The sequence below is a fragment of the Sulfitobacter aestuariivivens genome (assembly GCF_014763045.1).
Lineage (GTDB): Bacteria > Pseudomonadota > Alphaproteobacteria > Rhodobacterales > Rhodobacteraceae > Sulfitobacter > Sulfitobacter aestuariivivens.
The window spans coordinates 1-57,671 of sequence record NZ_JACTAG010000005.1 but is presented as its reverse complement, the minus strand read 5'-3'; the positions used below and the strand labels follow the sequence as shown (position 1 = coordinate 57,671).

At 57.4% G+C, this 57,671-nt stretch carries 44 protein-coding genes and 5 pseudogenes (1 of these 49 running past the window's edge); 16 read left to right on the top strand and 33 right to left on the bottom strand.

Translation table 11 applies throughout. The annotated features are described in order from the left end of the window. On the top strand, positions 1-2,829 hold the 3' portion of the coding sequence (locus tag H9Q16_RS20065; RefSeq protein ID WP_216859530.1) for a chemotaxis protein CheB. 615 nt of this gene lie to the left of the window's left edge; the window shows 2,829 of its 3,444 coding nt (coding positions 616-3,444); the start codon falls outside the window, past its left edge; the stop codon is at positions 2,827-2,829. Positions 2,830-2,836: 7 nt separating this feature from the next. Beyond that, the gene (locus tag H9Q16_RS20060; RefSeq protein ID WP_191077264.1) at positions 2,837-3,205 is read left to right on the top strand and encodes a response regulator; all 369 of its coding nucleotides are present in this window, start codon (positions 2,837-2,839) and stop codon (positions 3,203-3,205) included. On the opposite strand, the gene H9Q16_RS20055 is transcribed toward H9Q16_RS20060, so the two are convergent. From H9Q16_RS20055 to H9Q16_RS20025, 7 genes are read right to left on the bottom strand one after another with little or no spacing between them, the layout of a single operon-like run. Beyond that, a complete protein-coding gene (locus H9Q16_RS20055; RefSeq protein WP_191077263.1) occupies positions 3,202-4,512 on the bottom strand; it encodes a TRAP transporter large permease in 1,311 nt (436 codons plus the stop codon). The genes H9Q16_RS20060 and H9Q16_RS20055 overlap by 4 nt on opposite strands. 4 nt (positions 4,513-4,516) lie before the next feature. Continuing rightward, positions 4,517-5,038 carry a TRAP transporter small permease gene (locus H9Q16_RS20050; RefSeq protein ID WP_191077262.1) on the bottom strand — a complete coding sequence of 174 codons (522 nt, stop codon included), beginning with the start codon at positions 5,036-5,038 and terminating at the stop codon, positions 4,517-4,519. Beyond that, the gene (locus H9Q16_RS20045; RefSeq protein ID WP_191077261.1) at positions 5,035-5,841 is read right to left on the bottom strand and encodes a class I SAM-dependent methyltransferase; all 807 of its coding nucleotides are present in this window, start codon (positions 5,839-5,841) and stop codon (positions 5,035-5,037) included. Before H9Q16_RS20045 ends, H9Q16_RS20050 begins: the two co-directional genes overlap by 4 nt. A 42-nt stretch (positions 5,842-5,883) precedes the next feature. Continuing rightward, complete coding sequence (locus H9Q16_RS20040) at positions 5,884-6,852, bottom strand: TRAP transporter substrate-binding protein (RefSeq protein WP_191077260.1); 969 nt, start codon at positions 6,850-6,852, stop codon at positions 5,884-5,886. Positions 6,853-6,902: 50 nt separating this feature from the next. Next, on the bottom strand, positions 6,903-8,141 hold the full coding sequence (locus H9Q16_RS20035; RefSeq protein ID WP_191077259.1) for an NAD(P)/FAD-dependent oxidoreductase: 1,239 nt from the start codon (positions 8,139-8,141) through the stop codon (positions 6,903-6,905). Further along, positions 8,138-9,256, bottom strand: coding sequence for an enolase C-terminal domain-like protein (locus tag H9Q16_RS20030; protein ID WP_191077258.1), 1,119 nt, complete (start codon positions 9,254-9,256; stop codon positions 8,138-8,140). Before H9Q16_RS20030 ends, H9Q16_RS20035 begins: the two co-directional genes overlap by 4 nt. After that, positions 9,256-10,947 carry a thiamine pyrophosphate-dependent enzyme gene (locus H9Q16_RS20025; protein WP_191077257.1) on the bottom strand — a complete coding sequence of 564 codons (1,692 nt, stop codon included), beginning with the start codon at positions 10,945-10,947 and terminating at the stop codon, positions 9,256-9,258. Before H9Q16_RS20025 ends, H9Q16_RS20030 begins: the two co-directional genes overlap by 1 nt. 167 nt (positions 10,948-11,114) lie before the next feature. Here H9Q16_RS20025 and H9Q16_RS20020 point away from each other — a divergent pair, with 167 nt between their 5' ends. Continuing rightward, positions 11,115-11,876 carry a sulfotransferase family 2 domain-containing protein gene (locus H9Q16_RS20020; protein ID WP_191077256.1) on the top strand — a complete coding sequence of 254 codons (762 nt, stop codon included), beginning with the start codon at positions 11,115-11,117 and terminating at the stop codon, positions 11,874-11,876. Positions 11,877-11,980: 104 nt separating this feature from the next. Here the strand turns inward: H9Q16_RS20020 and H9Q16_RS20015 are convergent. The 3 genes and pseudogenes from H9Q16_RS20015 to H9Q16_RS20005 all read right to left on the bottom strand — a co-directional run bounded on the left by H9Q16_RS20015 (position 11,981) and on the right by H9Q16_RS20005 (position 16,844). Beyond that, positions 11,981-12,982, bottom strand: a pseudogene (locus H9Q16_RS20015) (IS30 family transposase). A gap of 117 nt (positions 12,983-13,099) precedes the next feature. Then, positions 13,100-16,534: a glycosyltransferase gene (locus H9Q16_RS20010; RefSeq protein WP_191077255.1), complete on the bottom strand. Its 3,435-nt coding sequence runs from the start codon at positions 16,532-16,534 to the stop codon at positions 13,100-13,102. A 31-nt stretch (positions 16,535-16,565) separates the two neighbouring features. Beyond that, positions 16,566-16,844 carry a hypothetical protein gene (locus H9Q16_RS20005; RefSeq protein WP_191077254.1) on the bottom strand — a complete coding sequence of 93 codons (279 nt, stop codon included), beginning with the start codon at positions 16,842-16,844 and terminating at the stop codon, positions 16,566-16,568. A gap of 144 nt (positions 16,845-16,988) precedes the next feature. Between H9Q16_RS20005 and H9Q16_RS20940 the strand changes: the two are divergent. After that, positions 16,989-17,923: pseudogene (locus H9Q16_RS20940) on the top strand (NAD-dependent epimerase/dehydratase family protein). An 18-nt stretch (positions 17,924-17,941) separates the two neighbouring features. Here the strand turns inward: H9Q16_RS20940 and H9Q16_RS19995 are convergent. Next, entirely contained in the window at positions 17,942-19,690 is a 1,749-nt protein-coding gene (locus tag H9Q16_RS19995) for a methyltransferase domain-containing protein (RefSeq protein ID WP_191077253.1), read from the bottom strand. Between the two features lie 129 nt (positions 19,691-19,819). On the opposite strand from H9Q16_RS19995, the gene H9Q16_RS19990 reads away from it, so the two are divergent. The 5 genes from H9Q16_RS19990 to H9Q16_RS19970 all read left to right on the top strand — a co-directional run bounded on the left by H9Q16_RS19990 (position 19,820) and on the right by H9Q16_RS19970 (position 28,393). After that, on the top strand, positions 19,820-23,857 hold the full coding sequence (locus tag H9Q16_RS19990; RefSeq protein ID WP_191077252.1) for a glycosyltransferase: 4,038 nt from the start codon (positions 19,820-19,822) through the stop codon (positions 23,855-23,857). A 129-nt stretch (positions 23,858-23,986) separates the two neighbouring features. Next, positions 23,987-24,781: a sulfotransferase family protein gene (locus tag H9Q16_RS19985; protein ID WP_191077251.1), complete on the top strand. Its 795-nt coding sequence runs from the start codon at positions 23,987-23,989 to the stop codon at positions 24,779-24,781. An 8-nt stretch (positions 24,782-24,789) separates the two neighbouring features. Next, on the top strand, positions 24,790-26,295 hold the full coding sequence (locus H9Q16_RS19980) for a sulfotransferase family protein (RefSeq protein ID WP_191077250.1): 1,506 nt from the start codon (positions 24,790-24,792) through the stop codon (positions 26,293-26,295). Positions 26,296-26,363: 68 nt separating this feature from the next. Further along, positions 26,364-26,768 (top strand): hypothetical protein, encoded by a 405-nt coding sequence (locus H9Q16_RS19975; RefSeq protein WP_191077249.1) that lies wholly within the window; start codon positions 26,364-26,366, stop codon positions 26,766-26,768. Positions 26,769-26,854: 86 nt separating this feature from the next. Further along, positions 26,855-28,393: a glycosyltransferase family 2 protein gene (locus H9Q16_RS19970; protein ID WP_191077248.1), complete on the top strand. Its 1,539-nt coding sequence runs from the start codon at positions 26,855-26,857 to the stop codon at positions 28,391-28,393. A 118-nt stretch (positions 28,394-28,511) separates the two neighbouring features. On the opposite strand, the gene H9Q16_RS19965 is transcribed toward H9Q16_RS19970, so the two are convergent. The 18 genes from H9Q16_RS19965 to H9Q16_RS19875 form a co-directional block, all read right to left on the bottom strand. After that, complete coding sequence (locus H9Q16_RS19965; RefSeq protein WP_191077247.1) at positions 28,512-29,546, bottom strand: phosphatase PAP2 family protein; 1,035 nt, start codon at positions 29,544-29,546, stop codon at positions 28,512-28,514. 289 nt (positions 29,547-29,835) lie between these two features. Further along, positions 29,836-30,759 (bottom strand): type II secretion system F family protein, encoded by a 924-nt coding sequence (locus tag H9Q16_RS19960; protein ID WP_191077246.1) that lies wholly within the window; start codon positions 30,757-30,759, stop codon positions 29,836-29,838. A gap of 30 nt (positions 30,760-30,789) precedes the next feature. After that, a complete protein-coding gene (locus tag H9Q16_RS19955; protein ID WP_191077245.1) occupies positions 30,790-31,752 on the bottom strand; it encodes a type II secretion system F family protein in 963 nt (320 codons plus the stop codon). Between the two features lie 3 nt (positions 31,753-31,755). Continuing rightward, positions 31,756-33,171, bottom strand: a complete 1,416-nt coding sequence (locus H9Q16_RS19950; RefSeq protein WP_191077244.1) for a TadA family conjugal transfer-associated ATPase — start codon at positions 33,169-33,171, stop codon at positions 31,756-31,758. 14 nt (positions 33,172-33,185) lie between these two features. Next, entirely contained in the window at positions 33,186-33,752 is a 567-nt protein-coding gene (locus H9Q16_RS19945) for a L,D-transpeptidase (RefSeq protein ID WP_191077243.1), read from the bottom strand. A 5-nt stretch (positions 33,753-33,757) separates the two neighbouring features. Further along, complete coding sequence (locus H9Q16_RS19940; RefSeq protein WP_191077242.1) at positions 33,758-34,807, bottom strand: CpaE/TadZ family protein; 1,050 nt, start codon at positions 34,805-34,807, stop codon at positions 33,758-33,760. 128 nt (positions 34,808-34,935) lie between these two features. Continuing rightward, entirely contained in the window at positions 34,936-35,565 is a 630-nt protein-coding gene (locus H9Q16_RS19935) for a TadE/TadG family type IV pilus assembly protein (protein ID WP_191077241.1), read from the bottom strand. After that, positions 35,559-36,029 carry a TadE/TadG family type IV pilus assembly protein gene (locus H9Q16_RS19930; protein ID WP_191077240.1) on the bottom strand — a complete coding sequence of 157 codons (471 nt, stop codon included), beginning with the start codon at positions 36,027-36,029 and terminating at the stop codon, positions 35,559-35,561. The genes H9Q16_RS19935 and H9Q16_RS19930 overlap by 7 nt, the downstream gene beginning before the upstream one ends. Before the next feature lie 290 nt (positions 36,030-36,319). Next, on the bottom strand, positions 36,320-37,765 hold the full coding sequence (locus H9Q16_RS19920) for a type II and III secretion system protein family protein (protein ID WP_191077238.1): 1,446 nt from the start codon (positions 37,763-37,765) through the stop codon (positions 36,320-36,322). Positions 37,766-37,812: 47 nt separating this feature from the next. Continuing rightward, complete coding sequence (cpaB, locus tag H9Q16_RS19915) at positions 37,813-38,895, bottom strand: Flp pilus assembly protein CpaB (RefSeq protein WP_191077237.1); 1,083 nt, start codon at positions 38,893-38,895, stop codon at positions 37,813-37,815. A 212-nt stretch (positions 38,896-39,107) separates the two neighbouring features. After that, positions 39,108-39,326, bottom strand: a complete 219-nt coding sequence (locus H9Q16_RS19910) for a Flp family type IVb pilin (protein ID WP_216859529.1) — start codon at positions 39,324-39,326, stop codon at positions 39,108-39,110. Positions 39,327-39,762: 436 nt separating this feature from the next. Further along, entirely contained in the window at positions 39,763-41,439 is a 1,677-nt protein-coding gene (locus H9Q16_RS19905; protein ID WP_191077236.1) for a TadE/TadG family type IV pilus assembly protein, read from the bottom strand. 100 nt (positions 41,440-41,539) lie between these two features. Next, entirely contained in the window at positions 41,540-42,022 is a 483-nt protein-coding gene (locus H9Q16_RS19900; RefSeq protein ID WP_191077235.1) for a prepilin peptidase, read from the bottom strand. A 25-nt stretch (positions 42,023-42,047) separates the two neighbouring features. Continuing rightward, complete coding sequence (locus H9Q16_RS19895) at positions 42,048-42,572, bottom strand: tetratricopeptide repeat protein (protein ID WP_216859528.1); 525 nt, start codon at positions 42,570-42,572, stop codon at positions 42,048-42,050. A 162-nt stretch (positions 42,573-42,734) separates the two neighbouring features. Beyond that, on the bottom strand, positions 42,735-43,208 hold the full coding sequence (locus tag H9Q16_RS19890; protein ID WP_191077234.1) for a monooxygenase family protein: 474 nt from the start codon (positions 43,206-43,208) through the stop codon (positions 42,735-42,737). A 51-nt stretch (positions 43,209-43,259) separates the two neighbouring features. Further along, a complete protein-coding gene (locus H9Q16_RS19885) occupies positions 43,260-45,137 on the bottom strand; it encodes a hypothetical protein (RefSeq protein WP_191077233.1) in 1,878 nt (625 codons plus the stop codon). 28 nt (positions 45,138-45,165) lie between these two features. Then, on the bottom strand, positions 45,166-46,752 hold the full coding sequence (locus H9Q16_RS19880) for an NAD(P)/FAD-dependent oxidoreductase (RefSeq protein ID WP_191077232.1): 1,587 nt from the start codon (positions 46,750-46,752) through the stop codon (positions 45,166-45,168). A 6-nt stretch (positions 46,753-46,758) separates the two neighbouring features. Continuing rightward, positions 46,759-47,226 (bottom strand): GtrA family protein, encoded by a 468-nt coding sequence (locus tag H9Q16_RS19875; RefSeq protein ID WP_191077231.1) that lies wholly within the window; start codon positions 47,224-47,226, stop codon positions 46,759-46,761. A gap of 138 nt (positions 47,227-47,364) precedes the next feature. Here H9Q16_RS19875 and H9Q16_RS19870 point away from each other — a divergent pair, with 138 nt between their 5' ends. Continuing rightward, positions 47,365-48,075 carry an IS6 family transposase gene (locus tag H9Q16_RS19870; RefSeq protein ID WP_191077230.1) on the top strand — a complete coding sequence of 237 codons (711 nt, stop codon included), beginning with the start codon at positions 47,365-47,367 and terminating at the stop codon, positions 48,073-48,075. Positions 48,076-48,478: 403 nt separating this feature from the next. After that, positions 48,479-49,681 carry a Fic family protein gene (locus H9Q16_RS19865; protein ID WP_191077229.1) on the top strand — a complete coding sequence of 401 codons (1,203 nt, stop codon included), beginning with the start codon at positions 48,479-48,481 and terminating at the stop codon, positions 49,679-49,681. 212 nt (positions 49,682-49,893) lie between these two features. Here H9Q16_RS19865 and repC read toward each other — a convergent pair whose 3' ends face one another. From repC to H9Q16_RS20935, 4 genes and pseudogenes are all read right to left on the bottom strand, one after another. Then, a complete protein-coding gene (gene repC / locus H9Q16_RS19860) occupies positions 49,894-50,949 on the bottom strand; it encodes a plasmid replication protein RepC (protein WP_191077228.1) in 1,056 nt (351 codons plus the stop codon). Between the two features lie 239 nt (positions 50,950-51,188). After that, on the bottom strand, positions 51,189-52,157 hold the full coding sequence (repB, locus tag H9Q16_RS19855) for a plasmid partitioning protein RepB (RefSeq protein WP_246455895.1): 969 nt from the start codon (positions 52,155-52,157) through the stop codon (positions 51,189-51,191). Further along, entirely contained in the window at positions 52,157-53,356 is a 1,200-nt protein-coding gene (repA, locus tag H9Q16_RS19850) for a plasmid partitioning protein RepA (RefSeq protein WP_191077226.1), read from the bottom strand. Before repA ends, repB begins: the two co-directional genes overlap by 1 nt. A 341-nt stretch (positions 53,357-53,697) precedes the next feature. After that, positions 53,698-53,807, bottom strand: a pseudogene (locus H9Q16_RS20935) (recombinase family protein); the annotation flags it as partial. 205 nt (positions 53,808-54,012) lie between these two features. Between H9Q16_RS20935 and H9Q16_RS20810 the strand changes: the two are divergent. From H9Q16_RS20810 to H9Q16_RS19820, 5 genes and pseudogenes are all read left to right on the top strand, one after another. After that, positions 54,013-54,405 (top strand): annotated as a pseudogene (locus H9Q16_RS20810) (DUF1403 family protein); the annotation flags it as partial. Between the two features lie 115 nt (positions 54,406-54,520). After that, positions 54,521-55,072, top strand: coding sequence for a DUF1403 family protein (locus H9Q16_RS20805; protein WP_343067899.1), 552 nt, complete (start codon positions 54,521-54,523; stop codon positions 55,070-55,072). Then, positions 55,069-55,713, top strand: a complete 645-nt coding sequence (gene scpB, locus H9Q16_RS19830) for an SMC-Scp complex subunit ScpB (protein ID WP_191077225.1) — start codon at positions 55,069-55,071, stop codon at positions 55,711-55,713. Before H9Q16_RS20805 ends, scpB begins: the two co-directional genes overlap by 4 nt. Before the next feature lie 178 nt (positions 55,714-55,891). Next, on the top strand, positions 55,892-57,004 hold the full coding sequence (locus H9Q16_RS19825) for a Fic family protein (protein ID WP_191077224.1): 1,113 nt from the start codon (positions 55,892-55,894) through the stop codon (positions 57,002-57,004). 210 nt (positions 57,005-57,214) lie between these two features. Then, positions 57,215-57,544: pseudogene (locus H9Q16_RS19820) on the top strand (transposase); the annotation flags it as partial. Positions 57,545-57,671 lie beyond the last annotated feature (127 nt).

The following is a 57,671-nucleotide window of genomic DNA, read 5'->3' as shown; positions in this document are numbered from 1 at the left end:
GAGGAATTTCTCGGTCGCATCCTGCGGCACGTGCGGTTCCGCACGGGCCATGATTTCGCCGACTACAAGGATGCCACGATGTTGCGGCGCGTGGCGGTGCGAATGTCTGTTCTGAACATGATTGAGGCCAATGATTACCTCAAATTCATCGTAGAGAACAAAAAAGAAGCAGACATGCTGTTTCGCGATCTGCTGATCAACGTCACCAGCTTTTTCCGTGATCCTGAACATTTCGAGGTCATGAAAAAGGAAGTCATCCCCGATCTGGTAGAAGACACCCCCGAACACGGAGAGTTGCGGATCTGGGTGGCGGGATGTTCGACGGGTGAGGAAGCCTATTCCATTGGGATGCTGGTGGACGAGGAAATCAACCGCCTGAATAAGCAGTGCAAGGTCGTGATCTTTGGCACGGATATCGACGAACAGGCGCTGCGCACCGCCCGCGCAGGGCGGTATCCTGACACGATTGTCGACAGTGTGCCCGTGGATCTGCTTGAGCGGTATTTCAGGCCCATTGCGGATGGCTATGAAGTGGGTCCGCAATTGCGCGAAATGGTCCGGTTTTCGCGCCACAGCTTCATCAAGGACCCGCCGTTTTCCAAGGTTGATCTGGTGTCGTGCCGCAATGTGCTGATCTATCTCAAGGATTCCCTGCAAGACGTGACCAGCCGTGTGTTTCACTATGCGTTGCGCGAAAAGGGGTATCTGTTCCTGGGGCCCAGTGAAAATCCCAAGTCTATTTCCCAGTATTTCCACGAAACCGCTGCCCGTGCGCGCATTTTTCGCAGAATGGCCGGGCAGGCGCGTCCGCTGAACCTGGGCAGTCTGTCGGGTGCGGTCTTGAACCGGCCCGCCAGCACGCCGGACACGGCCCGGAACCCGTCACAGCTAAGCGACACAGAACGCGTTATACTGGATGAATATGCGCCTGCGCATCTGCTGGTTGATGCCGAAGGCAATGTGACCTTTTCGTCCGAGAGTGCTGCGCGCTACCTTGCGGTGCGCAGCGGCAAGATCAGCACCAATTTGTTCAACTTCGTGGCGCCCGCACTTGAAGCGACGTTCCGACGTGCGGCCCGCATCAAAGCGACGCCTGGCGATACCAGCGAATTCGATTTTCAGGGCGAAATCGCCGGGGTCAAGCAACGGCTGGTGGTCTCAGCGCGGCGGATGGACGATGGCGGCGTGTTGTATGTGATCCGGGACAATTTGCAATTGCTGGATGCGCGCCCGTCCGTTGACGGGGAATTGGCCAGCCATCAGGACACCTATATGCGCCAGTTGGAATCCGAACTGGATGACGCCAAGCAAGAAGTCCGCACCACCGTCGAAGAGCTTGAGACATCAAACGAGGAGCTGAAAAGCTCGAACGAAGAAATGATGTCGATGAACGAAGAGCTTCAGTCGGCCAACGAGGAACTGACCACCATCAATGATGAGTTGCAGGAAAAGCTGCGGGAGCTGAACCAGGCGAATATCGACCTGAGCAATTTTGTGCAAAGCGCGCGCGTGCCGACCGTGTTCCTTGATTCCGAGCTGAATTTGCTGCGCTTTACCCCCGAAGCCGAAGAATATTTTCGTTTCGGGCCAAATGACATCGGCCGTCCGCTGGTCGATTTGAATGCCGAAGTTGATCAGGACAAATTGCTGGAGCTGTGCCGGCAGACCGTCGAAGACCTTAGAGAGCGCGAAGAAGAATTCGAAAGCAAGGACGGGGACATTCATCTGTCTGTGCGTGTGATGCCCTATTCGCCGGACGGTGGGCAAAGCCGGGGCGCTGTGTTCACCCTGCAGGATGTGACCGAACTGCGCGACGCCATTCAGGCCGCGGACGAGGCCAAAGCCGTCGCCGAAGACCAGATGGAGGAGGTCGAACAGATCTATGCCACAAGCCCGATGGCGATGACGCTGATCGACAAGGACATGAGATATCTGCGGGCCAATCAGAAACTGGCAGAGATCAACGGCGTCCCTCTTGACCGTCACATCGGTCGAACAATCCGCGAAATTATTCCTGCCGTTGCAGACCATACCGAGGCGCTGGTCCGGCGGGTTCTGGAAACCGGAGAGCCGATTTTGGCCGAGCCGGTCTATGGCCATACGCAAAATGAACCCGATGTCGCGCGAGTCTGGAAAAGCGATTGGGTGCCGTATTACAGGGGTGGGGAAGTCGCTGGCGTTTCTGTCCACGTGCTCGAAATCACCGAGCAAGTAGAGGTAGCGGACAATCTGCGCCAGATCATGGGAGAGCTGGAACACCGGGTCAAGAATATGCTGTCGAACGTCAATGCGCTGGTCAATCGTGCGGGGCGTGAGGCGACGACCGACAAGCAGGTGTTCGACACACTGACCAAGCGGATCAACGGTTTGGCGAACACGCATGCCCTGCTGACTGCTGAAACCTGGTCATCGGCCAGCCTGGCAAACATCATCGCGCCGGAAACGATTGATGTGTACGGCGCAGAACGCGTCACCCTGTCGGGGCCCGAGATACATGTGACGTCCGAGGCGACGGTATCCATCGGCATGGCCATTCACGAACTGGCAACCAATGCCGCGAAATACGGGGCATTCACCAGCCCCGATGGCCATGTTTCGGTGTCATGGTCGCGGATCACGGATGCGACGAACGATCGGTTACGCTTGGAATGGGTCGAAACCGGCGGCCCTGCGGTAACGGCATCGGATCGCAAGGGTTTTGGCACGCAGCTGATCAACTCTACAATTGAAGGCAACTTAAGCGGAAAAGTGACACGAAATTGGGAACCAGACGGACTGAAGGTTGTTATCGAAATAGCTTTCGAAGAGGTGACGGGTGTCGTTGGATGAATGCCGCATGTTTGAGGGATTGAAAATCCTGTATCTGGAAGATGAACCACTTGTGGCGCTTGATACAAGTGAACACCTTGAAGAACTTGGATTTTCTTCGGTCGAAGCAGTATCGCGGTTGCAGCGCGCAGAAGATCTGGTTGCGGAAACCACCTTTGATCTGGCGCTGCTCGACATCAATGTGGATCGCGGTCAGACAAGTCTGGAGCTGGGTGAAATGCTCGTAGAAAAAGGGACCTGTGTTGTTTTTGCATCAGGGAACAGCAGCGCTGCGATCAGTCTGGCGCGGGACGAATATCACTTTCTGGACAAGCCTTTTTCGCTTGCGCAACTGACACAAAAGCTTGCGGATGCGCTGCAGCGACAGACGGTCTAGCCCGGCGCTTGTCGCACGTTATCGGGAAGCCAGGTGGCCAGTTCCGGGAACCAGATCAACACAAAGACCATCAGCACCATGATCAGGAACATCGGGATCGCGGCGCGCGCGATGAACGACATCTCGTGATCGGTCATGCCTTGCAGCACGAACAGGTTAAACCCGATGGGCGGTGTGATCTGCGCCATTTCAACGACGACGACGATGAAGATGCCGAACCAGATCATGTCGATCCCGGCTTCGCGCACCATCGGTTCTACCACGGCCATCGTCAGGACCACCGACGAGATACCGTCGAGGAAACAGCCCAGGATGATGTAAAAGACCAGTAGCACCATCAGCAACTGGAACCGGCTGAGATCAAGGGCGGCGATGCCATCGGCCAGCGCGCGGGGCAGGCCGGTGAACCCCATCGCAAGCGACAGAAAGGCCGCACCGGCAAGGATCAGCGCGATCATGGCAGAGGTGCGGGTGGCCCCCATCAGGCTTTCGGTGAAGGTTGACCAGTTAAGCGAGCCCTGCAGCGCAGCCAGCACCAGCGCGCCGATGACGCCGATGGCGGCCGCTTCGGTTGCGGTGGCAATGCCTGCGAACATCGATCCGATGACGGCTGCAATCAGGCACATAACAGGGATCAGGAAGCGCGAATTCTTCATCTTGTCGGCGAAAGACATGCCGGTTTCGACGTCGGGTTTCCAGTCGCGACCCACGAAGGAATAGATCGCCACATAGGCCATGAACATGCCCGCCAGCACGAGGCCCGGGACGACGCCCGCAAAGAACAGCTTGATGATGCTTTCGTTGATCGTGACACCGTAGACGATCAACGTCAGCGAGGGCGGGATCATCAGGCCCAGCGTGGCCGCACCTGCCAGTGTGCCGATGACCATTTTTTCGGGGTACTGGCGCGCGCGCAACTCGGGGATCGACATTTTGCCTACCGTCGTCAGCGTCGCGGCGGATGATCCCGACACGGCGGCAAAGACCGTACAGCCCACGATATTGGTATGCACCAGCCCGCCGGGCAGGCGCGCCATCCACGGGGCCAGCCCGCGGAACATGTCCTGGGATAATCGGGTTCGAAATAATATCTCGCCCATCCAGATGAACAGGGGCAGGGCGGTCAGGGTCCAGCTGCTGGACGCGCTCCAGATGGTTGTGGCCATCCGGTCGCCTGTGGGACCAGAGGCAAAAAGCTCCATTCCGACATAGGCCACGCCGATCAGCGCAAGGCCAACCCAGACGCCGGTACCCAAAAGCAGAAAGAGGATGAAAAGGAAAAGGGCGATGACATAGGCTTCTTGCATGGCTCTACTCCGCGTGGGCGTCGGTGACATCGCGCACGATGCGGTGTTTGCCGGTGACAAGAAGGGTGATCAGGTTGTCGGTCAGCGCGATGGCCAGAATGATCGCGCCGACCAGCACCGGGGTATAGACCATCCACATCGGCGTGGCGTCCTGACCTTGGCTTACGTCATTGAATTTTATGGCAAACCCAACCATGCGCCAGATGTACCAGCTGACGTACCACGCCGCCGCCGTGGCGATGGAGAAGCACCAGACTTCCAGAAAGAACCGCATCCGTTCGCCGACGACATTCAGCAGGATCGACACCCGGATGTGACTGCCCTTGTTGAGCGCCGAGGCAAAGGCGAGGAAGGATGCTGCGGCCATGGCATAGCCTGCATAGTCAGGCGCGCCGGGGAACACTTCACCTGTCCAGCGGGCCAGCATCTGGATCACGATGAGCGCCAGGATGATGATAAGGCACAGGGCGGCCAGCACGGCGGCCAGCGTATAGAGTGCATCGAGCAGACGGCGGACCACGGTCATTGTCGTGTCCCCGCAAAGAGCAGGCTGGGCATGGGCACTTCGTATCCTGTGTCAGTTTCATAAGGGGCCATTGCGGCGTTCATCCGGTCACGGATGATGTCCTGCACGTCCGGGGCTTGCGCCCCGACGATCAGCGGCACACGCACGCCAAAGGACATGAAAAAATCAAAGAAATCGACAGTCGGCGCGATCAGCACGGTTTCAAGCCGCCGGGTCGAGATGTCGGTAAATCCCGCCGTTGTCATCATCGCCGCGACGGTTTCTGGGTCTGACAGCGCATAGGCATCCGGGGCGGGATCTGCCAATGCCATGTCTGCTTCGGCCTTCATCACCTCGAAAAGCCCGGCATAGAGCGCGGAATCCGATGGCGCGGTCCATTGGCTGAACGCAAACCGGCCACCGGGGCGCAGCACGCGCGCGGCTTCGGACATGGCTTTGGCCGGGTCGATCACATGAAACAGACCCATATTGCAGGCCGCCGCGTCAAAGCTGGCGGTGTCGTGGGGCATATCAAGGATATCCCCGATCCGGAAAGCCAGATCGGGAAACCGCTTTTGCGCGGTCTCGATCATGGCGGGGGCAAAATCTATTCCTTCCGCGTTGATCAGCAACGCGGCGGCGGCCCCGGCCACATAGCCCGGCCCACAGGCCAGATCGATCAGCCGCATACCGGGCCGCAGGTGCAGCGCATCCAGCAGTGCAGGCACAATCTGCAACGTCGCAAGGGCGGTCGCGCCGTCATAGCGGCCCGCGCGGTCGTGCCATCCCTGGCGTTCGGCAGAGTGGAAGGCGTCAAATGTCATGGGAAATCGGGCAGGGCCGTCTGCGGCCCTGCCCCTTTTTCATCAGTTGGCTTTGTAGGCATCCACGATGGCCGTGCCATCGTCACCAGCCGCTTCCAGCCATTCTGCTGTCATTGTCTCGCCGATCTCTTGCAGTTCGCTGACCAGCTGATCACCCGCACGCCCGACGGTCATGCCGCCTTCCTTGAGGCCGTCCAGCGTGAACTGGGTATAGGCCTTGGAAGCCTCCAGCCCATCGGCGGCGGCTGTTTCTGCGCACGCCGTGATCGCGGCCTTGTTGGCGTCAGAGACCCCGGCCCAAACTTCGGAGTTTACCATCACGTGGTTGTAGGGCAGCCAGGCGTCAACCTCGTAGAAGTGGCTGAGCGATTCCCAGACTTTGCGGTCATAGCCCGTTGCACCGGACGAGATCATAGATTCTGCCACACCCGTCGCGAAAGCCTGCGAAATCTCGGCCGCTTCGATGGTCACCGGCAACATGCCTGTCAGTTCCGCCAGCCGCGATGTGGCGTTGTTGTAGGACCGGAACTTGATGCCTTCCATATCGGCGACAGAGTTCACTTCCTTGTTGAAGTAGAGGCCCTGAGGCGGCCATGGCACGGAATAGAGCAGTGTCAGGTTCTGATCGGCCAGTACCTCTTCGAGCTTGGGCTTGGCCGCGGCCATCAATTTGCCGCTGTCCTCGAAAGAGGTGGCAAGGAACGGCACGCTGTCAAAGCCAAAGACCGCGTTTTCGTTCTGGTGGCCGGACAGCAGGCGTTCACCAATCGGGACTTGCCCGGTCTGGATCGCGCGCTTGATGTCGGCACCTTTGAAAAGCGAGCCTGAGGGGTGCACGGTGATGTTGATCTCGCCATTGGTGCCCGCGCCCACGCATTCCGCGAACTTCGCGCCGTTCTCAGAGTGGAAGTTGGTGGCGGAATAGGCCATCGGCATATCCCAGTCTTCGGCCAGGGCAGGGGCGGCGACAATCGCCGTTGCCAGCGCGAGGGCTGTGAATGTTTTCGTCATTGGTGATCTCCTTGTTGAATGTGCGGCCCGTTCGGGGCTCTTGATTGACCTTAGGTCGCGAAACGATTGGGCGAATATGTCGACATGTCAATGTTTGGCGGCGCACCCATGATCATGTTGGCCAGCAATCGGCCGGTTTTCGGGCCGCCGGTCAGGCCGATGTGATGGTGTCCGAAGGCGGTGAAAACGCCCGTTTGCCCCACTTCGCCGATCAGCGGAAGGCTGTCGGACGGGGCAGGACGGTGGCCCAGCCATTTTTCCGTACCGGCGTATTTCAGGTCAGGGTAGGCGGCCTTGACCTGCCGGCGCAACAGCTTGAGCGGTCCTTTGCTTGGCCCCGCGTCCAACCCGCCGAATTCCACGACGCCAGCACAGCGCAGGCCCGCGTCCATTGGCGTTGCCACGAATTTTCCTGCCGCGACCATCGTCGGGGAAAGGGCGCCGTTGGTCGCGCCCTCGAAAAGAATGTGATAGCCGCGCTCTGTTTCCAGGGGCACTTTGATGCCCATCTTTTCCATCAGCGGTTTGGACCAGACACCCGTGGCGATCACCACCTGATCGCAGGGCACTGGTCCGTCTTTTGTCCGGACGGCTGTGACCTGTCCGCCGGTCCTTTCGAAATCTTTGACTTCGGTCTGGCGCAGAGTGCCGCCCATGCCCTGAAACACCTCGGCCAGATGCGCGACATAGCCCCCCGGATTGCGAATCGTGCCATGTGCTTTCATCGTGGCCAGAAGGTTCACGCCGGAAAGGTTGGGTTCGCGATCTTTGACGGCGTCGCCCTCTGTGATCTCAGGCGCAAAGCCCGCCTTGCGCCGCAACTTCCAGGTATAGCTGTCGGCCTCGAACGCGGCGCGGTCCTTGTAGGCGAAATGGTAATCGCAGTCGGTGACCCAGCGTGCGGCATCTGTGCCTGCGGTCAGCGCCTTGTGCTGTTCCACCGTGTCGCTGGTGATGGGGGTCAGCCCCTTTGCAATGCGGCGCGTGTCGCGGTCATTTGCGTTGGCCAGATACCTGACCAGCCACGGTGCAAGGCGCGGCAGATAGGACCAGCGCAGGAACAGCGGAAAGTCCGGATTCATCACCAGTTTGGGCGACTTGGCCACCAATCCGGGTATGGTGACAGGCACCATTGCGCAGGCAGCAAGCACGCCGGCATTGCCATAAGATGTTCCCTGACCCGGCGCGCCGCGGTCCAGAATGGTCACCTCGGCCCCTAGCCGCCGCAGCCAGATGCCGGTCGAGACGCCGACGATGCCTGCGCCGATGATGACGATGTTCTTGCTCATGTGCCGGACCTTTGAATGGCATAATGCGCGACCTTATCGGGATCGGGCGAAATGCCAAGGCCCGGGCCGTCTGGCACGATGACCTCCCCGTCCTTGACCGGGAAGGGATCTGCCAAAATGTCCTGCACGAGGAAATAGCTGGCTTGATAGAATTCGCAGCCCAGCGTGATTTCGGGGGTTGCGGCGATCATGTGGGTTCCGGCCAGATGCGCCAGACCCGCCTCGAACATGTCGCCGCCATAGGCCGTCAGCCCCGCCGCACCAGCCATGCGCGCGACGGTCTGAGCACGGGTCAGCCCGCCCGCCTTCATGACCTTGATCGATACGCCGTCTGCGATGCGCTCTTGAATTGCGCGACCCATGTCTTCGGGGCCAAAGACGCTTTCATCGGCCAGCAGGGGCACGTTGATATCGTCCCTGATCCGCGCCATAAGGTCGAATAGATGCGCCTTGACGGGTTGTTCGATGAAGGTTGGGGCAAAGCCTGCCACATCGCGGACCTGAGACAGCGCAGTGTCAGGATGCAGACCCTGGTTATAGTCAACGCGAATATCAAACTCAGGAAAATCTGCGCGCAGGCGTTCCAGCCGCAGAATGTCAAAGGCATGATCCTTGAACCCTGTCTTGAGCTTGATGATCCGCACGCCGTCGTCCCGAAGGCGCGCCATCAGCGCCAGATCCTTGTCAAAGTCCGGATCGGCGATGGAACAACTTAGCGGGATCGTCGATCGGCAGCGCCCGCCCAACAGCGCCCAGACGGGCAATCCGCTGATGCGCCCCTGCAAGTCCAGCAGGGCGGTTTCCAACGCGGCCTTGGCTTCGGTGCAATGGGCCACCGCGTACCGGGCGTCCGCCAGTATCGCGGCACGGTCCGCTAAGGGCCGGCCAACGACATGGGGCCGGATATAGCGGTCAATGGCGGCAAAACTCGCCTCGGCAGAGCCGGTAAACACCGACCAGCTCGATGCCTCGCCCCAGCCTTCGGTACCATCTTCGGCGCGCAGCCGCAGGATCACCAGATCAACGCTGTGTTCCACAGACCCGATGCCGTGATCGCGTCGCGCATTCACCGGCAACTGGATGTGCCAGACGTGCATATGGGTGATCTGCTGCATCAGCCCATCCAACGCCGCACCGGGGCTGCGGCCTGCTCAAGCGGTTGAGTGATCACATCAACCAGCGTGGGGCCGTCGTGGGCAATGGCCTCGCGCAGCACGCCCTCCAGCGCGGCGGGGTCCTCGACCTTCCACGATTTCACACCGTAGGCTGCCGCAACGGCGGCCTGATCGACGCGCCCAAAGTCGACGTTGTGATAGCGCGCGCCCTTGTCGTCTTTCTGGCTCGCCTTGATCCAGCCGAATGAGGCGTTGGAAAAGACCACATAGGTGATGTTTGCACGCGCGCGACAGATCGTTTCAAGCTCGCCTACGGTGAACCCGAATGATCCGTCGCCCATCATCGCCACGACCTTGCTGCCCGGCCGCCCGTACCACGCGCCAAGTGCCGCCGACATGGCATAGCCCAAAGCCCCGTGCGCGCGGTTTGTGATAAAGTACCGCCCCGGTTTCGGCAGTTCGTAAAAGGCCGAGAAATAGGGGCAACTGGTACCGGGATCGCTGAGGATGGTGGCATCCTCGGGTAACACGCGCTGGAGCGTCGCGATCACCCGTTCTGGCAGGATGGGCGCGGCATCACTTTCCGCCAGCTTGTGAAAGGCCTCGAACTTGCGGCGTTTGATATCTGCCGCCGCCGCTGCCCCGCCAAATGTGTCATGGCCCTGATCGCGCGCGTCAAGTACCGCGTTGACCGCCGCCAGCGCCAACCGCAGATCCGCCACCACGCCGACTTCTGCGGGGTAATTCGCGCCAATCACCATCGGATCGCTGTCAAAATGCACGATGCGGCTGCCGGGCTTTGGTGCCTCCCACCGCGCCGTGGTGGTAGAGCCCGCCCGACAGCCCATGAAGATCACCAGATCTGCGTTTTCCATCGCCTCCCACGTCTGACCCGTGCCGCCATTAGAGCCGACGACGCCGACCGCGTTGGGGTGATTTTCGGCCAGCGCGCCCTGGCCCGAAATGGACGTGGCGACAGGAATATCAAGCCGGGTTGCCAAGCGGTCCAGCTCGTCCCACGCGCCGGCAATGACCACACCGCCGCCGCAGACAATCAAAGGAGATTTGGCCGTCAGGATCGCATCGACCGCCGCTTCTGCCGCGCCGGGGGCAGGGGCCGCAGGATAAGCAGGATAGGTGGTATGCGCCGGATCGGCCCAGATATCATCGGGATCTACCGGGTCGTACTGAATGTCATAGGGCAGACCAAGATGCGCCGCACCGGAGCGCCCGGTGGTCATCGCCCGAAATGCCGCGCGGACCATGCGCGGAATGTGTGCCGACTGCTTGATCACGGTATTCCACTTGGTCACAGGTGCCATCAGCGCCTCTTGGTCGACCTCGGTCAGGGGGTATTTTCCATAGGTTCCTACAGAAATATCCGTCGTGATCCCCAGCACCGCATAAGAGGATTCCGATGCCTCGATCAGCCCCGGGAGAATATAGGTCGCGCCCCCACCCGAGGGCCCCTCGCAGACGCCCGGCCGTCCGGTCACGCGCGCATAGGCGTCGGCCATGTAGGCGGCAGACCGTTCATCGCGGGTCAGAACATGGGTGATCTCGTGCTCAAGCCCGCGCAGCGAATCATAGAGCGGCAGGCTGGTGTCGCCACACAGACCAAAGATGTGCCTGACCTTGTGGGCCTCCAGCATGCGCACAAAGGCATCCGCGCCGTTCATCTCGTTCGACACTGTCTTCCCCCCGGATCAAGTGTACGGGCATCTTACGACTTTGCGGGCCGGTGGGAATGGCTTTCGAACGGTCGGGTCCGGCAACATTCTGACCATTGACTGTTGAAGACACCGGTCAGGTGCTATTAAACGCGCAAAACGCAGACACAGATCGTTCGAAAGGACCAATGCTGCGTCCGGATCGATACCATAAGGCAGAGGCGATGCTAAAATCCTATCCAAGTTACCGCCCGGTCTTTGGAGCGACGGAATTCCGCAGACGCAACATGCATTACCTGTTGCCAAACGAAGAGGGAAAGGCGTTCCTCTATACCTACATCCGCAAGAATGCCTGCACATCGTTCAAAATGTTGATGATGGACCGTGTGGGAGCCAAAGCGCCCCGATCGCTTGAGAAAATCAGGAAATTTCGCACGCCGGTCGGATTTCGGGACTGGGATCAGGCGCTGCTTGTCTATCGCGATCCCGTCGACCGGGCGATTTCGGCCTTTACCAACAAGTTCATTGATGGATCAGGGAATGTGGATATTTTTCGCAGCTTCGAGGCCCTGACAGGCAAGGATGCCGCGTCCGCGACTTTCCGGGATTACCTGTCCTATACCAGGAACCCTTTTTCCAAGCTTGACCCGCACACTTGGCCGCAAAAAGCCCACTTGATGGACGGGGAATATTCCATCGTGGTCGAGATGAAGGAAATCTCCAAGGTCATGAAGGCGGAATTGCCCTCGGTTGCCGGGTACTTTCGCAAACCGTTGAATTCATCAAATACCGGTGCCGAAAGCACAGAAGACCTAAGCGATGTACCCGCCAACCAGATCGCAAAATACAGCAAGTCCAGTTTCGAGGCGCTGCGGCCTGAGTTTGAAGACGTCTATGCCGTCGATATGGAGATGATCGCGCAGATCAAGAAGAACACGCCAGAGGGCTGATCGTGAGGGCCCGGAGTAATGCCCTTTGGCTGCGATTTCTGAGGATGTGAACCTTTGTGAGCGATACTTGAAGCGCGACTCTTGTTAGCCTCAGAGTAGGGGTCTCACCGCAATTCCTCCATCATCTTTTCGCGGAACACTTCTGCCGGTGTCTTCCATCCGAGGCATTTGCTCGGTGTGTTGTTGAGGCGATCGCAGATCACCTTCATATCGTGATCTGTGCATCGCCGGATGTCGCGCTTACGGGGCAGCCATCTTCTAAGCCTGCGGTTTGTGTTTTCGACTGTGCCTTTTTGCCAAGGTGAGGATGGGTCACAGAACCAAGTTTGCGTGCCGATCTCGGCCTGGAGGTGCGGCCAGCTGACGAACTCTGTCCCACGGTCAAAGGTGATTGACTTGCGCGCAGTTAGGAGGAGGTCACGGATGGCTTCCATGATCTTACCCATGACCGGCTTGGTCCGTTTGTTTGGGTTCTACAGGATCACTGTGAATCTGCTGATACGTTCGACCATTGAGGTCACATTGGTCTGCCCAAGCTTTTGTTTGAACAGCATCAAACCGGCCTCCCAGTGACCGAACTGGCGACGGTGCGCGACATCATCAGGGCGGAATAGGAGGCTGACATCGCGATGGAATTTGGGCTCTCTACGGCGTCTGGTTCGTCTCGGCCTACGGACAACACAGTGGGTGGGCAAGTACCACCACAGATCATCAAGCTGACCTTCCTTGGAATAGATGTATCGATAAATGGTTTCCTGACAGACTCCGGGCACAGCTCTTTCATGGATCATCCTGTTGCTGATCTGTTCAGGTGTCCAACCGTTCTTGAGCCGTTCGGCCACGCGTTTAACGAGTTCCGGGTGCTTGATCAGCTTACGCTGCCGCGCGCGGCGATCTGCCGTCATCAACTGGGCGGCAGCACCGAAATAGCCATCACATTTAGGCATGCTTTCATCGCGGAAATGATTGCGCTTCAGCTCACGAAAAATCGTCGAGCGACAGCGCTTCAAGACACGGGCCATCTCATCAACAGGGACCTTTGCGTGTCTCCAGCGTTCTATCTTGCGTCGCTCTGTGATACTCAGTTGACTATAAACGGCTCCCATACCGATTCCTCTTGTTAGATAACATGTTGTTTTCTAACAGAATTGCAGTTGGAGGTAGCGCGCGCGCGGCTACACCTTTTAGGGCATAAGGTAGATTATGTTATTTTTCTGGGACGATCACAGATCGCGCGTAATCCATGAAAGTCGCACCGGGTCGGTCATGAGAACACGCGACAAACGCTGAGACATGCCGCCGCGCAGTGCAGGATCAAGGCCTACCAGCGTCGCAGGACGCGTCTCTGCGGATTCCGGCCAGATCATCAGACCGCCTGGCGCAAGCATTTCGCGCAAATGTGCGGCATCTCGTGGCGTTGGGGATGTTCCGGCGCAGATCAGAGCGAATGCGCCCTGTGCAGGAAGATCGGCCCATGTGGTCATGGTGACGCCGAACATTTGTGCACCAAGCGCTGTGCTGAGGCTGCCGACCACGTCCACCAGCAGGGCGCTGCCGCCCCGGTGCGCACGCCAGTCGTGCGCCAGGATCTGCCACAGCTTGCGGTCCATGCCGGTGCTTTCGCAACTACGACACTGGCCGTGCGGCGAAATGCGATCCCAGCTTTGGCACAGATTGCATCGCGTCACGCCGGCCAGTTGCATGCGGTCGAGCGCGTGCACGCTTTCGAGTGAGAGCGGATGTGCCGCTACGGTGGTGTCATCCAGCACGGCACCCAGGCCCGGGTTGGTCTTGACCGTCAGGGCGGCAATCTCGGGGATGGCGGTCAGCGTGGCCCCCGTGCTTTCCAGATAATAGCTGAATTCGACATCGGTGTAATCCTGGGGCAGGTCGGTCGAGAATGCCTTGCCCGGCCCTGCCGCGTCCCGGCGCAGGATGAACAGGCCGCCCTGGACGTGTCGGAAGGGTCTTTTAGGATTTTTGGCCGCAAAGTCAGAATTACGGAAATCCGCGAAACGGGGCAACTGCGCTAGTTCCTTGCCCAGCGTATGCGGCGGCAGATGGCTCAAATGACCGCCAAGGGCTGCCCTGGGGTGACGGCGCATGTGATTGATCAAGGGGCGTTCCCATCCGTGATGGGCGACGAACCCCTCGCGCGCGCATATATATATGGCGTATTCAGCGTCCGATCCGCCCAGTGCCAGGTTTGTAGCGGGCCCGACAAAACGGTTCTTTGCCAGCAGATGCAATTGCATCTGCGGCACATTGCGCGCCAACGCCCGCAACCTGTCGCGAAACGGCTTGTCAGAGCCATTGTCTATCACCGTCAGCCGATAAGGCGTGGTGGTATGCGCGCGAATGCGCCGGATGATCTCGAGGGTTTCTTCCTGCGTGTCGTTTTCGGGCTGGCTGTAGGTCACCAAGATAATTTCGACCTGGGCCTCGAACCATTGGTCGCAATAGGCCTGCATTGTCCGGTCGACGCCGATGTTGCGGTCCAGAAATGCACAGGCGTTTCGCCGCATTGTGTCGTGCGCATCCTTGCCCAGGGACACCAGCGCGCGCACCTTTGCAGCCAGATCGGACGCGTCTCCGGGCCGGGCGATAAAAGCCTGTTGCCCGTCGTTCAAAAAGTCTGGGATCGCCGAAACGGCAGTAGTGATCACCGCGCGGCGGGCGGCCATGGCTTCCAGTATGATCGTGGGAAAGCCCTCGGTGTCGCCATGGTCGGCCACGATCGAGGGCGAGATGACAAAATCTGCCTCCGAAAGCGCATCGCGCACCGCATCGCGGCCATCGAGGGACCCATGGAAGGTGATATTGGTCGCGCCCAGTTCGACGGCGCGGTCCATCAGCGGGTGCCACAGAGGGCCGTAGCCGTAGAGGTCGAAATGCACGTCTGTGTCGCGCAGCAGGGCTGCGGCCTCAATCAGAACGGCGATGCCCTTTTTGTCGACGAAACGGCCGATAAATACTCCGCGGCGGGGCGTGCCGGGGGAATGTCGGTCCGGGATGGAAAAGAAGGGGGAGAGGTCGACGGCCTGAAAGGCGTAGGCCAGTTTCTCGACCGGGATGCCTTGTTGCTGCAAGTGGCGTCGGTGGTGATCGCCGTGCACGAACCCCTTGAGGCATAACGGGTCCGACATGATCTCATCGATGCGGTTCCGGGCGATGTTGTCGTGTAAAAAGATATCGACGGCGTGGGCGAAAAAAGTGAAGGGCAGTTGCGCCATCTGGCAGGCGGGCCAGCAAAGCCGCGTCAGCGCGGGATAGGCGAAATGGCAATGTACAAGCGTGCGGTCGCGCGCGCGCAAGAGCCGGGCGAGTTCCTCGGGTGTGTCGACCTGATGCTGTGCGATGTTTACAGGCACTTCGGCGGCGCGGTCGGGGGCGATCTTGTAGAACACCTCGACGTCAAAGCCGCGCTGCGTCAGCCATATCAGTTCGGCCATTACGAAACTCTGGCTCAGGGCGGGCCAGTCCCAAAGGACGTAGGCAATGCGCGGGGCCTCGATGCCATGGCGAAATCGGGCGCGCCGATGGCGTGCGGCGATTTTCGCCCGCATCGTGCCGGACATCGCTGTGGTAGGGTCAAGCGTCGTGGCGACGCTGCGGACAGGGAGATGACCGGGTGTGTAAAGGGCGGTGAATCGCAGCAGCATGTCCCACAAGGCACCCTGCCCCAGAGTTTCGTCCGGACCGCCAAGCTGATCTGTGACGGCGCGTCGGTGCATGACTGCGGAAAGGTCAAGTGCCGCAGGGCTGCTCAGCAGCGCCGCGCGGCGCATGGGGTTTGTCCCCAGTGTACTGATCCTGTCCTTGGACTTCTCCTGCCAGGCGGTATGGCCGATCATCAGATCGTCACACTCTGCAAACCAGGCGGCCAGCAGCTTGAGGTGATGTGGCTGCCAGATGCTGTTGCTGTCCAGATAGGCCACAAGATCGCCCCGTGCAGTCAGCAGGCCGGTATTGCACGCGGCTGCCGTCCCGTCCCCCAAGGACGGGATCAGGCGCAATTGACCAGCGATGATTGCATCACCATGGGTGCGTCGGATCTCTGTGAGGTGTTCGATGACGTTATCTGAATAAACCAACAGTACTTCAGCGGCGCGCAAGCTTTGAGACATGACGCTTTCCAGCGCGTCCACACATGCGGCCCTATATGCTGGCAGGATCACCGTCACCGGCAGGTCTGCTGCACCTTCAAGCAGCGTGTCAGCAAGCTCAAGAGTGGGCCGCCAAGGGGCATCCGGCAGCCCGTCTCGTACCAGCGCGGCACGCAGGCGCGACTTGCGTTCGACATCGGCCCAGGGCGCAGGGCCGAGCACGGGATGGTCGGGCAAGCCCAAGGGCGCAGGCAGGCGCGGCCCGTCAGCGCGCGGATTGCGTCCTTCGAAGAGACCGTGGCGCAGAAAATGGATCAGCGGGTTCATCCCTGCTTGCCACACTTCGGGGTTCTCACCAAGGTAATGTGTGCCTGAAAACCATGGAGACGGGTCGCGTCCCATTGCGGCACCAAACCAGAGATAATGTTCCGCAGCGCTCAAACCGCTGCGTGCGGGATCACCGTGTTGCGCCGCGTACCATTCCGCGTCGAAATAGGAAGAGGCCTCGATCAGAGACAAATCACCAAGATCAGGCCGTCCCACCGGGGCCATCGGCTGACCTGGCGCAGTCAGGGGTCGCCCATCAGCGGCCAAAGATCCGGCCCACTGCCCGCACCGGGGCGCTGATACGCCACGAGGTGCTGTGTCTCATCTCCGAAAGCTCTGCCCTGGACAGCGCGCTGGCCGCTTCGGCGTCTGCCAGGTTGCATTTCAATGTTGCAACGTGTCGGCGAAGGGCCTCGATCTCGTCTTCCTTGAGCACGAGGGCGTGGGTCAGCCGCGCGATTTCACGGAACCGCTGCTCCAGTTGCGCGGAATCAGCGGCGCTGCCACTCGTCATCTGGCTGTTGGACTGGGTCATCGGGTACGATCACATCTTTGCGGGCGGACGAGGGATAACAAGCCTTTGTCGCGCGGTCCAGAGAGCGCGCCCCGCCATTTGCCTTTTGCGGTTCTGCCGCTGGCATTGTAGAGCAAAGCCAGTTCACCTGCTTGAGGACACATCATGAAAGTGCTGCTGATCGGCGGTTGCGGCTTCATCGGATTCCATGTGGCGGATAGCCTGCTGCGCGCCGGTGCCAGCCTGAGAGTGTACGATCGCCGCGCCGAAGCCTTTCGCGCGCCCCTGCCATAGGTTGACTACAGGACCTTCGAAATGGCCGATACCGCGCAGCTTTTCGAGGCGATCAGCGGCATGGATGCGGTGATCCATCTGGCAAGCGCGACCGTGCCGTCCACCTCGAATGTCGATCCCGTTGCCGACATAAAGGGCAACCTGATCGCCACGGTGCGTCTGCTTGAAATGATGCGCGCTGCTGAGGTGCGCCGGTTCGTCTATCTTAGTTCTGTTGGAACGGTTTACGGTATCCCGCAGACCGATCCGGTGACCGAAAACCACCCGGTCGCCCCGATCAGTTCCTATGGCATCGTCAAGGCGGCCATCGAGAACTATCTGCACATGGAGCATCATCTGCATGGGTTTGAGCCACGGTTCTGCGGCCTTCGAATGACTACGGTCCGCGACAGGGTCACGACGGGATTCAAGGGATTATCGTCACCCACCTGTGGCGCACCGTCGAGGGCGAGGACGTTGAAATCTGGGGGGATGGCAACGTGGTGCGCGATTTCATCTATGTCGAAGATCTGGCGGACCTCTGCGTCAGGACCCTGACCCGGCCCAGGGCAGGGGTCTACAACGCCGGATCGGGCGTTGGCGTCTCGATAAACGATATTGTGGGCACGATCCGCCGCGTGGTCGATCAGGACGGGGTGCCCTACATGCCGACCTACACACCCGGGCGCGCCTGTGACGTGCCGCGCGTGGTGCTGGACACCACCCGCGCGCGAGAGGCGTTTGACTGGGAACCGCGGAAACCCTTGCCCGCCGGCATCCGCGCGACCTGGGACTGGGTGAAAGACGCAGCGTCGCCCCGCGGCTAAGGTGCTTGCCGGGCGGCCCTACTCTGGCCGCTGGATCCCGAACACGTCCTGATGCAGGACCCAACCTGCGGCTTCGAAGTGAATGACCTTCATGCCTACTTTTTCGATCAGTTCGGTCATCTTGGCCTCATTGGCCAATGAGATGCCGTAGCTTTCGTGACCGTCATAAGGGGCAAAGCCATAGTCGGTTTCGTCATAGCTATCGATCAGTCTGGCGATGTTCTTTTCGGACAGGCTGTAATTGCGTTCACGGGTGCGCAGACGACCTTCGACAAGGTCGCCGTGCGTTGTGATCACAGCCATCCCGCCAGGCAGCAGATGGTCACGCAGATAGCGCAGTACACGCAGCGCTTCGGCTTCGTTCAAATGGGTGAACAACGATCCGACCCATATCAGATCAAACGGCGCATCAAGCGGTTCGGTCAACGCGGTGTCCAGAACCCGCGTATCGGCGCTCAGGATGCGCTGTGCCGAAGCGACAGCTCTGGCATCGACATCGACACCAATGACCTTGGATTGCGGAAATGCCGCCAAAAGCCAACGCAGGACGCGCCCATAACCGCAGGCATAGTCCAACACGCGGGTGATGGATTCGGGGGTTCTTCCGGCAACCTGTAGCGTCTTTTTCATCGCGACCATCGCGCTTCGGCCGGTCACGAAATAATAATCGATCATGCCCTTCGACATGCCATCCTTGTCGTCAATGGTCTTGATCACGTCGAGCGCATTGAGGTTCATGTGATTTGGTCCCTTGTTTGTAGGTTCAGGCAGCTCTGGCGCAGGAATGACCTGAGGCACGGCATCGGATTGCGGCGCGTGCGTCAGGCTGCCCGGTGCGACGAATTTCTGCCAGAGCGCGGGAAATAGCGGATCCGGTTCGATAGCGCGCCCCAGAACCAGCGGATAGGCAAGAAAATGCGGGCGCTCGTCGTCGGGAAGCACATCCGAAAGATACCGCTCTGCGACGCCGCAAAAGATATGGTCAGGTTGAAAGGCGTCGACCATTTCATAGTGAAAAAAGCGGGTTCGGCAGAAGATAACCCGACGGTAGAAAAAGCACAGATGGTGCAAAAGCTGGCGGAAAAACGAATCACCAAAGATCAGCAGCGTCTTGTCCGTCAGGGCGTCTGGCGATTCCAGCAGGATCAGAATCCCGTTGTTGCCTCCCTTCATCCCGTTGGAGCCGATCCTCTTGCGCATGACAGCGCCTCTGAGCCGCTCGCGCGGCTCGGTTACGGGCGGCGTGAACTTGCGCCCCAGATCGCCAGAGAAATCTTCCTGCATTTCAATCTGCGAATAGGTGCGTGCGGCGAACTCATCCTGCAGGTCGGGAAAGATGTCTTTGGTGATCGCCTGCGTGACGGCCAGATCCCCCCGGATACCATAGTGGGTATCGGTTTTGCTGAAGACGTCGGTGCGCTGGTCAAGGGTGGCAATCGGATAATGCAGGATATCCGCCCCCGCCGTTCCCGCGAGAGCGTCCTGGTAGTACCGTTCGTAAAGAGAGGTGAATTGCCCCTCGGCAGTGATTTTGTCACGCAAGGCGACGCATTTTTCGGGAAACACCACCATGCGGAACAGCCGGCCAGTGTCATCGCAATGGGCTTTCCGGGCCTTGAGGTTATCAGCCAGATGTCGCGGGGCGTCTTCCGGTGGATTGGTCTGTCCGGTGAAATAGGAGAACACGCCGTGCGCACCGCCTTGGAGGAACAGATAGCCGTCTTTGCCCTCATGGACCGCAGCATCTTGACCGCTTTGCTGGTTCATCTCGCCTGTTCCGGATCGGGGTTTCGCTTTCAGGCACAGTTACGTGAGCATGCAGTGCTGTTCAAGAAGGCTTATTTTTGCCGATACCCCTATGGTTGTGCAGTTTTGCTTGCTTTTTGATCACACCAAATGGTTGAATCGGCGGTGTTCGGTACAGAACACCATCTTTTCGAAGGGCTGCATGGACGGCGGCGTGGCAATCGCCTAAATCATGGGCGACCACCGGCGCTGAGTTACCCCAAAATGACGCTGGATCTGCCATTGAGGCTGCGTGACATGAATGACATGAGCAACCCGTTGTCTGACAAAGCGCTTGTCGAGGCCTCCGGTCTTTTTGATGCAAAGTGGTATGTTCAGCAATACCCGGACGTGGGCATGCTTGGCATGGACCCGCTGGACCATTTTCTTTGGTTGGGCGGCAGGCTGTTGCGCAGCCCCGGGCCGCAGTTCGATGCCGAAGGGTACCTGCGTATCCACACCGATTTGCACCGCGACAGCTGCAACCCGGTGCTGCACTACCTCAAGTACGGCAAGGCCGAGGGCCGAAAGGTGGTCGGGCTAAGCGCGCCCACGTCTTCAGTAGATGAAGAAATGGCGCGCGCCGGCCTCAAACGGGTTGCGGGCGATACGCCACACCAGCCCGGCAGGCCAACTGTCATGCTGTGCGGTCACGTTGCCGGTCACGCGCTTTTTGGCGGCGAGCGCAGTTTTATCGACATGCTCGAGGGGCTGACCGCACTGGATTACAATGTGATCGTAACGGTGCCGGGGCACGGCAACCCCGCGTATTTCGAGACGCTGCGCCGCAAATCCGTTGCGACCTACGTGTTCCGCTATGGGTGGTGGCGCCAGGGGGATCCGATCAGCGATCAGACAGTTGCGGATTTCGCCCAGATCATTCAGCGCGAAGCGGTCGGCATTGTGCATTCCAACACCATCGTGCTGCGCGAACCGGTCCTTGCTGCGCGCCGGATGGGCGCGAAAAGTGTCATCCACGTTCGCGAACTGATCCGGCACGACGACGCGCTGCTTAACATGATTGGCGAAAGTGCAGAGGACATCGTCGATTGGATCTGGGACAACGCGGACCACGTGATTGCCAATTCGCAGGCGACATTACAGGACTTTACCGGTCCTGGGCGGACGCCGTCGCTGGTTTACAATACCGCTGACTTTGACGAACTGCGACAACTGGAAGCCCCGGCCCCGAGCGGTGTCCTTCGCGTCGGGCTGATCAGTTCCAACCTGCCAAAGAAGGGCATCGAGGATTTTGCCCGCATTGCCTTGGAGGTCTCCGAAACCCACCACAATGTGCATTTCCTGCTGATCGGTCCGACCACCGAACACACAGATGCCCTGATGGCGCGAGTCGAATCTGGCACCCTGCCGCGCACGCTGATCATGTCGGGCTATCGTGACACCCCTGCCCTCGCGGTCGCGGAAACCGATGTCATTCTCAGCCTGTCGAACTTTCAGGAAAGCTTTGGCCGCACGGTGCTAGAGGGCATGGCCGCGGGCCGTCCCACAATCGTCTATGACTATGGCGCACCGCCCGAATTTGTGGATGAGGGCAAAACAGGCTTCATCGTACCGCTTGGCGATACGGCTGCGGTGGCAGCCCATGTCCGGCGCCTCGCGGATAACCGGGCACTGTTGCGTCGTATCGGCGAGACCGCCAAGGCCGATATGGCGCGCCGCTTTGGCCCCAAGACTTATGCGCGTCAGATGCGGACGGCCTATGAAACGTTGACTGTCCCGGATGCGCAGCCGCAAAAGCTAACTTTGGCCGCCCGCTCTGACATGGCCCCCATGGCGCGCGAAAACCTCAAGTTGGCCTATTTCTGCTGGCACTTCCCTGTACCCTCGGAAACCTTCGTGTTGAACGAACTGCGAATCCTGCGCAATGCCGGCATTGATGTGCGGGTGTTCTGCCGTCAGTCCCCCTATCCCGACTTTGCCCCGGATTTCGACATCGAGTGGGAGCGCGTGCGCGACCCTTCTCACTTGGCCCAGCGGTTGCAAGAGACAGGCTGCACGATGGTGCATGCACATTTTGTGTACCCAACGGTCACCGATATGGTCTGGCCGGCCTGTGAAGAGGCCGAGATCCCCTTCACTTGTATCGCCCACGCACAGGACATCTTTCGCTACAAAAACGCATCCATGAATCGGATCGATGAATTCTCACGGTCGGAACTGTGCGAAAAGGTCGTCACCCTGTCGCAGTTTCATTTCGATTTTCTGGTTGAACACGGCGTGCCTGAAGACAAGATCCTGATCAATTCGAACTGTGTCGATCCTGATCTCTTTGTCGATGGCAAGGTGCCGGACCGAGCTGCGCGCAAACGGCGCAGTGTTTGTGCTGTTTCCCGTTTTGCAGAGAAAAAGGGCCTTGATCAGTTGATCCGCGCTGGAAAGCTGCTGGATGGTCTTGATATCGACATCAATATCTACGGCTATGGCGAATGTGAGGAAGAATATCGCACGCTGATTGCTGATCTTGCGCTGGATAACGTGCATCTGCATGGGCCAGTCAAGGGCCGCGAGGCTCTGATGGCGGTGTTTCGTGACAGTGATCTTTTTGCCTGCCCCAGTGTGCGGGCATCAGACGGCGATATGGACGGCATCCCGACCACTCTGATGGAGGCAATAGCGGCCGGGCTTCCTGTGCTGACAACCGACATTGCGGGTATTCCGGATCTTGTAACGGACGGCATTACCGGGCTGGTCAGCGATGCCACGCCGCATGCCATCGCGGCGCGCATCCGGGCGTTTTACGATTGGCCCGATGACAGGATTGTCGCGCTGATGCAAAGCGCTGAGGCACGTTTGCGGCGCAATCATCACGGGCCAACGCTTGTGGACAACCTCTTGCGGGTCTGGACGCGCGAACGTGTAGATCTGTTGATTGTGAGTTGGAACAATCTGCCAGAGATCACCGAAGTCACCCGGCGGCTTTACAAATACACCTCTCTGCCGTTCCACCTTGTGATCTGTGACAATGGGAGCGACCCTGAAACGCTGGTCTTTCTGCTGCGCCTGCAGGCCACGCATGACAATATCACGCTGGTTTTGAACCGCGACAATGCGATGGTCGGGCCGGGCACGAACATTTGCCTTGAAAATGGCGCGGCTCCCTATGCGATCTATGTCTGCGGCAAAGAGGGCATGACAGTCCGCCATGGGTGGGAAAAGCCCTTTGTCAGCTACATGAACGCGAACCCCGAGGTCGGGCTGGCGGGCACGTTGTGCTATTCACCCAGTTATCTTTACGGACGCGATTATCCGGTTGCGCAGCCGCTTTTTGACAAGTTCCGTAACAGAGACTTTGCTCACTCCAACCCGGACCGCCTGTTTGCGCATGTGCAGGGCGGGTTCTTTGTGATGCGCCGCGCCATGATCGATCAGATCGGGGGTTTCTCGGACGCGGTACCGCACAATGCGACGGATGTGGAATTCTCTTATTACGTTGAAAGCGAAGGCTGGACGTTGGGCGAAGTGCCGGGGGTCATCGCGCTTTACAACAAAACACGTCCGGGGCTGTTCCACCGGATCGACGAAACCATGGGCGCCCTGCATCCTCCCCGACTGGAAGACCTCGCACGGCTTGACGCTATTGCAGCGGGACAGGTGCATCACTGTACCGCTTGTTCGGAATCCTCAACTCAATTTGAAGATCCGGACGCACAGGCATGTTGTCCGCATTGCGGTGCCACACGCCGGGGTCGTAGCCTTCACAGGGCGCTTTCGGAATCGATGCTGTTGTACCGTCGGTTGCTGGGCCTGGGGGTCAATGTGCCCGCCGCGCTGGAAGACTTCTGGGCGCATCAATTTCAGGGCCGCATTCACCCAGCTGAGACGCTCTTGGCGGATTTGCGCAGTAAGGGACGGACCGACCTTGCTGATGGACGGCTTGATGTTGTCTTGCTGAACGACGCGTTGGGCGCTGACCCTCGTGATGACGCCTTGTTGATCAAGGAAGCTGTGCGTTTGATCGGGTCAGACGGGACATTGATCCTCGCAGGGGAAGGGGACCAGACGGCGTCGCTTGCCGCATTTGAACAACTGGGGCTGACACATCAGCACGCCAAAATCTATGCCAGCAAAGTCAGCCTTTACGACTGGCACCCAGTGCATTTCCTCACGCCGACCAACAAGCGGCGTTGACCCCCGCCCCTGCGACAATCGCGCCGCAGACCTTTGCTCATCTTGGACAGACCCCGGGCAAGCATTTGACTTTGCCCACCGGTGGGACGACAAGGGCCGCCGAAACGATCGGGCAAGGGAACGCTGCGTATGAAAATGCCAAACCTGTTCATATTGGGCGCTCAAAAGGCGGGAACCACATATCTGGCGCAGGTATTGTCGACCCATCCGGATATTTTTTTTTCGGTGCCCAAAGAGACGATGTTCTTTTCGCGCAAGCTGGATCGGTCGCAGGAAGACTTTGAAGCCTATTGCAAACAATTCTTTGACCCTGCCGGTGACGAAATCTGGCGCGGTGAAGGGTCGACGACCTATCTTCAATGGCCTGATGCGCTGGGGCGGATGCGCCAGTTTCTCAAGGGGCGACCTAAGTTCATTGTCTGCCTGCGCCAACCGACCGCCAAAGCGATTTCATTCTACATCCACAACTGGCGGCGCGACCGCTACGCCGCTGAACTTGATTTGCAAGCGGTGGTCGACATGGGCGTGGAACTATCGCCTTTCAGAACCAGCCTTTACGCCGACGCATTGGAGCGCTGGCTGGATGCCTTTCCCGCAGAGGACTTTCTGTTTCTCAAATTCGACGATCTTGTAGAAAACCCCCACGAATTTGTCTCAAAGGCTACCCGTTTTCTTGGGTTGCCCGAGGTTAAGAATGTGTCGAAAGCGGCTGTCAATGCCGGCCTGCCTCTGATCTGGGAAGGGGGGGCACTCACAATCCGCGACAGTGCCGCCGGCGGCAAAGATCGTCCGCGCTTTGAACCTGAAATGTTGCAGTCCTTGCATGACCTATTTGTTCCCGATCTGGAACGTACTGCCGCCTTGACCGGGCTTGACCTTTCCGCTTGGCATGTAATGCCAGCGCTCGCGCCAGTCAGTACTTGAGCCGCCCGATGACGAAAGCACCGAAACCCTCTTCGAAACCGACGCCTGGCACCGGAAAGAAGAACAAGGCACGGCGGACAGCCCTTGTGGTTCTGGGCATGCACCGTTCCGGCACGTCGGCGCTTGCGGGTGTGCTGAACCTGATGGGCTGTGACATGCCGTCCACCCAGATGGCCCCGACCGATGCAAACAAAAAGGGATATTTCGAATCCGCCCCAATCTACGCGATGCATACAAAGCTGTTGAACTCTGCTGGATCGCGTTGGGACGATTGGCTTGCCATCAACGACGGATGGTACAAAAGCATTCGTGCGGATGAGTATCACGAGCAGGCCGTAGATCTGTTGCAATCAGAATTCGGCAAATCGCGCCTTTTTGCCTTGAAAGACCCGCGCATCTGTCGCCTTGTCCCTTTTTGGGACGAGGTGCTCGCTGACTGTGATGTTGTACCATGCTATGTGCTGACCCATCGCAACCCGGTGGAGGTCGCGCGGTCTCTCTCGTCACGTGACGGGATGGACCAAGACATCGCCATGTTGATCTGGTTGCGCCACGTACTTGATGCCGAAGCCGATACTCGGGGGAAGACCCGCGTTTTTGTAAGCTACGATAATCTGATGGAAAACTGGGGCGCGACGGTCAAACGATTGCAGGACAACCTTGATCTGACGTTGCCACGCTTTGCCCCAGGAACCGCCTCAGAAGTTGACGACTTTCTCGATATAGGTCTGCGCCATCAAGCACAGCCTGCACAAAAGGCTTTGGATAACCCGATGTTCTCGAAGTGGGTGCGCGATGCATTCGCCGTTTTGGAACGCTGGGCCAATGGGCGAGAGGCGCCCGCCGATTACGCCACGCTGGATGGATTGCGCGGCGCGCTGGACAACGCCGCATCTACGTTTGGGCCCGTAATTGCGGCTGCGGTAGCGCGCAAGGCAGAAGACGTTGCGTCGGCGGAGGAAATCGAACTTCTGCGTAGCCAGAACGAGGAGCTGCAGGCCTCTCTGGCTCAGACCAAATCCGAACAGCAGCAAAGTGAAGAAGCCGCTGAAGAAGTTCGCGTTGCCGAAACGAAGATCAGGGAAGAACTGGACCAGGTCAAAAGCGCACTTGAACAACGCAGTCACGAGGCCGAACAGACCCACCGTGAACTGGGCGTGCTGAAAGCGGAAAAAACGGACCATGACCGCCGCCTTGTCGAGATGAAAAGCGATCTGGCGCTCAGCAGAAAGGAGCTTGAGCAGGAAACCCAACAGGTCGATACGCTCAAGCGGCGGCTTGTGGACGAGACGACGAAGGTTGCGGCGCTGGATAGCAAGCTATCTACCCAATACCGAGAAATGGCCGACCTCAGCCGTATCCTGCGCGATGAGGAAGAGAAAAATCAGGCGCAAATCGCAACGCTGACACATCGAAGCGAATTCGCGGAATCGGCCTATGACATGGTTACCAAAAGTACATCCTGGCGCCTGACCCGACCGTTGCGCTGGCTGGTGCGACTAGTGCGACGCTGACCGGCCCCTTTGACACTGCGGCGTGAATGGGTCAAACCCCTAGGATTGCCCAATAAAGAGTCGTTCTCATGGCCATCAAGCTGGGTCACCGCCCTGTAAAATACGTGCCCTTTATCGCCCAAACCTCGGACGAACCTTTTTCTGCGCAGGACGTCAATCGACTCCTGTCCGAGGCTGAACAGGCATACGAAAGCTATATGCGGAGGTTGGAAGCTGACAATCTCGAGATCCGCGCCCGCTGTGACAGCCAGATTGTTGAGCTGCGCGAGATCACCGGAATCTGCGCGGACAGACAGGCTGCATCTCAGGCTGTGATTGAAAGCCAGAGTAGCCGTATCGCGACGCTTGGCGGGGAAACGGCGGAACTGACCGCACAGTTGGAAGGCCTTCGCGCCAGTATTTCCTGGCGGTTAACACGTCCGCTTCGCGTACTGTCGCGGCTTTTGCGTCGGCGCGGTGATGACCAAATGTAGATAGTCGAAACTGCTCTGGCCTGTACTCAGTGAGCGCGGGAACGGGACCCCGCACCCGCCCGAGCGTTTCATCAAGGAATTGCTTCATGACCCGCGACCCTGTCGAGATCATTTCCCAATCCCAGTTTTTTGATGCGGAATGGTATTGCGCCGCCTACCCGGACGTTGTGGGTTTCCGGGATGGACCGGTTGAGCATTACCTGCATTTTGGGGGGCAACTGGGCCGCGATCCGGGGCCTGCATTTAGCGCCGACGCCTATCTCGCGCGTGATCCCGAGATTGCGGCGGCGGGGCACAATCCGCTTTGGCACTACGAGTGTTTTGGTCGTGCCGAATATCGCACGGCGGAGCCTGCGAAGGGCTTTGCTCCCGGCTTCCATTGGGGTCTTCAGGCTTCCGAAATCATGACGCTGACGCCTCCGCTACCCGATCCGGAGACTGCACGTGCAGCGCTGACAGAAACTTTTTCACGCCAGCAAGAAACCCGGCCGCATCGGTTCATGACCGAGTTTGATATAGACCAGATTGCGCCCTTTGTGGCCCAGCTCATGGCGCAGCGCGATGCGGTGCTGGCCGTGCGCGGCACCAAAGCCAGCGTTATCATGCCGACGCGAAACCGGGGCCATATTATGTTGAACGCGGTGCGATCCGTATTGAACCAATCGCACCGAAACCTTGAGCTGATCATCGTGGATGACGGCAGTACGGACGGCACGCAAGATATGCTGAGCGAGGTCACGGATGACACACGCCTGCGGGTGATCGCGGGCAATAACGGCGGCGTGTCAGGTGCGCGGAACTGCGGCCTCGACGCGGCGACCGGAGATGTTATTTCTTATCTCGACACTGACAATGTCTGGACCCCCGATTACCTGCGCCTGATGATGGTCGCGCTGGAGGTGTCCGGGGCCGATTGTGCCTATGCCGCAGCGCTGCTGCGCCAGACGGACGGCAGCGTGCATGGGTATCGCGGTGAGCCGTTCAATTGGGATCATTGCCTGACCGCAAACTATGTGGACCTCAACGTGTTTTGCCACAAACGGTCACTGTATGAGGCCGAAGGCGGGTTTGATCCGGTACTACGACGTATGGTGGACTGGGATTTGGTGCTGCGCTTTGGTCGCAAGCATCGTCCGGTCTATTGCCCGTTCTTTGGGTGTGTCTACAGCGACAATCCGGACGACAACAGTCGGGTGTCGACGTCGCAGCCCTATCTATACCACGAGGTTGTCGCCCTCAAAAACGCGCAGGGTCACGCCAGTGCTGCGGAAACGATCGCGGCGCTCAATTTCCGCGTCGCGTTAAAGATGGGCGCTTCCCTTACTCCACAAGCCAAGGCGCTCGCTGATGCGCTGGCTGATCTGGGTCATGACGTCAGGCTTGATACCCCCGACAGCTGGAACACGCGGCACGTGCATCAGGATGATGTCGTGATTGTGCTTGAAGAAGCCGAGGCATTTGTTCCGCATCCCGAACAAATCACCTTTGCCGTCGGGCTTAGCGGCGAAGATTTCCATGCCACGTACCCTGTCCCGAAAACCGCCGCGCGGCGATTGGCGGCGCAGATGACAGCTGATGTCCGTCAGGGGATGACGACCGGAGTATACGGCAAATCACAGTCATGATGGACACCGACGCTGCGATTGCTGCGCCTGTCCTAGCATGACCCTTAGACGCTGCATCACTGTCTGAAATGGCATTCCAAGGAGGGTGCTATCGGTACCCGTCGATTTGGTCCGCTCATCAGGACGAAAGCGACTTGGCCCTGTTCCTGAACGCCCTGTCTGCGAGGGTCTTGGCAAGCCACCAGCATGGAAATGCAAGAACAACGCCCGCGATGCTGTCCACAGCATAGTGCCAGCCAAGCACGATCGATCCGATGAAGATCATCATCGCATACACAATGGCGCAATATCGAGCGAACGGGTTTTTCCAGACCAGAAAGACCCAGAGCCATGCGTGCAGATTGTGCAGACTTGGCATTGCCGAAATGCCGGAAATGTTTCCCTGGCTGAATGCGTGGCTTGCCCATAGCATCCGTTGCCCATCCAGCGCCCATATCATTCCGGTTCGCGCGTCTGCGGCCTCCAAATGGGTAAACAGAGGGCTATAGGCCGCGCTGCCAAGAACCTCGTCGAAGTAACAGGGCCCGGCGGACGACAGGAGCACAGCGAGCAGGTTACCTGCTATCGCGAATGCGATCAGATTGGCAAAGAGATACTGCAGGCGCATCCTGTGATTGGCGCTGAGCACCACCCAGACAATGGATGCGATGACGCACAAAAGCCAAAATTGGTAGGCGATGCTCAGAACAGATAATGCCAGGTCGCTGCCAAACAACGGCAGCAGAATAGCATATGGATCGTGGCCAAAGAACAGGAAGCGATCCAGTTTGAAGAAGAACGCGTCGTAGGAGAAGGGCGCAAATTGAGGCAGCGTAGACTTGACCGCGCCAAAGATCGAAATCATCGCAATGAAGGCTGAAAATCCAATCACCGCGTGAACCGCGCGATGCTCAGTGCTCGCCCAAGCGCGAAATTGCGTCAGCAGCGCCAGGGTTGGGTGGGGGTGTTTTTCGCGAAAGAGCTTTCCCAGGTGAAAAACTGCGGCGCCCAGCAGAAGGATAAGGGAGGACTGCAAAGAGTAACTGACATACGTCCAGCTGGTATCAAGACGCGCCTGGACATCGTAGGCAAAAACCGCAATCGCGACCAGGCATGCATAGGCGAAGATCAAAATCGCAAGAAGGCGGTAAGCATGTAAGGCGCGATCGGGCATATCCGCGCAGTTAAGGCACTCGACTCAATGGTGTAAAGAAGATTGGCCACTTGGCATCCGAACACGGATGGACGCCGCAATCTGGTATCGGTTTGTCCTCTTGATTCACCTCCCCTGAAGTGGTCCTCCGCTATGTTTGGAAAACGGAGGAATCACATGGCACACAAGAGGTCAAAGTCGGAAGAGAGTCATCACAAAGTTGCGGGAGGCAGACGTTTTGATGGCGCAAAGCCTGCCGCGTCTGGATGGGGTCCGACAGACATGCTGCTCAGACGCGCTTTGATCAGGCTTACGACGGTGCAAGACCCGAAAGCATCGCGATGATGGTCATCAAAATGGGCACGAGCACGATAATCAGGTTCACCGGGAACATGAAGACCGCCATGGGAAACAGCATCTTGACCGGCAAGGAGTTTGCCTTTTCCTCGGCTCTGATGATCCTCAATTGGCGCATTTCCCGGGCAAAGACGCGCAGGGTCTTACCCACACTGGCACCCAGTTCCTGGCTTTGTTTGAACAGGACGGCGAGCGTCCGTGCTTCGTCAAGCGCGATGCGCTTGGAGAAGTTGTTCAGGGCTTCGTGCAGCGGTCGTCCTGCACGTATCTCAAGGTTGATGATACTCAGTTGGACCCCAAAATCCTTGGTTGTCAGGAGGAATTCGCGTGTCACCCGTTCAATGGCGGCTTCAATGCCAAGGCCCGAGTCCACACAGACCAGCAGCAGGTCCAGAAAATCGGGAAAGATCTTCTTGAATTCCCGCGATCTGCGTTTGCCGATGTTTTCAAGAACGGCGGAACACAGGACAAACGCCAGTCCAGCTGCGAGCATTGCCAGAACAATAATGACCGCTGTACTGAGCTGTTCAAATACAAGTCCCGTCCCGAATTGAACCGCTGAGAACACAGCAGCGGCAATAAAGGACCGAATGATGTTGAATTTGGTCACTGCAGACTTTGAGAAATACCCCGCCTGCACAAGGCGCATGGGCAGTGAGTTTACAGGTTGGGTTTGCACAACGTCCAGATAATACCGGATGTCTTCGTTTTCAGATCCAAGGATACGGTCGATCTCAGCATCCGTTTCAGAACGCCTCGCGCGTGTCGATCCGATGTTGCGCGAGATTTCCGCGCGCCGAATGAAAAAATTCGATATCGCGAAGGTCACCAAGAGAACGGCGACAAACAGGCTGAGTAGGATTAACGTCTGGTCCAAAGCATCCGCTCCCGGCGGTCAATCACACAGTTAGAAATCAAAGTTAACCAATCGTCGGATGACGATCATGCCGAAGAAGATCAATGCAAGGCAGACACCAACAACAATCCCGCCATAGCCGCTTTCCCAGACCGGGTCGAAGTAGACCGGAACCATGAACAGCAGCATGTAAAATAGGCCAAAGGGAAACAGGAGCATGATCCAGGCCGTGATACGACCTTCGGCCGAAATCGCCCTGATCTTGGCCCGGATCATCAATCGGTCCCGGATCATTTGTGCGAGGTTTTCCAGGATTTCAGCGAGGTTGCCGCCAGTGCCACGTTGTACACTTACGCTGACCGTGACCATATTCAATTCATCCGCGCCGACCCGGTCGTACATGTTCAGCATGGCCTGTTCCAATTCGGAACCAAAGGTCATCTGATCGCTGAGAATGCCGAATTCCGATCCGATCGGGTCAGGCATCTCGCGCGATACCAGCGCAATGGATGTTGTCAGCGGGTGGCCTGCATTAAGGCTGCGCACGATAATATCTATCGCGGGTGCCAGTTGTGCGGTGAACACCTTGATGCGATTGCGGCGCATCATAATCAAAAGCAGAATGGCCGACCCAAACCCAAAGATCAGAGCAAAGACAACCAGATATGTCGTGTTTTGGGTGACGAAAAGTGCCCCCAATATATAGCCAACCAAACACAGGAACGCGACACTGACGATGCGCCGTGGCATGCTGTATTCCCGCCCGGTCTGGGCAATCAGCTGATTGAACCAGCCTCCCAGCGTCTGTTCGCCATCGCGACCGCCAATACCGCGCCGCTTGAGGAGTTCGCCAAAGGCGTTTTCGGCCCCCTTCGTCTGACGCAAAGCCTCAAGGCGGTTGGCCACATCGCTGTTGGCCCGCCTGATCGTGGAGACCGCACGCAGCAGCGTGTCAATGGACAACAACGCAGCCGCAAAGATCAGACCGTAAAAGACATATGGATTTTCAAACATGGGTTACAGCGCGGTTGAAGGGTTGAACATATGCGGATCGAGATGAATGTTCATCGTCTCAAGATCCCCGATAAAGCTGGGCCGCACACCTGTGGCGCGGAATTCGGTGCTGATTTTGCCGTCTTCGGCCACACCGAGGCGGCGCAGCTTGTGAATTTCCTGCAGCTGGATGATGTCCCCTTCCATGCCCGTAATCTCGGCAATGGAGGTCACACGCCGCGAGCCGTCCCGCATGCGCGACAACTGGACTATCATATGTACCGCTGAGCTGATCTGCGACCGGATCGCCATCTGGCTCATTGGCATACCGGCCATACCGACCATCTGCTCCACCCGGCTGATCGCATCGCGGGGGTTGTTGGCGTGAATGGTCGACATCGATCCTTCGTGGCCGGTGTTCATGGCTTGCAGCATATCAAACGCCTCGGGGCCCCTGACTTCGCCGATGATCACGCGGTCAGGGCGCATCCGCAGGGCGTTCTTGACCAGATCACGCTGCAAAATCTCGTTGCGCCCATCCACAGTGGGGGGGCGAGTTTCCAGCCGCACAACATGGGGCTGCTGCAACTGAAGTTCGGCCGCGTCTTCGATCGTCACCAGACGTTCGTCATGCGGAATGAAGCTGGACAGCGCATTCAGCATTGTCGTTTTACCAGAGCCCGTTCCGCCCGAGACGATCATCGAAACCTTTGCTTCCACCGCTGCGGCCAACAGTTCGGCCATGCCCTTTGACAGCGCACCTGCCTCAACAAGTTTGAGGAGTGACAAGGGGTTACGGGAAAATTTACGAATGGACACCTGTGGTCCGTCGACTGCGACAGGCCGAATTGCCACGTTTACCCGCGACCCATCCTGCAGGCGCGCATCCACCAATGGCGAGGATTCGTCGACGCGCCGTCCGACAGCTGCAACCACCTTGTTCACGATGCGCATCAAATGCGCCTCGTCCTTGAAGCGCACGCTGGTCTTTTCCAGCTTGCCCCGTCGTTCCACATAGGTGGTGCCCGATCCGACAATCAGAATATCTGCAATTGAATCGTCGGCCAACAGCGGCTCCAACGGGCCAAGGCCCAGCATCTCGTCCCCGATGTCCTTGATCAGTGAATCAAGTTCGGTTGCGTTCAGAGGAAGCTTGTTTTCCTTGGCATAGCTCCGCACCAGCGGGCGCAGCTCTTCGTGAATCTCTTCGGATTCCATCGTGTCGAGGATCGACAGGTTGATCTTGTCCAGCAAATGCCGGTGCAGGGCCACACGTTCGGCAACGAAATCCGGGCCGGCGCCGGCGTCAGACCCGAAAGGGGCGGGTTTATGCGCGCCATTCGATGACTTGGTGCTGAATTCATCAAGCTTGAGCACGTCCGGCTTTGACGGGGTCTCCGCCTCGGCGGGTGTGGAACTGCGAAAAAATCGTCCGGCCATACTCTTTTCCTCGATCAATACACGATAACTTTGGTGCCGTTTCCAACTTTCTGGAACAGGTCTATGACGTCTCGGTTTGTCAGGCGGAAACAGCCTGAGGTTTCGTAATTTCCGACCGTACCCGCGCTATTGGTCCCGTGGATACGGTAAAGAGTATCGCGCCCGTTTTCATAAAGATACAAGGCCCGCGCGCCCAACGGGTTGTATGGGCCCGGCGGTACATAGCTGGGCAAACCGGTATCGCGTTTGCGCATTTCGCCCGGCGGGCGCCAGCCCGGCCATTCTGCCTTGCGCGCCACGTATGTTGTCCCGGTCCAGACAAACCCCTCGCGTCCGATGGAAACGAGGTATTTCTCGGCTTTGCCGCCCCCCAGAACCCGCAGCAATGTGCGGTCCGCGTTGGAGATGATGATCGTTCCGGCCTTTTCGCGCCCGGTGTAGGGCACGATCGACATCGTGCTTTCACCGTGTGTACGCGGTACTTTCTTGTTGGCCGCCCCCGCAGGTCTGCCAAATGCCGTTGCGCCCACAACTGCGGCACTCAGGCCACCAGCCAGGAACGTGCGTCTGTTATGTGTCATCTTTCTCACTTGGCCGGTGCACCCATCATGTTGGCAGATTTCATGTAACCAGTCAGCTTCTTGAGAAACTGTGCGCGTGTCGAGATGTCGCTTGGCAGGACGCCCCGATCAGTTGCCTCGCCAATAAGGGAGTGATCGGCAGGCAAATAGGTAAACGGCGTGTCTTCCAGCAACTCCTTGATCCGGCGGCTTGAGATGCGTTGGCCAAACAGCCTGCCAGAGTGCTTGTTAAAGACGACGTGGATCGGGAAATCCTCGCCGCGCAGTTCCTTGATCTGCTCGATTTGATCAAGCGTATGCTTGATCGCGGGCAGATTGACTTCGCTGACCAGTGTCACGGTGTTGACCGCCGACAGCACATCATTGCGCCATTCGGTGGCGTAATAGGGGATGTCCAGAAACAGTGTCGTATGCTCAAGGCTGACCACGTCCAGAAGGCGCAGGATCAATTCGTACCCGTTCAGTTCGGTGTTCAGATCCGGACGTTTGAAAGAGTACAGGTAAAAGCCGGAATCGTGTTGTTGCTGGATGACGCTGACGAATTCGCTGTCAACGCGGCGCGGCGCCGATGCCACAGAGCCCAGATTGAACGTGCTCACCATATTCAGCACATAGCTGCAGTTGCCCGTCGAAAAATCGAGATCGACCAGCGCGATGTTCGGGTCCTTCTTGGCCAGCCGTCGGCTGGCAATGTCGGCCATGTTGATGGCCAGTGTCGTGGCCCCTGCCCCGCCGACGCAGGAAATCACCGCATTGACTTGATTTGTGGTTGTCCTGCTGGACCGCACGGTGCTGCGGATGGCGCTCAGCAGCCCCTCGTCGTCGATGGGTTTGCGCAGCCAGTCTTGTACGTTGTACTTGAACAGCTGGCGCATGGCATCGGGCGTCAGTTCTTCGGACACCAGTATCAAGGGCGTCTCAGGGGCCTTGGCGCGCACCTCGGCAAAGATCTGCAGCTCGTCTTCGCCCATTTCATCGAAATCCACGACGATCACGTCCGCCGTCGGCACGCTGGGGTCAGAGTTGACCTCGTTCACCCGCAATTTCGTGATCATGAAACGGCTGTTCTTTGCAATGTTATCAGCCGCGACGCTTTCATCCAGCGATGTGCCGAGGATGATAACGACGCGAGTCAACGCACCTGTATTCATATTGGTTTATCCACTATTATCACTTAAATTTACTAGCATAGCGCCTTGCAACTGCTCAGATCTTCACTTGTTGTGCTCACCCGGTGGGGTGGCAGTGTATAGTTGGCCAGCACAGGGATCAGCCTGTCCAGCAGAATGAAGCCAAAACCGACGTCGCGCAATTCCACAGTGATCGTGGACACCGCGCCAAAAGGTCGCCCGACATACCCCAGTCCACTGCGGGAATAGGTGATCACGATATTGTCCGATGTGATCCAGGGCGCAACATCGCAAACCCCGACACGGGCCGACCCGCGACCGCAAACACCATCACCGCCGGTCATCAGTCGGTCCATTGAAGTGGGATCACATGGCGTCGTGCCGCCACCGCAGCTGATTGTCCTCGAAGTGGCCGGCGTTGCGTCCCCTTCACCGATGGTTCCGTAATCGTCGGTCATGTAGGTTTCATAGGCGGTGCGCGTCATCATCGGTGACGAAACAGACACGTGTCGCGCGCCCAGCTGAACGGCTTTGACGGTCTGGTTCCAGTGGAACACTGCCACACCAAATTCAACCATGGCCGTGATCGCAAGAAGCACGATTGGCATCACCAACAGAGCTTCGACAAGCGCGATACCGTCTTCGTTCCGGATCAGGCCTCTTCTGCTACGCCGTTTCACCATCCAAGATACCTCGTCTGGTAATAGTACCCAATCGTGAACTGTTGCGGAAAGACAAGGGGCAGCAGCGGGCCCGAATTATAGACAACAGTACCCCGCACAGTGATGATATCATTCTCATCGGGCGTGCTGGGGAGGGTGGTTGGCGTGATCGACAGCTCAGACGCCTCATCCCATCCAGGGACACGGGGCGCACCGCCGCCCGGATTGCCGGTAAACGCGATCAGCCGTGCAGTCGCGATATCGCAGCTCATGAAAGCGTTTCCCGCGCCATCCGTGGGGCGGCACCGGGCCCAATATCGGGCCGCATCCTTTACACCAGCCTGTAGCTGCTGACGCTGCCACATCATGTTGCCGAACTCGAGAATGCCAACCGCAAAGATCGTCAGAACGGGCACCGCCAACAGCGTTTCTACAAGAACAACGCCACGTTCTTCACCGACGAACTTTTTAATCAGGGCGCGCATTGCGATCAAACTCCGTACCTATTTGTCAACAGTGCTCTACCGGCGGTTTTGCCTGATTTACCTCCGAATATTCACCAGTCCGGCGTGGGTACCTGCACAAGCCGGCAGCTGTGTCAGTTTAGAGGTTGATGTCCGTATCATAGACATTCGGTGGCCACGCTCTGATTGCCTGAATCGCGGTGTTCGCTTCACTCGCATCACCCGTGTGCTGGGAAATCCGATCCCGGTTGCTCAGATAATCGCCACATCCGCTCAGGACGAGAGCCGTGACAAGTGCCATCGCGCCCAGCTTATTTTTTGATGATAAGGGCATCGTCAAACTCCAATTCAATCATGTGACCATAAGGCCCGACCACGTCCGCACCTTCGCGGAACTTGCGCAGCAAGGGCCGATCAACTTCAAGCATGCCATACAGGAACAATTCCACATCGTCGGATGATCGTGTGCCATCCAGCGGCGTCACCAATTGCTCGTTCGGCGCAACGGGGCGCACCAGACGCGGCGTGACCACGATGACCAGATCGGTTTCGCTTTTCTGGAACCCAGTTGAGCGGAACAACGTACCGATGATCGGCACCTGACCCAGCCAGGGCAATTGCTGAATGTTGCGCGCATTGTCCGACTGCAGCAGACCAGCAATCGCAAAGCTCTGCCCATCACGCAGGGATACAGTCGTATCCGCACGGCGGGTAAAGAAGGATGGCTGCCCGTTCACCAGATTGGAGAAGTCCACATCGGATACTTCCGGCGTGACGCGCAGATTGATCAAACCACGATCCAGCACAACAGGCAGGAAGTTCAGTTTGACACCATATTCGCGATAAGAGGTCTCTGACGCGGCTGATCCGTTTTCAGCCAGTGTCGTGCGAGAGATCGGAACCTCACCACCGACAACAAAGTTCGCCTCGACGCCGCTTGTCGTTGTCAATTTGGGATTGGCCAAGCGACGGGCCAGGCCTTTGGCCTCCAGCGCGTTGATGACAAAATCAACCTGCGTCCCGCTGATTTCCAGCAAGTTCCCGACAAACGTCCCAAATGGCTGTCCACCTGCTGTCGCGGCACCTTGACCAGTCGTAAAGCCACGCCCGCTGTCGCTGATACCAGTCAGGCCAACGCCCAGCTCGCGTCCTGAGTTGCGCTCAACTTCCAGAATGCGAACGTCCAGTTCAACTTGACGAGGGTCTGCAACCCGAACTGAGTTGATCACCGCCTCGCCTGAGAATTTCTGGCTGATTTCAAGAATGGTCTGCAGATCGCGCGAATCCTTCACCTCGCCTGACAGGCGAATGCGATCATTCACATTGGTGACAGAGACCTGCGCACTTGGAACAGCGGCTCTCAAAGCTGATTCCAGCTCACTGAAATCGCTGCGCACGCGGACGTCGATAACTTCAAGCAGACGCTTTTCTTCTGAATAAAGCGTCACGTTGGTCAGACCCGTGCCCTTGGACTGGATATACAGTGAGGTGTCCGTCAGCGGGAACACGTCAAGAATGTTGGTGTTGCCAATCAGAATGTCCGAATATGGCGAACTTGTTTCGACTGTCAGTGTTTCACCCGGGTTCATCCGGATGCGCGACACGATGCCATCATCAATGACGATGTCGCGCACCTGCGCCTGCGCAGCGCTTGTGATGAATACCATCGCCAGTGCGGCGACGATAAGGTTAAATATGTGCCCTGCGCGCTTCTGCCTGCGAAGCGGTGATGCGATTGCCTTAACGACGTGTGTCATTGTCCCATCCGATATTTCTGCTCATCCTGCGTACGAGTGGCCCAGCCCTAGTTTGACGACACGCCGAGTTTTTCGTCGGCGTTTTCATCCTCAAGAACGTCAACCTGGTCCTCTTCTTTTTTCTTATCGACTTTATACTCGTTCCTCTGGCCATTCCGAATAACACCAATTGTACTCTTTTGCGGCACAATGGGGGCCATTTCGACCACAACTTCTTTTACCTCTTCTTGCTCTTGAAGTTTAGCTTCAACTCCCTCCAGCTTCTCAGACATCCCGGTTGAGAGGTCTTTTAGCAACTGTTCGAGGTTCTCAAGACGTTCATCGGACGGATCGGGCAGCGCCGGATCTTCGCCTTCTTCCTCAAGTCTGGCTTCGATCAGGCTATCAGAGATATCCAGATCGCTGAGGTCATTGATGGTAATGCGTTCGCTGTTTTCGATATCGGTCGATGCGACGGGGCGCAGCGTCAGGGACAGCGTGCCAACGGTCGCACCGAGGGTCAGCTTTTGCGCTTCAATCGTATTGACCTCGAATGTGACACTGCGCACGACGCTCGGGTTGTCCTTGCGTTCGTCAGATGTCTGGTCGATCGCCAGGACTTTCACACCCTGCAACAACACATCTGTAAATCCGTTGCGCGTCAGCATGACGTTGACGCGGTCACCCGGCAAAACAAATCCGGCAACGCCAGCGATGTCATTCACACGAATGGATACAGCTGTCATGCCCTCTGCCAGAATTGTGGACATCTTGGCCCGCACACCTGGTTCCGTTACCTTTGAGGACAAAATGGGCTCGCCAATCGCCATCGGGGTCAAGGCAAATCTTGCCGTATCTTCGCCTTCGCCAATCACAAGGTCTTCGATTTTCGCATAGCTGCCTTCGGGACGGATGGCACCGGACCATTCGATTTCCCGCACCGTTGTCCGATTGATCCGCTCACCGAACTGAACAGCCTCTGCCGCGACCACGATCGTATCTTTGGGCGCCTCGTCCTCGCGCTGCGCTTGTTGCTGCAACGCGGTCATAAATTCCTGGCGCTCGGTCGATAGCCAGTTTTGCGCGCCGTAAACGGCCGCACCAGCCAGAACAATCGCCACTAATAAACTCAGGATAGTTGAGAACCTCATCGTGCCCTCCTGTTAAACTGCCGTCCCAAGACCCACTTTATCATTCTGATATGCGCGGCGCCCGGGGTCATCATGGAATTCATGTGGCGTTACGCTTTGTTAACTTCTGTTATTCAGCATTTCGCCTTAAAATGAAATGACCCAACCTGCAAAGGTTGGATCATTTGTTGCTTTTTTGCTGTCAGCCATTTGATCCAACGGCTTGTCTGGTCTTAGGTCGAGAGATCTGGGGGTGGGTTCAGACCTGACAGCCATGTGGACCAAAGTCCCCACTGGGCACCGAGGTTTTCACCAAACGCCAGAACCGCCAGAACGACAGCAGCCGTCAGCAATCCAAGAAGAATAAGATATTCTGTCAGGGCGAGACCGTCTTCTTCGCCGCGAAGGCGGGCCGGAAGGCCGGATACATAGTTTACCATCTTTGTGTACATTTGTTACTCCTTAAAATGTTGTCTTCGCGCAAGTTAGACAGCGTGGGTCTTGTAAATATTTTTTACAATAATCAAACCATCTCACCCGAACCACACCGCACACTTTTGACACAGAATCGCCTCAAGTCAAAATTTTTCCTTCGAATTCAATAATTCTTAAGGAATTCGTGAACAGTGAGTGTCATTAGAGCACACTTCGCGGCATTGTTGAACGATCTGTCCGCCAAGCGCCTGAAAATTCTACCTATAGTAGTGGATCGATGGCGTTCTATGGGGTGTTTTCGGGCGGCAAACGAATCAACCTAAGGCATTGCCGCACAGAAACGCCACAATCTGGCGATCGATTCGCTTTCATCAGAATGCAGGTGCACGAACGAATACGACCCGGGACACATCCCGGGTCGTCGGTGTATCTTAAGACACTCGGCCAGCTTGGTCAGCGGACCAGGATCGATTCATTTCGAATGAAGGTATCCAGCGTTCCGTTGCTGCCAGAACCAGTGACGTCAACAATTTCAATATCAATAGTTGGATCGACGCTTGGCGCGTATGAATACACCGGGCGCGTCAGGAACATCGCGACATAACTGTTCACCACGTAGTTGTTGATGCCACCGCCCTCGCCGCTTTGGCTTTTGCAATCGATAAGCGCGCCGACGATCAGCCGCCTGTCATCGGCGGTCGGGCTGGTGTCGGGCGTGCGCTGTGGGTTCATGCTCGCACCACAAGCCGGACTTCCAATTTCGCCGGTCATCCCCGCCACGCTGGGATCACCTTCCGCGCGACCGATATTGTACCAGCCATTTTCAAGCTCTGCCAGATAGACGTCATATCGCGACGGCAGGCGTCCTGTATTTGAACTTAGCACGTTCTTGGGATGTGGTTGACCCGGTGAAACATTGTCGTACTCGGTGGTCCCAGGTCTGGGAATCGAACCTGCTGTCCAATAATTCTTTTCAAAGTACGTATAGATATCCCACTGATCATTGGCACCAATCGCGCCACCGGGCAGACCTTCGTTAGGTGCCGACATTGCTAAGTTGTCCGGAAAACCATAGGAAAAATCATCGGTTTCATTGTCGTTGAATCTGCCAGCGTCGATGTCCCAGACGTGGTCATCCCCCAACACAGCCGTGTTGTTACCACTTGCCACGCAATCATCGAAGTTCGGGTTGTTGGTGTTACCGGACAGATCCGGCAGCGCGCCCTTGCGCACGTTCAATGCCGGTCTGGGGACATAGCCTGAACTGTTGCTATAATTCCCGGCGTACATGTCAAACCGTGTATTGATCGCAGCGCCGATAGACGTTTTGGCGCCCGGCGCTGTGGTCACTAATCCGGCGTCATAGCACGTTGGATTGCTGGCTCCGGCGAACATGTCACTGATCGCACTGGCACCCGAAGAACCATCAACCTGAAGAAAGCTGAAGTTTCCAGGCGACTCGGTCTGATTGCCCGACATATGCAGACGCAACATCCGACCATGCAGGTCGCCCGCATCGTAACGTGCCTGAAGCTGGTCGCCCACGTATTCTCCATCAGAATCGTATTCGAACGGATTGCAGATATAGATCGGGGGGATCTTGCACGCGGCCGACACGGTCTTGGCAACGGCGTAGACCGCGATCGGCACCTCTTCGCGCAGATAGGTGACAGGGTTGAACGAAAAGGACTCAAGATTGCGCGACTGCGCGCGGACATAGATGAATTGCGCCGCAGTGCCGTCGTTGGTTGACGTCGCACTGATCCAGTCCTGGTCGATGAGCGTGGCATCATCTGGCGGAATGTCCGTCAGAAAGGCCACGAAGAATTCATTGCCGGGCGTGTCTTCGTATGTCAGCCGGATCTCGGTGTCGGTGTTGATGCCTAGCATGCTGACCGAATTGACAACCTTGCCCATGGCTTCCTTGGCCCGTGGGATTGACGTCACGCCCCCGTCCAGTTCCCGCGCACCCGCCAGTGCAATCGCATCCGCAGAAGCCTGCAGATCCGCATGGGCGTTGTTACCGCGACCGACATCGATGATCAGCAGGACGAACCCGAAAAAGATCGGCAACACCAGGATCGAGAAAATCAGGACAAAGCCATCCTCGGACCGGAACAGGCGTTTCATTTTAATCACTCCCATTATCGCGGCTTAGGAATATGTGGCGTTTGTAAATACGGGCCGCAATCAAAGGTTAACTTCCCATACCACATAGGGAAAATCAAGCTTACGTGAAAGCGCGCACTACTATAGCGGGAATTGCCGCGAGCCCCATCGGCACCGCATAAGGGGCTTTCCCGCTGGAGTTGAAGTCGCGCATCCGCGACACGATCTGGCCGCTGCCCTGCATCCGTGCGCTGATCCGCAGGAACACGACAAAGACCACCGACACGATCACAAGCAAAATGACGTAAAGCCCCAGATGCGCAAACCCGATGAACATCCCCAGCACGGCGTAAAGCTTGACGTCCCCTGCCCCCATCGCGCCGACCAGCCACATCACCAGGGCAATCATGAACAGCAGAACGCCCGCACCGATATCCGTCGCAAGACTTTGAAATCCGTTCAGGGCTGTCCACAGTCCATACAGCGCTAATAGAACCAGCACCGCACGGTTGCGCACTTTCATGGTATCGAAATCGACTCGCACAATATGCGCCAGCACAACAACAGCTGCCATCACAACAAGTGCGGATAAAACCCCGGTCACCGGCGCCTCTTTTCAGGCGTTCGGTTTACAGGCCTTTCAGATCGCCGCGCGACCGCTTGGGGTAGTTGACCGAATTGCGCAGCAGTTCAAGGTTGTTCGCCGCGCGTTCGTTCGACGGATCAATCTCATAGGCGCGCAGGAAGTGACGGCGTGCCGCAACCAGCTGGCCCTGCAACAACAGCGAATAGCCACGGTTGTTGTGATATTCGATCCGGTTGCCGATCACCGGCTGCAACTTGGCGTAGGCCGAATTGGACTGATCGAAACGGCCCAGCATGTCTGCGGACGCCGCAAAGCCCAAAAGTGCTGCGGGGTCATTGGGGACCTCGTTCAGCGCATCCTTGAATTGCTTGTACGCACGGCCATAGGCTTCGTCCCGGAACAGGACCCGGCCTTTGACGATGGGCGCGTCACTTTCATAGTATTCACGATTGGATGTGTCCCGCGCTGTCTCCGGGCTGTTGGAGAAGGCAGAGAAACCGCCGATTGGCATATCCTCGCACGCAGCAAGGCTCAGAACGAGGGTGAAGGCGAGTACAGTGCGCAACATAGTATCCTCAATAGTCTCATACCGCGCTCGATGCGGTGGATGTTTGAAATCTCTTGTTGAGCATGGATTGCATAGAATCAGATTCGAATGAATGGCTTTGTGCGAATAACGTCACAGCTGCGATGATTTTGACACATGCGATGGAACCGAAAGGCCCCTCACCTAACTGGAAAGCCTTTGTCTGGCGGCTTCCCGGCTGCCGGTGGCGGGCACAAGCTGGGCCGCTTTGCCCAAGCCGTATTCGGGCATCCCGGTATAGATAGCCTCGTACGCGCCGTCCCTGACAAGGTACGTCTCGTGCCAGATGCCGACATCGCTGCGGCTGGATTTGAAGCGGCGGTTAAATTCGATCCATTCAGGGAAATGCGTATGGTCCTTTGATCGGGCGTAGGCCTCAAGATGTTCAAAGCTGCGCCAATACTGCACGTTCACAAAGGTGCTCAGCGACTGATAGCCCAGAAAACCGGTGTCCTGCGCTGGCAGGTTCGACAGCTCTCTGAGCATTTTCGGCATGGTTTTGGCAAACCACAGCAAATCCCGCACCCGCCACCACTTGTTGATGCGCGCGCCGATTAGAAAGACCACAAAATCGCCTTCGATCTTTGCGGCCAGCCGCTCTGCCTTGATGTCTGCCACGTCTAAATTCCTTCAAATATTTTATAAATCAAACGTTCGTTGCGCGGCGGGTCACCTCCCCCGCGACGCGCCTGGATACCAGTCATAATCTTCCAACGCGCGCGGTGGCTCAACCCTCAGCGGATCGCAGGCTGCATGATAGACGGTCTGACCCTCTGGCCCGATCGGCAGATCCCAGCGGTCCATCTCCAACCCCTCAACCGGGTTGTGCAGCACGATATGATCCAGCTCAGGCACGGCCTTGCAGACCTCCTTGACCGCGTTCGCATCCGCCGGGCCTGTGGCATCCGGGTCCGCAGGTGCGGGGCAGCGGCCAGGTGGAATCTGGGTAAAGTCGAACGTGTTCAAAGGAGCAAGAAGTTGCCCGCGGCGCTCATGTTCAATTGCCTGTTCGCGATAAAAGAGTGTTCCGGATCGCTGCTTGCAGGAATAAAAAAGCGGCTTCCGCACTTTGGTCCACATCAGGCCGGCGCCATCTTCCCAATAGATGCCGTCGCCTTGCAGCGTCTCGATTACTTCTTGCGGCATTGGCGTATCGCTCTCCATAAAGCGTGCCCTGTCGGATTGTCGGTCAAACTGGATCACGGCGGCGATGAACGCCGCCCCCGCCAGCAGGATCGTATTCTCGCGCCCCTTCACAAGGAAGGTCGCCGCAATCAGCAATGCTGTAACGATCTGCGCAATCGCGTCAGTCAGCAAGTCTCCAAATTCGACGTAAACATATCCGCCCAAAGCCACGACCACGACTGTGGCCAGTACCGCCAGCAGGGCATTGAACCACCGCCAGAACGCGCCGGGCCGATCAGTCCAATAAGCAAGCAAAACAAGCGGAGCCATGGCGGTAGAAAAGACATGACTGACACCGGTCAGGTGCTCGACAACGTTCACGGCTAGGGCCATGAATAGAATGATGAAAGCTGCAGATCGCGCAGACTTGCTCACCAACAAATGCAGCACCAGCAGGTTGCCGAACAGGGCCACCCAGGCCAGCACGCGCCATGGCTGCAAGGCGGAAATCAGTCGATTTTCCAAAAGATCGGCGCCCACAAGGTTGATTGCGATAAACAGCACGCCCATTTGCAGGGTTGCCGTCGCGACCGTTGCGATCAGATGATCCCGCGATCGGGTGGCAATCAAAAGAACGACAACGTTCAACGCGTGCACCAGAACCGGGAACCATCCCCAATCACTCAGGAACCCAAGGGATCGGTACTTGTTCAGCAGTTCGCCCCAGACAGGATCATGGGTTTCCAGCAGCCACGAAAGCGGCGCAACCCCGGCTTGGGCTGCGGCGACGATCAAGGCCAGACCCAACAGGACAAGGGTCACCAGCCGGATGCTGGCAACAAAGGCCAGCGTCAGCCAGATACCACTAACTGACAGACCGACCAGCGGATGACAGACAGTACAGACGATCAACGCCAGCAGCGCCCGGCGCGTTTCATCCCGCAGGGCAAAGGCCAGCGCCATCATGCCAAAAGCTTCGGCAAAGGGGCGCGGGGTGACAAAGCCTTCGGCGTAGGACAGCACACCGATGCCGTATCCTGCGCCCATCAGTACCGTGATGGCCATTGCAATCAGCCAATTGCGCCGCTCGGGGTAGATCGTGCGCGCCAGCATCGCCAGTGCAAACAGCCACAAAAAGGCCTGCAAAGCGGTCAGCAGTTTCAGCGCCGGTCCCAAACCAATCTGCGCGGTCAACCACCCCTGAACGTAAGGAAAGAGAACAAGATTGCCCTGATTGCCGAACCGAAAGAACAGATCTTCGCTCAGATCTGCCGCTCCGGATTGCTGAAGGGCCTGCGCCGTGTACAGCACCGCATCGTGGTAAAGCCCTACATAGGGCCGCGTCAGGATATAGGCCGCCAGAATGGCCAGCAGCCATGCTATCTTGGAATATGGCGCTCTGTAGCGTGTCCCCCGTGCCATCGCTCAGCCCTGCCCCGCCATCTGATGCCTATTTGCTCTCATGGTAGTCCTCTTCGGTATTGATCTCCCACATCTGGTCGCGCAAATCGCGCCCCGCTTCGATGCCATCGACCGCCACCATCGCTGTCAGGATAGAATGATCCTGATTGTTGTACCGGTGCATCCCATTGCGCCCGACACAGTACAGATTGTCAAACTGTGACACGTATTCACGTACCGTGTCGAATTTATCGTAAGTACCGAAGTAGGCCGGATAGGCCTTTTTGGTGCGCACCACGACCGCATCCAGCGCATCTGCCGGGTCCGCGACCCCCAGCTTTTCCAGTTCTTTCTTGGCAAATGCGATCATGTCCGCGTCGGCCATGTTCCAAAAATCATCCGCCTCGTTCACAAAGTATTCCAACCCGATCCAGATCGTATCAGGATCCGCCACCAGATACGGGCTCCAGTTGTTGAAAATCTGCAGGCGCCCGACCTTCACATCAGGTTCCTGAACGTAGATCCAGTTGTCCGGCACCGTGTCGTACAGGTTTTTGGCCGTGCATCCGCCCCCCAGCGTCAACCGGCTAAGCAACACACCCACAGTAATGAAATCCCGATACGTCAGCCCGTCCGACACCTCCGTCACCTCGACGGGGGCCGCAGGCTGCCAGCCCGTGATCAGCTCCTGCACCGGCATGGACGAGAACACCATGTCGCCCTCAACGCGCTCTTCGCGCCCGTCCGCATGCACCACATCAACGGCGCTGATATGGCTGCCGTCGTGATGCACCGCCGTCACCCGCGTGTTCAGGTGCACCGTGCCCCCGGCCGCCTCAACCTTGCGCGCCACGATCTCCCACAGTTGCCCGGGCCCGTGCTTGGGATACAAGAACCGCTCGATGAGACTGGTTTCGGTATCCTTCTGCGACACATCCCCTGCCCCACCTGGCCTGAGCTTTTTCAACACATGCTTCAGCAGCGCCGAAATCGACACACCCTTGATCCGCTGCGCGCCCCAGTCCGACGGGATATCCTCGCACGGCACACCCCAGACCTTTTCCGTATAATTCTTGAAAAACGTCTCATACAACGTCTTGCCAAACCGGTTGATGATGTAGTCGCGCAGCGTGACCTCAGGCCGGATCGGCATCAGCCGCGCGCGTGCGTAACTGCCCATGATCTTTGCCGTGGTCCCGACCCCAAGATTGCCAAATGTCTGGCGCGAGAACTTGATCGGATAGCTGTAGAACTTGCGTCCGAACAAAATCCGCGACACCCGCCCGCGCACCAGCATGACCTCATCCGTCACATCGGGGTCCGCACCCGTCCCCGCTGTCACCTCGCGCTGTTTGTTCTGATAGCTGATCGTGATCGCGCCCTGCCCTTCCCCGGCAGCCTCGAGCGGCAACATCTGTGCCCACCAATCCATCACCCGGTCAGACTTGGAAAAGAACCGATGCCCCCCGATATCAATCCGGTTGCCCTTGTAATTCACGGTCTTGGAAATGCCGCCAACCTGGCTGTCGGCCTCAAACACGATTGGTTTGATATCGGTGCGTGTGGCCAGCTCATGCGCGGCCGTCAAACCAGCCGGGCCAGCCCCGACAATGAGGGCAGTGCGTTGGGTGCTCATGGGCGCTTACCTGGTCCCAAGGGCATGCACCGCACGTGCACCCCGACGCCATAGCGCAAGAGGTCCGCGGCGAAAGCTCACATGCTTGTGCGCCAGAAATGAATACAGCGCGGTCAGCCCGATCGCGCTCATGTGGGCGCTGGTCTCGGGCGGCAGGATGCTCATCGTGAGCCGCTCAAGCGCAGCACCCCCGTAGGTGAAAAACACAAACGAAAGCCCGGTCGTCAGCAGCAGCCCACCTATCGACACCATCAGAAAATCGGGCAGTTCCGATGCAGCGCGCCGCCCAGAGGGCGCATAGGTAAACCTGCGATTAAGGATAAAGCTGACCACCATCCCGGCCAGAAACGCAGTTGCAACGCTGAACGCATAAAGCGCAGGGCTGTCCAGCCCACCGTAGCCATACAGCAGATAGCCCACTGCGATATTCACAAGAGCGGCAATACCCGAACACACCAGAAACACATGAAACATTGGTAAATTTCCAAAAAACTAGCCAATTGGTAGCCGCAGATGGCGTTTCGCTCAAGCCTCATGTGAGAGAAACAGGGCTCTGTTGCGTTAACTCTCTCGAAGCGCGACGTTTCTTGCAGCTTTGACAGGGGGGTTCATATGCCACGACGAGATCCGTTCAAACAGCATCGTTTTCCTAGAGACGTTATCCTTTTGGCAGTCCGCTGGTACTGCCGATATCCGTTGTCCTACCGTGATGTTAGAGATCTTCTGGCCGAGCGCGGGATCACAGTCGGCGCCGCGACAGTCTACCGTTGGGTGCAAAAATTCGGACCGGAGATCCGCAAACGAGCATACGGGCGGCATCGTTCCTGGCGCGGCTTGCAGTGGCACGTAGACGAAACCTACGTACGAGTGAACGGACGGTGGTGCTATTTGTGGCGGGCCGTCGACCATCGTGGGCAGTTGATCGATTTTCGGCTCACCGCCCTCAGAAACGCCAGTGCTGCAAGGGCTTTCGTGCGCCAGGCGAGCGAGATGGCACGGTGCTACAATCCGCTGACAATCGTGACCGACAAGGCGCATAGCTATGCAAAAGTGATCGAGGAAATGAACTTCGGCAACGGGCCGGATGACAGGATCCGGCACATAGACCGAAAATACCTAAACAACCGGATCGAGGCTGACCATGCAGCTTTGAAACAGCTTCTTCGACCGAAACGGAGCTTTCAAAAACTAACCGCGGCCAAGAACACGCTTAAAGGAATCGAGACACACCGTGCCATCAAGAAAGGCCACTTTGCCAACAATGAGCCGGGCGTTTTGAACGAGATTGCTTTTGTTGCAAACTTGTTCAAGTCGGCAGCATGACAGGCGGCAGACTTAGCCTAACCAGTGAATTGCATGCTAACGCAACAGAGCCCTATGCCGCCACCAAGGGGCAGCGGTTGCGCGCAACACGCGCAAGACACCTGTTTGCATGGGAGTGCCCTTCATCAAGAACGGCAGACCGGAACCCGGCCCGGACCCATCTCAGGGACCCCAAAGGCCCTCATCCGTCAGTCACAAAACCCGAAGAACACTTTCTCTTTTTCCGGCCCCTTTGGGCAGACAACAAAACCGAAAAGCCCGGCACATCTGCCGAAGCCATTGATTTCATGCAGCAATTCTAGATCGGCAACCAAGATCGGCAACGCATATCGGCAAAACCTTGCTTGAAAGTACGAAATGTGTTTATTTTTCAACTACTTTTCAAATATGGAAGATCGGCAAAATGCTGGAAACACCCGCCAGGATCGAACCCTGCTTCTTTGAGGAGCATATTCCTACAGAACTGGCAGACCTTTCGGTCGACATCCAGAGGGAAGCCACCGGGCTGGGACAAGGGTTGCATCCTGACAGCGCAGCCGAACTTGCCGATCTCGTCCGTGTGATGAACTGCTACTACTCCAACCTGATCGAAGGACACAACACGCGCCCCCGCGATATCGAAAGGGCGCTGGCTGGTGCCGAACTTGAGGAAGAAACCCGTCCTCTCGCCCTTGAGGCCCGAGCGCACGTCATCGTTCAACGGGCCATCGATGAGATGCATCGCATAGGCACCCTGCTCCGCCCCACATCCGTCGAATTCCTGACTTGGGTCCATAAGAGCTTTTACGACGAGATGCCGGATGAGTTTCGGGTCATCGAACATCCCGACGGCACACGAGAGCCCATCGTTCCGGGATGCATGCGCCAGGATGACGATCGGGAAGTTGCGGTCGGGCGCCACCTACCTCCTTCATCGTCGCGCGTCGCGGCATTCATGGACCATTTCGACAAACGATTTCAGATTACGGCGCGGTCTTCGAGCGGACGGATCATCGCGATCGCCTCTGCACATCACCGGCTGAACTATATCCACCCTTTCCCGGATGGTAACGGCCGTGTCAGCCGACTGATGTCTCATGCCATGGCCCTCACAGCGGGGATTGGTGGCCAAGGGCTCTGGTCCGTATCACGTGGACTGGCCCGCGGGCTAACCGATCCGGGCGAGTACAAACGGATGATGGATCTGGCCGACAGTCCACGTAGCGGAGACCGCGACGGACGGGGGAACCTGTCAGAAGCGGCACTGAAGACGTTTAGTGAATGGTTCCTAAAGGTGACGCTCGACCAGATCAGCTTCTCAGCAAGATTGTTCGATCTCGGCGGACTGGACCAACGGTATCGTCGTCTTGTAGCAGATACCATCGATGACAAGCGAGCGCCGGAACTAATCTCGGCGGTTCTTCGGCATGGGGCACTGGAACGAGGCGATGCGCAGATCGTGCTCAAGACGTCCGAGCGTACCGCTCGCAACACGCTGAGTAAACTGACCGCCGCCGGATACCTGACTTCCGCCTCGCCGAAGACGCCAGTTCGGTTGGCGTTTCCGTTGGATTATCGAGAGCGGCTCTTTCCAAACCTTTTTGTAGATGGTGACCTCCCACAATAACTTTAGGGATTTAGGGTTTAATGCCTGGCCGCGGATGTCTTCCATGGCCTGCGAGATTTTCATCAAGGCTTGCTCGTGTGTCACTTGTCCACCGCGGTGGACATCTGCTGGTCTGAGACAAACTGAAGAACCACCACGCGCCGCTAGTTGAGTTTGGACAGTTTTGGTTACCACAAGCGCCGCTTCTAGTTCGAAGTCCACCGCGGTGGACATTAGACAGTTCGCTCATTGGTTTCGGATAGTCGCTTGATCAAAGCTAATGGATCAAATTGGTTTTGCTTTTGACCCAGGGTGATACTGTGAAAATACGCCCCAAAATCCCTGATGCGTTTTCCAAGTTGTAGCATGATGAAGATCGCGCATGACGCTTTCTGAGCTCCTACAGCATTCTTGGCTTTCTCGAAAGTTTCTGGGTGAATGCCCATCATGGGTGCAAGTGTTCGAGCATGGTTTTCAATGTCTAACCAGTTTCTAAGTCTCTCTGTGGAAAACGATGTCGCCTGATCGCAGACTGAGGTCAGCAAGTCTGGTTTCAGGGCCTCATCGCCTATGTTGATATCTAAATCTTTTTTTTCTTCTTCAGACTTAGATTGATGCCGGACAGTTTGTCCGTCATTGACGGGCAATTCCATAGTTTCAGGCGGATCATCCGGGGCAGACAAACTCTGGCACTCTGCATCTGTATTGGCGAGCAGAGCGTGGTATTCGGGGAGGCTCAGCTTCCTGCGTAGAGCCTTCCGTGCGTGGTTGATGAATGCGTTGCTAGGATCGTTCTCTTCCAAATGGGCGAGCTTTGTAAGGATCTGTTTGCGGACAAATATCCGATCTCGCCGGTTATTCTCGATCTCTTGCGCGATGGCTATAAGCTCGCTCGCACGTTGGAGCAGGGGGGTGAGAGACAATCCATAACTGATGCACTCCCCGTCGGATGAGCGAACGCGGTAGCGCTTTCGGTTCGAGCTGTCATTGCGCTTGATGAATCCGAGTTCAACGAAGCGGTTGATGTGCCTCCGGAGTGTCCGTTCGTCGATTCCGCCAACGCGCTGGCAAAGTGAATTGTTAGACGCAAAAACCGTTTCGCCATGGCCAGGTTTCAGAAAACTGAGCATTGCTTGAAGTGTCTGTATGTGGCCAGGACGTAGACCAAACACGCTGCGTGCATCTCTCAGGGCTCTGAAGATGGTCCAGACGTCGGTTTCAGATGGGGGAAATGAGCCGCAAGTTGCATCAGCACCTGCGGCTTCGATCGAGAGTTTTGTAAATGCCATGGCTTGTTCACGACGACCGTTCGGCCCACAATTTCCCCGTCTCTTTCCTCGAATTTTCGCGGAAAAAGGCAAAAAATATTAGTCCACCGAATCGGTGACTCTTGACCGGTACGCTGGAGGTTGCTACATCAAAGATGCTAATCAGATGATGAGGGCTCTCCAGGGGAAACTTTGGGGGGCTCTTTTCTTTCGGGTCTTCGCTTTTCTCCTCTGCTCGTGTTGCTCTGTTGTGGCCTGGGTTAGGACCCAGAGCCTCTCTCATTCCGCCACTGTACGAAGAGTTGCAAAAGCGTAGCTTCAGCGTGTTCTTCGAGCCATTGGCCGAATTCTGGATTGTCCTTCTTGGTGACCTTGAGAGAGATCACCTTCTCATCGATTGTCAGCGTGCCCAATGAACTGCCGTTCTCATCATTGATGACCGAAGTCAGCCCACGATTGGGCGGCTTCTTGTCGCTACGTGCTTTGCTCGAGCAAGCCGAATAGACCGCTTGGAACTTTTCGGAACTAGGAGTGTCGTCGGGCAGGGCGGCGAGCGCCTCTTTGGCGATGTCCACCAAATCTACCTTCACCGATAAGGCAGCTAGCTCACCCCACTGCCGTCGTCCGATCCCATGTGCTGGCCCGATGAGTTGAACAAGACCGTCCGGCAGTTGTTCTATGACGACCCTGTGGTTGGATACGCCTTGCCGGGTCAGACCTAGAGCATCTTGAATGACACCGGGTTTGTACCCGGATTCTTGCATCTCTTTGATAAAAATTGACTTTTCTATGAAAGACGGATCAAGCCTGAGGTTGTTCTCCTGGCCTTGAGCGATCAGAGATGCGTCATCGTCCAAGGTTCGAACAATTGCCTTGACCGTTCCACCGACCTTACGGATCGCCGCAAGCCTGCGGCGGCCGTAGATGATGCGGTATCTGTCCGGTTGGGCAGATGGACGGACCATGATTGGCACTTGTTGGCCATGCTTGGCGATACTCTCGGCCAATTCATCGATGCTGGAATCTTCTAGCACCAACCGATCGCGCAGCCCATCCATATCAATCTGATCGGGCTCGATATCGCGAATCGAGTTTGCTGTGATCTCGCGCAAAGAGTCGCGCAATCCTCCAACAGATCCCGGCAGCTTTGCCGCTTTTGGCGGGGTAGGGGAGAGGGCTGCGCTCTCCTTCTCGTCCTTTGGTGGCTGATTGAAGATATTTCGGGCCATCAGCGACGCCCCCATGCCATTTGGATTGTCTGTTCCAACTCATCGCCAACGCCGTTCACGCTGGTCAGTGCACGATCAATCGTTTTTCTGATGAATTGGCTCGGATCAACTTCGTAGACGGTTTGCTGGGTCATACCGGCGTCCGAGATTGCTGTAGATTTCAGCATTGGCTCTGTCATGACCTGTCCGGCCAAGATCGATCTCAGGTAGCCTGCCATTTGGGTCTGCGGCCCGTCCGACGGTTCATATCTGGTAATCAGGAACTTGACAAAATCCCATGTGACACGCCGACCGATGGCTTCCTCCACCGCCTTGACCGTTTCTGAAGCAAGCTTCAGGAATTGGCTCATGGATGCGATGTCAAGCATGCCAGGTACCACGGTAACCAAAAGCCCCGTCGAGGCGGCCAGCGCAGTCAGGGTTAGAAACCCAAGCTGAGGCGGGCAGTCGATCAGGACGATGTCGTAGTTTGCTTCAACCTCTTCAAGCGCCAAGGCGAGGCGCTCTGCAAAGATGGGTTGTACGCGACGGGCGAGAGCGTTTGCGGTCTCGGTTTCGTACTCCGAGAGCATCAAACCGGCGGGCACCATGTCGAGCTTATGGAAGTAGGTCTTTTGGATGACGTTCGAGAGAGGAATTTGGTCCTCATATCTCAAAGCATCATAGATTGTGCCGCCATCGGCGAACTCAAGCTCGGGCCGAAAGCCGAAAAACGTGGTCAAACTTGCTTGCGGATCGAGGTCTAGGACCAGCACGCGGTAACCGCGCAAGGCATACCTTTGCGCAAGATGAATCGTTGCAGTTGTCTTTGATGAACCGCCTTTGAAGTTGACGACGGATATCACCTGGAGACGATCGCCATCACGTCGACCTGGGCGGTAGCTTTCTGCGTTCTTTCCAGTGCGTCCAAGAACATCGCGCAACTCATCAATCTCTTGGGCTGTGTAGAACCGGTGTCCGCGGTTGTCTGTATGCACTTCCGGGAAGCTGCCGTCCTTGTGCCGGTTGCGCAGGTTAGATGTGCTTACGCGCAGGAGGCCGGCGACTTCGGTGGAACTGAAGCAGCGTAGGGACTTTCGTTCTTCGGGTTCGAAAGCGATCTTCATCTGGCGATCCAAAGACTCAGCCAGATTGTCGGCAAATGCTCCGATATCGGAAGAGCCTATGCCTTGCGTATATCCAATGTTACGATCATCCATGTCCTGCCGCCCACTCTCGGCCTCTGTTGAGGCTCTTAGTCATTCTGACGGTGTACAGCGTGTCTGACGCGTTTTTCCGTCAGAATGGGAATGCCACGATCCAGTGAGTCCGGCAAGAAGAATCTAAATGTAGTGTTAAAGTTATCCACAACACCTATAGGTGTTGTCGTATAAAAAACCCAGCAAGTCATTGATATAGATATATTAAATGCAGATCTAACCGAATCGAGCCGCTACTCTGTTGAGTTGGCACATTAGCAGCTAACCCCAAGCAACTAATGGCACTTTCTGCCTCATGCGGAGTTTTCTCCCGGTGAAATTTTTTGGATTCGGGTCAGAAGCTACATCTGATCTGGGCTCGATTCGTACGGCATGAGGCCAAGTCGTTCCGCCGCTCCAACAGCATTTTCACCGAAGACGGCTGCCATCTTGTTCGGCCACGAGGCGCGCGCATAGTCGCGGGCGGTGTCGACCAATCGGTCGAGCGTGCCGGATCCGGCGACATGGGCGGGCAGGGTGATCGCGCCGTCTTCCGTATGCTCTCTCTCGTCGCGCTCGAGGTCGCGCGCCGTATCCGGGTGCATTGAGCTCGATTTCTCGGCCTTTAGGCGTTGGTTCTCGGAAGTTTTGCGCATGCATCGGAGCATAATCTAAAAATGTTCGATAAGGCAAACTTATTGGACATAGCTAAGAACCGCAGGGTGGGGCGGTTTCTACAGTATATGGTAGCGGAAAGCGCCGTGACAGGATATTGTTGTGGGATGACATATCAGTCCACAGCTATTGCCGACGACCTCAACACCCTACCGAAACTTCCGGGTTGGGTCACCTCCGGACGTGTCGAAACCACTGAAACTGTGGCTTTTCGGTCAGGGGCGGCCCTGACAGTACTGGATGCGCTGGTCTGTGATCCAAAGCAAGGCGTACCCATCAAGCTGCTCGCCAACCGGTTGGCGTTGAGTGCAGCGACTGCGACCTCAAAACTGGAGGGGCGGTTGGCGCGCGAGGCCGATATCCGCGACGCCTACCACCTGACGCCGCGGGGCGAGGCGCGGGGTCCAGACGGAGATCTGTTGGCCTTCTGGCGTGAGGCCATACGTCTGCGGGCAGGCGGGGCGGGTGAGATAGCCGACCTAATCGGCGCGGACCTTGCGGGCGAGGTGGGTGTGTGGCTGGACGCCGGGCAAGAGCGCGCTCGGACGCATGGGCCATTGGGGGGGGTGTGCGGCCGTCCTACGAAGCGTGCTCGAGGTCGACGACCGAGGAGAGCAGGTCGCGTGCCTGCTCTCGGATGTGGTTTTGGCACAGGCATTGAACTGGAAGCAGGTGCTACCTGTCTCGGCACGGCGGCTGACAAAGACGGCGCAACGCGATCTGACCGCAGAAGGGCAGGGGGCCGAGTTGGCCGCCCAAGTGCGGATCGTTGAGTCTATCGAAGAGACGATCCGTCTGGGGCGTGATCTGGCGCGTCGTGCCGAAGTCCTTCGCACCATCGCCCCGAGGCTCCGGGCCAAAGGATCGGATGCGGCGGTCGAGCTGTTCCTGACGGAAGATGCGGTCGCACCATCAACCATGCTGTCGCCGATGATACTGGGCACCACAATCCCGATGACAGACCGCGCCGCGCGGCGGTTCTGTGACCGGCTGGTCGAGCTGAAAGTGGCGCGCGAACTGACCGGGCGGTCCACGTTCCGGCTCTACGGGATCGCGCCATGAATGTTGCGGTGAAACGCAAGCCCGAAAAAGGCCAGGGGGGCTTGGCACGCGATGGCGCGTTCGACCGGGAGCTCGAGGACCTGCCACAGGAACTGCGCTGGCGGGAATGGATGGGTCGGATCGAGGCGGTGCTCTTCGCGAGTGCCTCGCCGGTCGGTCGCGAAGACCTCGCCCGCGTGGTGGGGCAGGGGGTATCGGTCGAGACGCTGATCGACGACATCCAGGCGGAGCTGGTCGGCCGACCCTATGAGCTGGTGCATGTGGCGGGTGGCTGGATGTTTCGCACGAAGCCGCAGTTCGCCGATGCCATCAAGGCTGCGGCTGATCTTGGCGATCAATCGCTCGCCTTCACCGAGATGGAGATGGGCGTGCTCTGTGCCATCGCCTATCACCAGCCCATCGACCGGGCGGGGCTCAAGGACATCTTTGGAAAGGAGGTGAGCCGCGATCTGCTCGCCCGGCTGCGGTACAAGGATCTGATCGCCAGCGGTCCGCGCTCGCCGCGGCCCGGTGCGCCGCACACGTTCGTCACGACAGAGACATTTTTAACGACCTTCGATTTCCAGACCCTGCGAGATTTGCCGGAGCTGGACTTGGCTACTGATGGCGCGAATGAACAGGCCCGAACTCTGCAGGCTTGAGGGTGCTCGCTTTCAATTGGTCGGGCTTTGACTTTCAATCAGTCGGAGGTATGAGCAGGTTTTACGTGCAAATGCACAGCAGGGTTTACGTGTTTTTGCACGTGTTTGAGTTATAGGATTGATTTCTATAACTCAAAAATGGTCTATATGTGAGTTATAGAAAGGACTTCTATAACGCATGGCATGGAACTGGCAGATATCCGGTTGGCCGGATTTCCGGTACGACGCAGCATCACTGGCACCGTTCGAGCAGCGCTTCCTGATGTCGTCAGGCGAAGTCCTGGGTGCCGTTCAGCATGTTGGCCCGTCAGAACGTGATCAACTCCGCATCGACCTGCTGAGCGATGAGGCTATGAAAACCAGCGCCATTGAAGGCGAGATGCTTGACCGGCGCAGCGTTCAATCCTCTCTTCGTCGACACCTCGGATTGGAACCGGACAGCTATCCGAGCAAACCCCGAGAGCAGGGCGTGGCCGAGATGATGGTCGATGTTTACTCGACCTATGCCGAGCCTCTCACGCACGAGACCCTGTTTCGGTGGCACGAGATGCTATTGTCATTCGACAAGCATCTGGAGGCCATCGGGTCATACCGGCAGCACGAGGATGCCATGCAGATCGTCTCGGGTCGTCTTGACCGCCCGGTTGTGCATTGTGAGGCCCCACCGTCTAAGCAAGTTCCAGACGAGATGGGCCAATATGTCGATTGGTTCAACCGGACAGCGCCGAATAAGGAAGGGCCCTTACCAGCATTGACACGCGCTGGTCTCAGCCATCTCTACTTCGAAAGCATCCATCCCTTTGAGGACGGCAATGGTCGTTTGGGTCGGGCTCTGGCCGAAAAATCCCTGGCTCAGAATATTGGCCAGCCAAGCCTCATCGCGCTGGCCTTCACCATCGAGCGAAAGCGGAAGGATTATTACGATCAGCTAGAGCGGCACCAGAAGACACTGGATGTCACACCTTGGCTGGTTTGGTTTGCAGAGGCCGTTCTGGCAGCGCAGCAAGTCACCCTTGACCGCGTGGGCTTCTTCATTGCCAAGGCGCATTTCTACGACCGACATCGCGAAGCGCTGAATGGAAGACAGGCCAAGGTGATCGAGCGGATGTTCCGCGAGGGGCCTGACGGGTTCAAAGGTGGCCTGAGTGCGGAGAACTACATTTCGATCACGGGTACGTCGCGCGCGACCGCTACACGGGATCTACAGGAACTTGTCGAAATCGGAGCCCTGACGCGTACTGGCGAACGCCGACACACACGTTACAGGTTGGAGCTGGAAGGACCGGATTAGTAGTGCATCGCTGGCGTAGACGGCGGAAACCTCAGACAATTGTGACTTTGGTCTGAGGTTTTCTAACACAACATAGTTGCTGCTGCCAGGACTGCAGAACGTCGGTCAAATAGTCACCTTTCTGCGGGAAGGGCGTATTTCGTTGAAAAACTCTTCCTTGATCGGGGAGTAAGTCGCTGATTCAATTCTTCCTAGATGGAGGGATTGGCGATGATGGGACCGAAGCAGGAAGCACAGCCGGCACTGTTCTACGAGTTCTCTTTGGAAGATCATGTTCCACTCGATCACCTGTTGCGGTCGATTAATCGGTTCGTTGATCTGGCCAGTATCCGGGCGCATCTCGCGGACTTCTACAGTCATACCGGTCGCCCGTCGGTCGACCCGGAACTGCTAATCCGCATGCTGCTCGTAGGCTATTGCTTCGGTATCCGGTCTGAGCGACGTCTGTGTGAAGAGGTGCATCTGAACCTCGCGTATCGCTGGTTCTGTCGGCTCGATCTGAACGACCGTGTACCGGACCACTCCACCTTTTCGAAGAACTGAGGTGCCCCTAGATTTGTAGACGCTTTGCTTGGTAATTTTGGGACCAAGGAGAGACGGATATGAACAAGGGAATACGGTTTACGGATGAGTTTAAGCAGGACGCTGTAGCGCAGGTTGTTGAGCG

Bases quoted from the DNA above. Each gene is read 5' to 3' on its own strand.
- H9Q16_RS19825 (WP_191077224.1), top strand. From the start codon at position 55,892: ATGGCATGGAACTGGCAGATATCCGGTTGGCCGGATTTCCGGTACGAC.
- H9Q16_RS19945 (WP_191077243.1), bottom strand. From the start codon at position 33,752: ATGACACATAACAGACGCACGTTCCTGGCTGGTGGCCTGAGTGCCGCA.
- H9Q16_RS19920 (WP_191077238.1), bottom strand. From the start codon at position 37,765: ATGACACACGTCGTTAAGGCAATCGCATCACCGCTTCGCAGGCAGAAG.
- H9Q16_RS19950 (WP_191077244.1), bottom strand. From the start codon at position 33,171: ATGGCCGGACGATTTTTTCGCAGTTCCACACCCGCCGAGGCGGAGACC.
- H9Q16_RS19935 (WP_191077241.1), bottom strand. From the start codon at position 35,565: ATGGTGAAACGGCGTAGCAGAAGAGGCCTGATCCGGAACGAAGACGGT.
- repC (WP_191077228.1), bottom strand. From the start codon at position 50,949: ATGGCATTTACAAAACTCTCGATCGAAGCCGCAGGTGCTGATGCAACT.
- H9Q16_RS20045 (WP_191077261.1), bottom strand. From the start codon at position 5,841: ATGACATTTGACGCCTTCCACTCTGCCGAACGCCAGGGATGGCACGAC.
- H9Q16_RS19865 (WP_191077229.1), top strand. From the start codon at position 48,479: ATGCTGGAAACACCCGCCAGGATCGAACCCTGCTTCTTTGAGGAGCAT.
- H9Q16_RS19995 (WP_191077253.1), bottom strand. From the start codon at position 19,690: ATGAACCAGCAAAGCGGTCAAGATGCTGCGGTCCATGAGGGCAAAGAC.
- H9Q16_RS19895 (WP_216859528.1), bottom strand. From the start codon at position 42,572: ATGTTGCGCACTGTACTCGCCTTCACCCTCGTTCTGAGCCTTGCTGCG.
- H9Q16_RS20030 (WP_191077258.1), bottom strand. From the start codon at position 9,256: ATGCAGCAGATCACCCATATGCACGTCTGGCACATCCAGTTGCCGGTG.
- H9Q16_RS20055 (WP_191077263.1), bottom strand. From the start codon at position 4,512: ATGCAAGAAGCCTATGTCATCGCCCTTTTCCTTTTCATCCTCTTTCTG.
- H9Q16_RS19940 (WP_191077242.1), bottom strand. From the start codon at position 34,807: ATGATCACGAAATTGCGGGTGAACGAGGTCAACTCTGACCCCAGCGTG.
- H9Q16_RS19910 (WP_216859529.1), bottom strand. From the start codon at position 39,326: ATGTACACAAAGATGGTAAACTATGTATCCGGCCTTCCGGCCCGCCTT.
- H9Q16_RS20035 (WP_191077259.1), bottom strand. From the start codon at position 8,141: ATGAGCAAGAACATCGTCATCATCGGCGCAGGCATCGTCGGCGTCTCG.
- H9Q16_RS20005 (WP_191077254.1), bottom strand. From the start codon at position 16,844: ATGACCCAGTCCAACAGCCAGATGACGAGTGGCAGCGCCGCTGATTCC.
- H9Q16_RS19990 (WP_191077252.1), top strand. From the start codon at position 19,820: ATGGTTGAATCGGCGGTGTTCGGTACAGAACACCATCTTTTCGAAGGG.
- scpB (WP_191077225.1), top strand. From the start codon at position 55,069: ATGAATGTTGCGGTGAAACGCAAGCCCGAAAAAGGCCAGGGGGGCTTG.
- H9Q16_RS19930 (WP_191077240.1), bottom strand. From the start codon at position 36,029: ATGCGCGCCCTGATTAAAAAGTTCGTCGGTGAAGAACGTGGCGTTGTT.
- H9Q16_RS20040 (WP_191077260.1), bottom strand. From the start codon at position 6,852: ATGACGAAAACATTCACAGCCCTCGCGCTGGCAACGGCGATTGTCGCC.
- H9Q16_RS19875 (WP_191077231.1), bottom strand. From the start codon at position 47,226: ATGTTTCATGTGTTTCTGGTGTGTTCGGGTATTGCCGCTCTTGTGAAT.
- repA (WP_191077226.1), bottom strand. From the start codon at position 53,356: ATGGATGATCGTAACATTGGATATACGCAAGGCATAGGCTCTTCCGAT.
- H9Q16_RS19870 (WP_191077230.1), top strand. From the start codon at position 47,365: ATGCCACGACGAGATCCGTTCAAACAGCATCGTTTTCCTAGAGACGTT.
- H9Q16_RS19970 (WP_191077248.1), top strand. From the start codon at position 26,855: ATGACCCGCGACCCTGTCGAGATCATTTCCCAATCCCAGTTTTTTGAT.
- repB (WP_246455895.1), bottom strand. From the start codon at position 52,157: ATGGCCCGAAATATCTTCAATCAGCCACCAAAGGACGAGAAGGAGAGC.
- H9Q16_RS20020 (WP_191077256.1), top strand. From the start codon at position 11,115: ATGCTGCGTCCGGATCGATACCATAAGGCAGAGGCGATGCTAAAATCC.
- H9Q16_RS19885 (WP_191077233.1), bottom strand. From the start codon at position 45,137: ATGGCACGGGGGACACGCTACAGAGCGCCATATTCCAAGATAGCATGG.
- H9Q16_RS19905 (WP_191077236.1), bottom strand. From the start codon at position 41,439: ATGAAACGCCTGTTCCGGTCCGAGGATGGCTTTGTCCTGATTTTCTCG.
- cpaB (WP_191077237.1), bottom strand. From the start codon at position 38,895: ATGAGGTTCTCAACTATCCTGAGTTTATTAGTGGCGATTGTTCTGGCT.
- H9Q16_RS20010 (WP_191077255.1), bottom strand. From the start codon at position 16,534: ATGGCCCCGGTGGGACGGCCTGATCTTGGTGATTTGTCTCTGATCGAG.
- H9Q16_RS19975 (WP_191077249.1), top strand. From the start codon at position 26,364: ATGGCCATCAAGCTGGGTCACCGCCCTGTAAAATACGTGCCCTTTATC.
- H9Q16_RS19985 (WP_191077251.1), top strand. From the start codon at position 23,987: ATGAAAATGCCAAACCTGTTCATATTGGGCGCTCAAAAGGCGGGAACC.
- H9Q16_RS20060 (WP_191077264.1), top strand. From the start codon at position 2,837: ATGTTTGAGGGATTGAAAATCCTGTATCTGGAAGATGAACCACTTGTG.
- H9Q16_RS20050 (WP_191077262.1), bottom strand. From the start codon at position 5,038: ATGACCGTGGTCCGCCGTCTGCTCGATGCACTCTATACGCTGGCCGCC.
- H9Q16_RS19955 (WP_191077245.1), bottom strand. From the start codon at position 31,752: ATGTTTGAAAATCCATATGTCTTTTACGGTCTGATCTTTGCGGCTGCG.
- H9Q16_RS19965 (WP_191077247.1), bottom strand. From the start codon at position 29,546: ATGCCCGATCGCGCCTTACATGCTTACCGCCTTCTTGCGATTTTGATC.
- H9Q16_RS19880 (WP_191077232.1), bottom strand. From the start codon at position 46,752: ATGAGCACCCAACGCACTGCCCTCATTGTCGGGGCTGGCCCGGCTGGT.
- H9Q16_RS19980 (WP_191077250.1), top strand. From the start codon at position 24,790: ATGACGAAAGCACCGAAACCCTCTTCGAAACCGACGCCTGGCACCGGA.